We start from the raw sequence: 56,242 nt of genomic DNA, 5'->3' as shown, positions 1-56,242 counted from the left end.
CGAGCACGGCCTTGCCGGTGCCGGAGTCCAGGTTGACGATCATCAGCACGTTGACGCCGTTGGTGATCATCTGGTCGGCGATGGTCTGGAACGCGGTCTTGTCGTTCTGCGCGTTCTGGATGTCGGACTCGACGCCGGCCGCGTCGAACGCCGCCTTGAGGAACTTGCGGTCCGCGCCCTCCCAGCGGGCGGAGGACTTGCTGTCCGGCAGGATCACGCCGATCTTCGGCTTCTTGTCGTTCGAACCGCCGGCCTTGTCGGAGGAATCGCCGCTGTCTCCACAGGCGGCCATGCTGCCGGTCGCGAGGAGACTGACGGCCGCGAAGGTGAGGAAGCCCTTGCGCATGTGCACGGGTCCTTTCGGGGGGGTGGGGGAGTTGTTGACGGTGTTTTGTTGTGTCCGGCAACGTATTCCGCGCTTCCCGCGCTCCGCAAGAGTGCCGAGGTCAGAAGTTTGTTGGCGGCGGTAACAATTCAGCAACGCGGTTGTCACCTGGCGGACACCGGCTGCGGAAACGCTCCCAGCGTCCGGTTCAGCCGGCCGCGATCGGGGCGGTCACGGCCCCGGTCAGCGCCACCAGATCGGCCGGCGCGAGCCGCACCTGGAGGCCGCGGCGACCGGCCGAGACGTACACCGTCGGGTGTGCCAGCGCGGACGCGTCGACCACGGTCGGCAGCGCCCGGCGCTGCCCCAGCGGGCTGATCCCGCCCCGCACGTAACCGGTCGCCCGCTCGGCCACCGCCCGGTCGGCCAGCGCGGCCCGCTTGCCGCCGACCGCCACGGCGAGGGCCTTCAGGTCCAGCTCCCCGGTCACCGGCACCACCGCCACGGTCAACCCGCCGTCGACGTCGGTGACCAGCGACTTGAACACCCGCTCCGGTGGCACCCCGAGGGCGTCGGCGACCAGCGCGCCGTAGTTCGGCGCGTCCGGCGACACGGCGTACGCATGGATGCTGTGCGCTATCTTCCGCCTGGTCAGCAGCACGATCGCCGGAGTGCCCTGTCCCGCCATGACCGTCAAGCTAGCCCGACCGCCGCCGCACGGCGAGCCGAAACGGGTCGGTCAGCCGGAGGCCGGGCGGCCGATCAGCACGGTGGGCGCGCCGGCCACCCGGGTCAGCACCAGGCTGGCCGCCTCGTCGCCGGCCAGGCGCAGGTCACGGCGCAGCTTCTCCGGCTCCAGCGCCGAGCCCCGCTTCAGGATCTCCACCCGGCCGACCCGGCGCTCCCGCAGCAGGGCGCGCAGCCGCTTCAGCGAGAACGGCAGCACGTCGGTGATCTCCAGGCAGCGGGCGAACGGGGTGGGGTGTGCCGTGTCCGCGTACAGGTAGGCGATCGACGGGTCGGCGAGCGTGGCGTCCAGGTCGGCGGCCAGCTCCGCGACCAGGTGCGCGCGTACCACCGCCGGGTCCGGGTCGTACAGGAACCGCCGCACCGCGCCCACGGTCGCCTCGTCCGCGCCGGTGCCGTCGAGGTGATAAGCGGGGGCCCCGCCTCTACCGGAGGCGTTAAGCGGGGGCCCCTCCTTCTCCCGGAGCACTGTGGCGCGGCGGGGGACGCCGGCTAGCGGGCCGCACCAGAGGGCGGCCTCCACCAGGTCACCGTCGACGCTCACCCACTCCGCCTCGGCGCCGGCCGGGATCAGCGCGTGGTCCAGGCCGGGCGCCACCTTGACCACGGTGCGCGGCACGCGTGCGGCCAGCCCGGTGACGAAGTCCCACGGCGGCGAGTAGGCGTTCGGGTCGAAGATGCGCCGCCCGGTGCCGGCCCGCCGCCGCGCCGGGTCGCAGAACGCCCCGTCGACCCGGGTCACGTCGAACGCGGTGGCGTCGCCGCACTCGACAGTGACCAGTCCGGCCAGCCCGGCGGCCTCGGCGTTCGCGGCGGCCATCGCGGCGGTGACCGGGTCGGCCTCCACCGCGTACACCCGGATGCCGGCGCGGGCCGCGGCGAGCGCGTCGGCGCCCAGCCCGCACCCGAGGTCGGCAAGCGTGGTCACGCCCGCGGCGCGCAGCCGGGCGGCCCGCCGCTCGGCGACCGCCCGGCGGGTGGCCTGCTCCAGCCCGGGGCGGGTGAGGAACATCCGGGCCGCCGCCGTGCCGAACTTGCCGATCGCCCGGCGGCGCAGCTCCGCCTGGGTCAGCGCCGCCGCGGCGAGCCCGCCCGGGATCCCGGCCGAGCGCAGCGCGGCGGCCGCCGCCAGCGGGTCGCCGCCGGCCACCCGCTCCGCCGCGGCGAGCGCGGCCGACCCCTCGGGGGTACGCAGCGCGGTGAGCTGGTCGAGATCCATCCGCTCATTCTCCCGACCCGCTCCGGAGGCGACACGACGGGCGACGCGCTGGCACTCTCCTTGACGGAGTGCTAGCCGAGGAATAACCTGCGATTAGCACTCTCACCCTGAGGGTGCCAACGCCCGGGCCTGGTGCCCGAGCGTTGAACGCCAGGCGGACCGGCACCCGCGACGACGGCCCCGCCCGGTGGCATGTGGCAGATTGACGCCGGTCGGCGTGTCGACCGGCAACGACACCAAGTACCCCAGGAGGGTATGCCCGTGACTACCGCGACCAAGGTTGCGATCAAGCCGCTCGAGGACCGCATCGTGGTGCAGGCGAACGAGGCCGAGACCACCACCGCCTCGGGCATCGTGATCCCCGACACCGCCAAGGAGAAGCCGCAGGAGGGCACCGTCCTCGCTGTCGGCCCGGGCCGGATCGACGACAAGGGCAACCGCGTGCCGGTCGACGTGAAGGTCGGCGACACCGTCCTCTACTCGAAGTACGGCGGCACCGAGGTCAAGTACGCCGGCGAGGAGTACCTGGTGCTCTCCGCCCGCGACGTCCTCGCGGTCATCGAGAAGTAAGCAACCGATCAGTGTCGTTGCCCCGGTCCGGCTCGCCGGGCCGGGGCAACGTCGCTTCGAAGGGATACTGATGGCAAAGATCCTGAGCTTCTCGGATGACGCCCGGCACCTGCTCGAGCACGGTGTCAACGCCCTCGCGAACGCGGTCAAGGTCACCCTCGGCCCACGCGGGCGCAACGTCGTCCTAGACAAGAAGTTCGGTGCGCCCACGATCACCAACGACGGCGTGACCATCGCCAAGGAGATCGAGCTCACCAACCCGTACGAGAACCTCGGTGCGCAGCTGGTCAAGGAGGTGGCGACCAAGACCAACGACGTCGCCGGCGACGGGACCACCACCGCCACCGTGCTGGCCCAGGCCATGGTCCGGGAGGGCCTGCGCAACGTGGCCGCCGGCACCAACCCGACCGGCCTGAAGCGGGGCATCGACGCGGCGGCCGCCAAGGTCTCCGAGGCGCTGCTCGGCAAGGCCGTCGAGGTCGCCAGCAAGGAGTCGATCGCGCACGTCGCGACCATCTCCGCGCAGGACGCCACGATCGGCGAGCTGATCGCCGAGGCGATGGAGCGGGTCGGCCGCGACGGTGTGATCACCGTCGAGGAGGGCTCCGCGCTCACCACCGAGCTGGAGGTGACCGAGGGTCTCCAGTTCGACAAGGGCTTCATCTCGCCGAACTTCGTCACCGACGTGGAGGGGCAGGAGGCGGTCCTGGAGGACCCGTACATCCTGATCACCACCCAGAAGATCTCGGCCATCGAGGAGCTGCTGCCGCTGCTGGAGAAGGTCCTCCAGAACAGCAAGCCGCTGCTCATCATCGCCGAGGACGTCGAGGGTCAGGCGCTGTCCACGCTGGTGGTCAACGCCATCCGCAAGACCGTCAAGGTCTGCGCGGTGAAGGCCCCCGGCTTCGGTGACCGGCGCAAGGCGATGCTGCAGGACATGGCGATCCTGACCGGCGCCGAGCTGGTCGCCCCCGAGCTGGGCTACAAGCTCGACCAGGTCGGCCTGGAGGTGCTCGGCACCGCCCGCCGCGTCGTGGTCGACAAGGAGAACACCACAGTCGTCGACGGCGGCGGCCAGTCCGCCGAGGTCGCCGACCGGGTCGCCCAGATCCGCAAGGAGATCGAGGCCTCGGACTCCGAGTGGGACCGGGAGAAGCTGGCCGAGCGGCTGGCGAAGCTCTCCGGCGGCATCGCGGTGATCAAGGTCGGCGCGGCCACCGAGGTCGAGATGAAGGAGCGCAAGCACCGCATCGAGGACGCCATCGCCGCGACCAAGGCCGCGGTCGAGGAGGGTACGGTCCCGGGCGGCGGCGCCGCGCTGGCCCAGATCCTGCCGGTGCTCGACGACGACCTGGGCTTCACCGGCGAGGAGAAGGTCGGCGTCTCGATCGTGCGCAAGGCGCTCGTCGAGCCGCTGCGCTGGATCGCCCAGAACGCCGGCCACGACGGTTACGTGGTGGTGCAGAAGGTCATCGGCCAGGAGTGGGGCCACGGCCTCGACGCCGCCACCGGCGAGTACGTCGACCTGGCCAAGTCCGGCATCCTCGACCCGGTGAAGGTGACCCGGAACGCGGTCACCAACGCCGCGTCGATCGCCGGCCTGCTGCTCACGACCGAGGGTCTGGTCGTGGAGAAGCCGGCCGAGGCGGAGCCCGCCGCCGGTGGGCACGGCCACGGCCATGGCCACGGCCACCAGCACGGCCCGGGCTTCTGACCCGAGGAGTACGCCCGACGTCAGGGCACACCGCCGAGCCGGCGGTGTGCCCTGACGCCTGTTCGGGCCGCTGACGGCGCGGCCGTATCGCTTACGGAACGCTGACGGAATTGGCGGCCGGCCCGGCCGGTCGACCAGACTGGGCCGGGTGAGCACGATCTCCCGCCGCCACGCGGCAGTGTCCGGTGTCGTCGCCGCCGTGGTGGCGCTCGGCGTCGCCGAGCCGGTGGCCGTCCTGACCGGTCCCCGGTCCGCCCCGCTGATCGCCGTCGGCGGCCTCGTGGTCGACCTGGTGCCCGAGCCGCTCAAGCAGTTCGCCATCGACGTCTTCGGCACGTACGACAAGATCGCCCTGCTGGTCGGGACGGCGCTGCTGCTGGCCGGTTTCGCGGCGCTGCTCGGCCTGGCGGCGGCCCGGCGGCTGGTGTTCGGCCTGGCCGGCATCGCCGCGTTCGCCGTGCTCGGTGTCGTCGCCGCGCTGACCCGGGCCGGCGCGGACGCGTTCGACGCGCTGCCCGCCCTGGTCGGCGGCGCGCTCGGCGGGCTCACGCTCTGGGCCTTCGTGGCCGGCCCGCTGCGACCGGACCGCGGCCCGGCGGCCACCATGCCGCAGTCTCCGGTGGCCGCCGCGCTCGCGCGTGAGGAGGGCAACCCGGGCGGTTGGGAGCCGCTGGAGCGCGGGGACCTGGGGTCGCGGCGCCGGTTCCTGCGCGGCGCCGGCCTGCTGACCGGTGCGGCGGCGGTGGCCGGGCTCGGTGGGCACTGGCTCGCCGGGCGGCGGGGCGTCTCGGCCGCCCGGCAGGCGGTGACACTGCCCGCGCCAGTGGCGCCCGCCCCGCCGGTGCCGGCCGGCGCGGACCTGTCGCTGCCCCGGCTCGCCCCCTACGTCACGCCGAACCGGGAGTTCTACCGGATCGACACGGCGCTGGTGGTGCCGCAGGTGGACCCGGTCACCTGGAAGCTGCGCATCCACGGCCGGGTCCGCAACCCGATCGAGTTGAGCTTCGACGACCTGCTGGCCCGGCCGATGGTGGAGCGCTACGTGACGCTGGCCTGCGTCTCCAACGAGGTGGGCGGCGACCTGATCGGCAACGCCCGCTGGCTCGGCGTGCCGCTCAAGGAGCTGCTGGACGAGGCGGACCCGGAGGAGGGCGCGGACCAGGTGGTCGGGCGCGCGGTCGACGGCTGGACCTGCGGTACCCCCACGTCGGTGTTGCGCGACGGCCGGGACGCCCTGCTCGCGGTCGGGATGAACGGCGAGCCGCTGCCGATCGAGCACGGCTTCCCGGTCCGCATGGTGGTGCCCGGCCTCTACGGGTACGTCTCGGCGTGCAAGTGGCTGACCGAGCTGGAGCTGACCAGCTTCGCCGACTTCGACGCGTACTGGGTGCCGCGCGGCTGGTCCGCCCAGGGCCCGGTCAAGACGCAGTCCCGGATCGACACGCCCCGCGCCCGTAGCCGTCCGGCCGCCGGCCCGGTGACGGTCGCCGGGGTGGCGTGGGCGCAGCACCGGGGCGTCCGCCGCGTCGAGGTACGCGTCGACGACGGTCCCTGGCGGGAGGCGACGCTGGCCCCGGCCGTGTCGTCGGACACCTGGGTCCAGTGGTCGTGGCGCTGGGACGCCACCCCGGGCGAGCACCGCCTCCAGGTGCGCGCCACCGACGCGGCCGGCGAGACGCAGCCGGAGCAGCGCAGCCCGGTGGCCCCGGACGGCGCGACCGGCTGGCACACCGTCCCGGTGACCGTCGCCTGACCCGCCGGCTGCTGGTCACCTGGTTCCACGGCATGGCGGACCGGCATGGCGGACCGGCATGGTGGACCGGCGGGGTGGACCGGCGGGGTGGCCGGAACAACCCGGGGTGAAGGCCGTCGTCATGGCTGCCTACCAACTTGATGGCGCGAACGGTTCAGCGGTCGACGGCTGGCGGTCGACCGGTGTCCTGCCCCCCGACCGGCCAGCCCTTACCGTCCGCCGCACCGCGCGGGCGACGAGGGCCCGGCGAGCGCGTCGAACCAGTGCGGCGGCGGCCGTTCCCGCGTGAGTCGTCGACGCGCTCAAGTTTGCAGGCGTCAGACAGCGCTGTCGGCCGTCGCGGCACGATCGGCGGCTACCGACCGTTCCGCGAGGCGACCGGTTTGCGAGGCGACCGTTCCGCGAGGCGACCGGTTCGCGAGGCGAGCGGTTTGCGAGGCGATCGGTTCGTGAGGCGACCGGTTCGCGAGGCGAGCGGTTCCGCGAGACGGGCAGTGCCGAGAAGCGGTGCCGGTAGGGCACGCGTCGGCGCGGACGAAACGCCGCCGCGCCCCGGAGGTGCGGGGCGCGGCGGCGGGAAGTGCGAGGGGTCAGGCGACCTTGCGCTGGTCCGGAACGGCGGTCTTGTGCGAACGGCCGAGGCGGGCCTCGAGGCGGGCGATGTCGACCCGGGCCTGCCGGCGGTCGGCCAGGTCCTCCCAGCCGAGGGCGAGCAGCCGCAGCCGCTCGGACTCGCTGAAGCCGCCCCAGACGCCGTACGGCTCGCGGACGGCGAGGGCGTGCGCGGCGCACTCGGCGCGCACCGGGCAGGCGCGGCAGACCGTCTTCGCGCCGGTCTCGCGGCGCTGGCGGGACGAGCCGCGCTCGCCGTCGGGGTGGAAGAACTGGGCGCTGTCGCGGCCCCGGCACGCGCCGAGCCGCTGCCAGTCCCAGAGGTCGACGATGGGTCCAGGCAGCCTACGTACGTTCGACATCAGCACCCCTCCTCCCGCGCGGCACCGCGGAGAATGTTGTGGCCAGCTACCGGGCGGCGGTCCGCGCGGGATGCCGGTTCCGGATGGACCAGTCGGTACCCGAGCCGTCCCCGGCTCACACATCTGTGATCGAAAACCTCGGACAGTCGGTGCTATATGCCCCATCTGTCGGAAAAGTTCGGATGATTGCTCGGAACCCCCTCCCGACCCCACCCGCGCGTGGTCTGCTCTGAGTCGGAGAGGAGACCACAGTGCGTAGCGTTCTGATCTGCGTTCGGACCCCATTGGCGGCCCAGCATCTGACCTCCGCGGCGGCGCGGCTCGGGCTGGCCGGCGCGGTCCGGACGGCTGTCTCCGATCCCGAGGTGATGTTGCGGCTCGCCGAGCGTCCGGTCGACGTCGTGTTGGCCGACACCGCCCTGACCCGGCCGGACAGCGCCGGGTTCGTGCGGCGAGTGCTCGCCCGCGCCCCCCAGGCCGCGGTGCTGCTGCTCGGCGCCGAGGAGTCGGAGTCGGCGGCGGCCACCATCAGTGCCGGGGCGCGGGGTCTGATCCAGAACGCCGACCACGACCTGACCAGCGCGGTGGCGAAGGCGCTGCTGCTGCTCTCCGCCCCGGGACGGGCGAACCGGCACCGGGTGGCCGACACCGCCCGGGACGCGGCGGCGGTCGGCGGGCCGACCCGCACGGCGGCGCCGGGGCGTACCCCGGGTGGGCCGGGCTGGCCGGCGACGGACCCCGCGGGCCTGCCCACGATGGTGCCGGTCCAGCGTGGCGAGGACGCCAACGACCCGGCGGAGGGGGCGGAGACGCCCCCGCCCGGCCCCGGCCAGCGACCGGCGCGGACCCCGCGCAGCGCGGTCGGGCTCACCGAGCGCGAGCTTCAGGTGCTGCTCGGCATGGCGGAGGGCAAGAGCAACGCGGAGATCGGGCGGGAGTTGTTCGTCTCCGAGGACACCGTCAAGACGCACGCCCGGCGGCTGTTCCGCAAGCTCGGCGCCCGGGACCGGGCGCACGCCGTGGCCGCCGGTTTCCGGGCCGGCCTGGTCGCCTGAGCCCGGCCGGGTTCACTCCGACGCGGCGTCGTCCGTGCCCTCGGTGAGCGTGTCGTGCACGCCGTCCGCGTAGCCGCGGGCGTAGTCCCAGCTCACGTAGTGGTCGGGGTCGGGGTCGTAGGCCGGCTCGTGCACCCGGGGCCGCCCCGAGTTCAGCAGGTGGCGCAGGTTGCCCCGGAGCAGGTCCCAGTCGAAGTAGTGCGGCTCGCGGCAGTCCTCGCACTCGATCACCAGGCCGCGCACCCCGATCGGCTGGAGCAGGGCCTGGTAGATCTCCAGATCGGCCAGATCCTCCAGCACGTCCTGGCGCTCGACCTCGGTCAGCGGGTCGAGCGCGTCCTCCTCGCCGGAGTCGTGCAGGCCGGCAGCCGGATCGGCCGGGTCGCCGTTGAACGGGTCGATGGGCTCGTCGTGCACCCCCTCACCGTAGACCCCGCGCCGCCGGAAAGCCCGCCCCCCGCCCCGCTGTGGCCCGGCCTACGCCGGGCCCGCCGCTGCCCGGGGCGAACCGGGCCAGTGGGTACGATGAGGCGACGCGCCGTCACACCGGTGCGCGCCGGCGTCCGCGCGCGCCGCCTCGCTGCAGCCCGTTCGACCAGCTCAGGGGAGCAATCGTGGAGAATTCGCCCAGCACCGAGAACCCGGCCGGCCCCGACGGCGGCGAGCTGGGCGGCCATCTGCCCGAGTTGCCGGCCGGTTCCGCCCGGGTGGTGCCGCTCGGGTTGACCTTCGACGACGTGCTCCTCCAGCCGGGCGAGTCGGACGTCGTGCCCAGCCGGGTGAACACCCGGACCCGGCTCACCCGCAACATCGAGCTGACCGTGCCGCTGCTCTCCAGCGCGATGGACACCGTCACCGAGGGCCGGATGGCGATCGCCATGGCCCGGCAGGGCGGCATCGGCGTGCTGCACCGCAACCTCTCCGTCGAGGACCAGGCGCTCCAGGTCGACCTGGTCAAGCGCTCCGAGTCCGGCATGATCACCAACCCGGTGACCGCCAGCCCGGACGACACGCTCCGCGACGTCGACGCGCTCTGCGGCCGCTACCGCATCTCCGGCGTGCCGGTGGTCGACGGGCAGGGCCAGCTCGTCGGCATCGTGACCAACCGCGACATGCGCTTCGTCTCCGACCCGGCCACGCCGGTCCGCGACATCATGACCCGCACCCCGCTGATCACCGCGCCGGTCGGCGTGAGCAAGGACGACGCGCTCGACCTGCTGCGCCGCCACAAGGTGGAGAAGTTGCCGATCGTGGACGGCTCCGGCGCGCTGCGTGGCCTGATCACGGTCAAGGACTTCACCAAGAGCGAGCAGTACCCGAACGCCACCAAGGACGAGGCGGGCCGGCTCCGGGTCGCCGCCGCGGTCGGCGTGGGCGAGGACGGCTACAAGCGGGCCCGCGCGCTCGTCGACGCCGGCGTCGACGTGGTCATCGTGGACACCGCGCACGGTCACCAGCGGGCCGTGCTGGAGATGGTCGCCCGGCTCAAGCGGGACGTGACCATCGACATCGTGGGCGGCAACATCGCCACGTACGCGGGCGCGAAGGCGCTCGTCGAGGCCGGCGCCGACGGCGTCAAGGTGGGCGTGGGGCCCGGCGCCATCTGCACCACCCGGATCGTGGCCGGGGTGGGCGTGCCGCAGGTCACCGCGATCATGGAGGCGGCCCGGGCCGCCCGGCCGGCCGGCGTGCCGGTGATCGGCGACGGCGGCATCCAGTATTCCGGCGACATCGCCAAGGCGCTGGTGGCCGGCGCCGACACGGTGATGCTCGGCAGCCTGCTGGCCGGCTGCGAGGAGAGCCCCGGTGAGCTGATCTTCATCAACGGCAAGCAGTACAAGGCGTACCGGGGAATGGGCTCGCTCGGCGCGATGCAGTCGCGCGGTCAGGGCAAGTCGTACTCCAAGGACCGCTACTTCCAGCAGGACGTGATGGCCGAGGACAAGCTGGTCCCCGAGGGCGTCGAGGGCCAGGTGCCCTACCGTGGCCCGCTCGCCCAGGTCGCCCACCAGCTCACCGGTGGCCTGCGCGCCGCCATGGGCTACGTGGGCGCCGAGAGCATCCCGGAGCTGCACCGGCGTGGCCAGCTCATCCGGATCACCGCGGCGGGGCTGAAGGAGAGCCACCCGCACGACATCCAGATGACCGTCGAGGCACCCAACTACCACTCCCGCTGACCTCTCCCTCCACCCCCGAACACACCTGGAGTCCCCATGCGTGACGTGGTCGAGATCGGGCTGGGCAAGACCGCGCAGCGCGGTTACCACCTGGACGACATCGCCATCGTGCCGAGCCGCCGCACCCGGGACGTCGACGACGTCTCCACCGCGTGGCAGCTCGACGCCTACCCGTTCGGCATCCCCTGCGTCGCGCACCCCTCGGACGCGACCATGAGCCCGGCCTCCGCGGTGCGCCTCGGCGAGCTGGGCGGCCTCGGTGTGCTCAACGTCGAGGGCCTCTGGACCCGCTACGAGAACCCGGCCAAGATCCTGGAGGAGCTGGCCGGCCTCGGCGAGGACGCCCGGGCCACCAAGCGGCTCCAGGAGGTCTACGCCGAGCCGATCCGCCCCGACCTGATCGCCGAGCGGGTCCGCGAGCTGCGGGAAGGCGGCGGCACGGTGGCCGTCCGGGTCTCGCCGCAGCACACCCTCGCGCTGGCCCCGGTGATCCTGGACGCCGGCGTGGACATCCTGGTCATCCAGGGCACCCTGGTCTCCGCCGAGCACGTCTCCACCACCGACGAGCCGCTGAACCTCAAGGAGTTCATCGCCGACCTCGACCTGCCGGTCATCGTCGGTGGCTGCACCGACTACAAGACCGCGCTGCACCTGATGCGTACCGGCGCGGCCGGCGTGATCGTGGGCATCGGCGGCGACGACTGGTCGACCACCGAGTCGGTGCTCGGCATCCGGGTGCCGATGGCCACCGCGATCGCCGACGCCGCCGCGGCCCGCCGCGACTACCTGGACGAGACCGGTGGCCGGTACGTCCACCTGATCGCCGACGGCGACATGCAGACCTCCGGCGACATCGCCAAGGCGCTCGGCTGCGGCGCGGACGCGGTGATGCTCGGCGAGCCGCTCTCGCTCTGCGAGGAGGCCCCGGCCGGCGGCGCCTGGTGGCACTCGGCGGCCAGCCACCCGTCGCTGCCCCGGGGCGCGTTCGAGGTGGCCGGCGAGCCGATCGGCTCGATGGAGCGGCTGCTGTTCGGCCCGGCCGACGAGCCGCACGGGCAGCTCAACCTCTTCGGCGGCCTGCGCCGCGCGATGGCGAAGTGCGGCTACCGCGACCTCAAGGAGTTCCAGAAGGTCGGCCTGGTCCTGGACCGCTGAGCAGGCATTCGAAAGGGATCGGGACGATGACGCGGCGCCGCGGACGACGAGGTTTCGGGCTGCTGGCCTGCGGGACGCTGCTGCTGGCCGGCTGCGGACCGGCCGAACCGGACCGGGGCGCCGCGACGACCGCGCCCGGTCCCACGGCCGCCCGGAGCTTCGCGCCCGGCGCGGCCGGCGTCGGCGACAGCTACTACCCGAGCTACGGCAACGGCGGCTACGACGTCGCGAACTACACCATCAAGGTGCGCTACGACCCGGAGACGGACAAGCTCACCGGGACCACCACGGTGCGGGCCACCGCGACCGCCGACCTGTCCGCGTTCAACCTGGACCTGGCCGGGCTGACCGTCCGCTCGGTCACCGTGGACGGCGCCGCCGCCCGGCACGCCCGCACCGACGACGAACTGGTCGTCACGCCGGCCACCGGGCTCACCACCGGCAACGGCTTCGTCACCGAGATCCGGTACGACGGCAAGCCGACGCCGCTGCGTACCGAGACGCTCGGCGAGGGCGGTTGGTTGCACACCGCCGACGGGGCGATCGCGCTCGGCCAGCCGGAGTCGGCGAGCACCTGGTTCCCGGTCAACGACCACCCGTCGGACAAGGCCACCTACGACGTCGAGATCACCGTGCCGAAGGGGCTGACGGCGGTCGGCAACGGCGTGCCGAAGGGGAGGTCGACGGCCGGCGACTGGACCACCTGGCGCTGGTCGGAGGCTTCGCCGATGGCCAGTTACCTGACCACCGTGGCGATCGGGAAGTTCCGGGTCACCACCGCCGAGCACAAGGGCCGGCCGGTCTTCAGCGCGGTCACCACGCAGTTGCCCGAGGGCGCGCCGGACCGCTCGATCGCCCGGACCGTCGAGGTCGCCGACTACCTGGAGAGCCTGTTCGGGCCGTACCCGTTCGACGCGTACGGGGGTGTGGTGGTCGCCGACTCCCGGATCCGGTACGCGCTGGAGACGCAGAGCCGGCCGGTCTACTCGGCCGGCTTCTTCCGGCAGGGCGACAACACCGAGGTGGTGGCGCACGAACTGGCCCACCAGTGGTACGGCGACAGCGTCTCCATCCAGCGCTGGCAGGACATCTGGCTCAACGAGGGCCTGGCCACGTACGCCGAGTGGCTCTGGGCCGAGCACAGCGGGTCCTCGACCGTGCAGCGCACGTTCGAGCAGAAGTACGCGGGCGCCTCCGCCCAGGTGTGGCGCACGCCGCCGGGCCGGCCGGGGGTGGAGAACCTGTTCGGCAGCTCGGTCTACGACCGCGGTGCGATGACCGTGCACGCGCTGCGGATCGCGGTGGGCGACACGAAGTTCTTCGGCATCCTGCGGGCCTGGGCGGCCGAGCGGAAGAACGGCAACGCCACCACCGCGGACTTCGTGGCGCTGGCGGAGCGGGTGGCCGGGAAGCAGCTCGACAAGGTCTTCGACGCGTGGCTGTTCGGCACCGAGCGCCCGCCGCTGCCGAAATCCCGGTGAGGCGCGTCAGGTCCTGACGCGCAGCGACGGGTGGGCGGCCAGGAACGCGTCGGCCCGGCCACCGCGCAACGCGGTGAGGAAGTCGCGGCCCAGCGGCTGGAGCTGCTCGCCGCGGTACGCGCTGCCGCTGCCCACCCCGGTGCCGGGGAGCCCGACCAGCGTGATCCGGTCCGTCGGCATCCCGCCCAGCGCGTACGCGAAGTCGACAAGCTTCCGGCCGCCGCCGACGTACACCAGGGTTTTGCCGAGCGCGGCGACGACCTGCTCGACCCGCTGCGGGTCGCGGGCGGCGCCCTGGTCGAGGAGCTTGCCGGCGAGCGCGCGGAGCAGTTGCTGCTGGTGCCGCTGCCGGGTGTAGTCGCCGCCGGCGGTGTAGCGCTGCCGCGCGTAGTCGAGCGCCTGCCAGCCGACCAGGTGCCGCTGGCCCTTCTGGTAGACCATCTGCGGCCCGGTGTACCCGCCGCCGCCCAGCGGGCGCATCTTCCCGTCCGGCCGGCGGTGCCGGGAGGCGACCTTCTGGTCGACGTAGAGGTCCACGCCACCGAGCGTGTCCACCAGCTTGTCGAAGCCGCCGAACGTGATCACCGCGCCGGCGTCGATGCGCAGCCCGGTGTAGCGGGCGACCGTGGCCCGCAGCAGGTCGTACCCCTGGGCGGTGCTGGGGTGGGCCTTGTCGCCGGGCACCCGGCTGCCGTAGCTCATCGCGTGGGTGAGCTTGGTCTTCCCGCCCGGGTAGCGGGCCTTCGGGTAGGCGGGGATGTCGACCACCAGGTCGCGGGGGAGTGAGAACAGGTACGCCCGGTCCAGCCCGGCGGGCACGTGCAGCACCAGCACGGCGTCGGCGTGCGGCTCCCAGCCGGGGATGCTGACCCGGGTGTCCACGCCGACGAGCATCAGGTTGAGCGGGCCGGTCAGGTCGGCGCCGGGCGGCGGGGTGGGGCTGGCGGTGGTCGGCGCCGGCGTGGGCGCGCCGGGCGGCGAGGTGGCCGGCGCGGCGGCCGGGGTCGGCGTGCGGTGCCCGGTCAGTCGGGTGGCCGCCACCGCCCCACCGGCGACCAGCAGTGCCGCCACCAGGGCGGCCAGGCCCAGTACGCGTCGTCTCGTCACGGTTGTTTCCTCTCCCCGTCGGATTCGACGCGTCCGGGGGTACCAGAGGTTGCACCGGCGGTCGAGCGCTCTGCATGATCTGCGAAAAACGCGTGCTGGCGCCATAGCTACCCGTCGGTAATGATGCCTTCATGCGCTACGACGTGGTCGTCATCGGTTCGGGTTTCGGCGGCAGCGTCACCGCGCTGCGGCTGGCCGAGAAGGGCTACTCGGTGGGCGTCCTGGAGGCCGGCCGCCGCTTCGCCGACGAGGAGTTCCCGCGTACGTCCTGGCACGCGCGACGGTTCCTGTGGGCGCCGCGACTCGGCTGCTTCGGGCTGCAACGGATCACGCTGCTCCGTTCCGCCGACCGGAAGTCCGGCGGCGGCGTGCTGGTGCTCTCCGGCGCCGGGGTGGGCGGCGGCTCACTGGTCTACGCGAACACGCTCTACGAGCCGCTGGACGCGTTCTACGCCGACCCGCAGTGGCGGGACATCACCGACTGGCGCGACGAGTTGGCCCGCCACTACGACCAGGCGAAGCGGATGCTCGGCGTGACCACGTACCCGATCGACACCGGCGCGGACCGGGCCATGCGGGCGGTGGCCGAGCGGATGGGCGTGGCGCACACGTTCCACCCGACGCCGGTCGGCGTGCACATCGGCCGCCCGGGCCAGCGGGTGCCCGACCCGTACTTCGGTGGGGTGGGGCCGGAGCGCACCGGGTGCAGCCACTGCGGGTCGTGCATGACCGGCTGCCGGCACGGCGCGAAGAACACGCTTGTCAAGAACTACCTCTGGCTGGCCGAGCGGCTCGGCGTGCAGGTCCACCCGCTGACCACGGTGACCGCGGTACGCCCCGATCCGGCCGGCGGCTACACGGTGCACACCGCGCGTACCGGGGCCTGGCTGCGCAAGCGCCGCGCGGTGATCCACGCCGACCAGGTGGTCTTCGCGGCCGGCGCGCTCGGCACCCAGCGGCTGCTGCACGAGATGAAGGCGACCGGCGCGCTGCCGGCGCTCTCGCCCCGGCTGGGCGAGCTGACCCGGACCAACTCGGAGGCGATCCTCGGCGCCTCGGTGGGTTCGGGCGCGGCCCGGCGGCGCGGTCTGGACTTCTCGGCGGGGGTGGCGATCACCAGCTCGTTCCACCCCGATCCGCAGACCCACATCGAGCCGGTCCGCTACGGCAAGGGCTCCAACGCGATGGGCCTGCTCCAGTCGCTGCTGGTCGACGGCGGGCCGCACCGGGTCCGGCGGTGGCTGGGCAGCATCGTCCGGCAGCCGGGGCTGGCGGCCCGGATGCTGTCCGTCCGCGGCTGGTCCGAGCGCACCGTGATCGCGCTGGTCATGCAGTCGGTCGACAACTCGCTGACCACCCGCTTGCGGGGCCGCCGGCTGGTCAGCGGGCCGGGTCACGGCGCGGCCAACCCGACCTGGATCCCGGCCGGCAACGAGGCGGTCCGGCTGCTCGCCGAGGAGATCGACGGCACCCCGGGCGGCGCGGTGACCGAGCCGTTCAACATCCCGATGACCGCCCACATCCTCGGCGGCGCGGTGATCGGCGCCACCCCGGCCGACGGCGTCGTGGACCCCTGGCACCGGGTGTACGGCCATCCGGGGCTGCACGTGGTGGACGGCGCGGCGGTCTCGGCGAACCTGGGCGTCAACCCGTCGCTGACGATCACCGCGCAGGCGGAGCGGGCGATGTCGTTCTGGCCCAACAAGGGCGACCCGGACCCCCGCCCGGCGCCGGGCTCCCCGTACACCCGCATACCCCCCGTCCCCCCGCGCACCCCCGCCGTCCCCCCGCACGCCCCCGCCGCGTTGCGGTGAAAGGAGGGGCCCCTTCTTAACGCCTCCGGTAGAGGCGGGGCCCCTTGTTAACACCCGGCGAGCGACGCACCGCCGGGGCGCGTCCGGCGGCCCGGTGACTGTCGGTAGGCTTTGCGCACATGAGCACGCCTCGCCCCGTCCTCGTGGTGGACTTCGGAGCCCAGTACGCCCAGCTCATCGCGCGCCGCGTCCGCGAGGCGAAGGTCTACTCGGAGATCGTCCCGCATTCCATGCCGGTGTCCGAGATGCTGGCGAAGAACCCGGCCGCGATCATCCTGTCCGGCGGCCCGTCCAGCGTCTACGCCCCGGGCGCCCCGCAGATCGACGCCGGGATGTTCGACACCGACGTGCCGGTCTTCGGCATCTGCTACGGCTTCCAGGCGATGGCCCAGGCGCTCGGCGGCACGGTCTCGCGCACCGGCAACCGGGAGTACGGCGGCACCCCGCTGCGCCCGCGCCTGACCGAGCCCGGTGTGCTGCTCCGCGACCTGCCGGCCGACCTGCCGGTGTGGATGAGCCACGGCGACTGCGTGACCGAGGCGCCGGCCGGCTTCACGGTGACCGCCGAGTCGGCGGGCGCCCCGGTGGCCGCGTTCGAGGACCTGGCCGGTCGCCGGGCCGGCGTGCAGTTCCACCCCGAGGTGGGGCACACCGCGCACGGGCAGGAGATGCTGACCCGCTTCCTGTACGACATCGCCGGCGTGGCCCCGACCTGGACGCCGGAGAACATCATCGACGAGCAGGTCGCCCGGATCCGCGAGCAGGTCGGTGACAAGGAGGTCATCTGCGGCCTGTCCGGCGGCGTCGACTCGGCGGTCGCGGCGGCGCTCGTGCACCGGGCCGTGGGCGACCAGCTCACCTGCGTCTTCGTCGACCACGGGCTGCTGCGGGCCGGCGAGGCCGAGCAGGTGGAGAAGGACTACGTGGCGGCGACCGGGATCAGGCTCAAGGTGGTCGACGCGCGGGAGCGGTTCCTCGGCGCGCTCGCCGGGGTGACCGATCCGGAACAGAAGCGCAAGATCATCGGCCGCGAGTTCATCCGGGTCTTCGAGGCCGCCGCCCGGGAGATCGCCGCCCACGGCGACGTGGAGTTCCTCGTGCAGGGCACGCTCTACCCGGACGTGGTGGAGTCCGGCGGCGGCACCGGCACCGCCAACATCAAGAGTCACCACAACGTCGGCGGCCTGCCCGAGGACCTGAAGTTCTCCCTGGTCGAGCCGCTGCGCACGCTGTTCAAGGACGAGGTCCGCACGATCGGCCTGGAGCTGGGGCTGCCCGAGGCGATGGTCTGGCGGCACCCGTTCCCCGGCCCGGGCCTGGCCATCCGGATCATCGGCGCGGTCGACGAGGAGCGCCTCGCCGTGCTCCGCAAGGCCGACCTGATCGCCCGGCAGGAGCTGACCGCCGCCGGCCTGGACCGGGGCGTCTGGCAGTTCCCGGTGGTGCTGCTGGCCGACGTGCGCAGCGTCGGCGTGCAGGGCGACGGACGCACCTACGGGCATCCGGTGGTGCTGCGCCCGGTCTCCAGCGAGGACGCGATGACCGCCGACTGGTCCCGGCTGCCCTACGAGGTGGTGGCCCGGATCTCCACCCGGATCACCAACGAGGTCGCCGAGGTCAACCGCGTGGTGCTGGACGTGACAAGCAAGCCGCCGGGCACCATCGAGTGGGAGTGACGCCGGGTCAGGCGGCGGGCGGCGGCCCGGCCTGCGGCCCCGGCCCGGCCGGCGGAACCGGCGGCCAGCCGGGCGCGGTGCCCGCCGGGTGCGGCCAGGCGGGCGCGCCGGCCGGCTCCTCCGGCATCAGGAACCACATGATCGGGTACGCGAGCGCGGCCAGCCCGCCGGTGAGCACGGTGGTGACCGCGAAGGCCACCCGGACCAGCGTGGGGTCGACGGCGAAGTAGCGACCGAGGCCGCTGGCCACGCCGGCGATCATGCGGTCGCTGACCGGCCGGCGGAGCTGCTTGTACGGGGGCTGGAAGGGGTTCGTGGACGTCATGTGTCCACGGTTGCGCGGCGGACGGCGGGCGACCTCGGTGACCGCCCGGACACTTACCCTGACCCGTCCCTGAGGCGCCAGCAGAGAGTCAGGAATCTGACTCTTTTCGATGGAGGTAACGGCCGCCGGGGAGAATTTGCTCCCGTGACCACCTCGCTGGAGCCGCTGCGCAGGATCGCGGCATACGCAGTTTGTGCTGATTCGAACGGCCGAGTGTTGCTGGTCCGCGCATCGGAGCGCTCCGGCACCCCCGGCACCTGGTCGCTCCCCGGAGGGGCGGTCGACCACGGTGAGGACCCCAAGCACACAGTTGTCCGGGAGACCGCGGCCGAGACCGGGCTCTCCGTCGCCGTCGCCGGCCTCCAGGACGTGCTGGCCGACATGCGGGCGTTGCCCGAGCGGCACATCACGATCCACACCGACCGCCTCCTCTACACCGTGTCGGTGCGGGGCGGGACGCTCACCGAGCGGGTCGACCGCCCCACCGACCTGGCCCGCTGGTTCACCCTCGACGAGGCCCGCGGGCTGCCGCTGCGGTCGTTCACCGCGCGTGCCCTGGGGCTGCCCACCTCCTCGCACGACGTGGTGCCGGAGGAGGTCCCCGAGTTCCCCTCGTTCTACGCCGTCCCCGGCCCGGACGGGCTGCACCGGGCGCAGCGCTTCGCCGCGTACGCGGTGGTGACCGACCCGGAGGAGCGGGTGCTGCTGACCCGTGTCTCCGACGGCTATCCGGGCGCCGGCTGCTGGCACCTGCCCGGCGGCGGCACCGACTACGGCGAGCAGCCCGCCGCGGCGCTGATCCGGGAGCTGGTCGAGGAGACCGGGCAGACCGGCCGCCTGGTCGAGCTGCTGGGAGTGGCCAGCCACCGGGACGCCGCCTCGCTCGGCCCGGAGGGCTACCCGATCGACTGGCACGGCGTCCGCGCCTTCTACCGGGTGGTCGTGGACCAGCCCGCCCCGCCCACCGTGGCGGACGTCGGCGGCTCCACGTGCGAGGCCCGCTGGTTCCGGCGCGAGGAGCTCGGCGCTCTCCCCACCGACCGCCTCACCGAGGTGACGGCCGAGGCCGTCCAGGCCGCCCACCTCATCTGACCCCACCCACCCACCCACCCCACCCCCACCGCCCTCGCGTCGGTGATCATGAGGTTGGCGGGACGAAATGTCCGTCCCGGGACCGCTAACCTCATGATCGACGCTGGAATGGGCCGGGGAGGGGTGCGGGGTGGAGCGGTGGCGGCGGGTGGGGGCGTACGGGGTTCTTCGGGACGGGGCGGGGCGGGTGCTGTTGGCGCGGGGGGGGCGGCGGGGGGCCCGTACCCGGGGGTGTGGCAGTTGCCCGGCGGTGCGGTCGAGCACGCCGAGCACCCGGCCGACGCCGTGGTGCGCGGGTTCGCCGCGGAGACCGGGCTGACCGTGGCGGTCGGCGCGGTCCGCGCCGCGGTCGCCGACGTGGCCGTCTCCCGCGCCGACGCGGTGGCGGTGCACACCGACCGGTTGGTCTTCGAGGTCGAGGCCCGGGGCGGGCGGCCGCGGCCCGAGCCGGCCGGCGGCAGCGACGAGCTGGGCTGGTTCACCCCGGAAGAGGCCGCGGACCGGCTGCTGATGCCGTTCACCGCCGAACTGCTCGGCCTGCCCGTGTCGCCGCTGCCGGCCGACCTGCCCCGGGTGCTGCCGGCCGCGCCGGCCACCGACCGCCGGCAGCGTTTCGCCGCGTACGGGCTGGTCACCGACCCGGACGACCGGGTGCTGCTCACCATGATCGCCCCCGGCTATCCGGGCGCCGGCAGGTGGCACCTGCCCGGCGGCGGCACCGACCACGGCGAGCAGCCGGCCGCCGGGCTGCTCCGCGAGCTGGTCGAGGAGGCCGGTCAACTGGGCCGCGTGATCGAGTTGCTGGCGGTGGACAACCTGCACACGCCCGCCGCGCTCGGTCCGGAGGGCCGCCCGCTGGACTGGCACGGCATCCGGGTGATCTACCGGGTCCGGGTGGACGCGCCGACCGAGGCGGTGGTGACCGAGCTGGCCGGCGGTTCCACCGCCCGGGCCGCCTGGTTCACCCGACCGCAGGTGGCCGGTCTGTCGATGACCGAGGTGGCGGTCCGGGCCACCCGGCGCGGGGTGAGCTGAACCGCTCACCGAGCCGTCCTGGGCCACCTCCGGTACAGTCGGGGAAGAGGGATGACGGAGAGAAAAGGGCGTTGCGGCCCGAGATGGGAATAACTGAGCGGTTAGTGCGGTTGAGGCAGATATAAGTACCGCCGGCAGCTATCGCCAAGCCCCCGTCCCCTGTGCAATGGTGTACTCCGCAAATGGGCTGCCGGGCCCGAAAGGTCCGGCACGAGACAGCCGGACACCCGCCCCGACGTGGGCGGCCAGCCGATCCGGTGATGGAGGAAACGTGCCGAGAGCCCCATGGCGCCGGCGTCGTACTACTGACAGTCCGCGCCCCGCAGGGCGTCGCTGGGCGGGCCGGTTGCGCCGCAGCAGCACGTTCGCCCGCCAGGTGCTGTTGGTCCGGGTGGGCCGCCGGGACGGCCTGGCCGGTCCCGGGACCGACCTGGTCACCCCCGACCGCCGCTACGCCGACCGCCAGCGTCTCCGCTACGGCCGGTTCGACGCCGACGTCGAAGCGGTACGCCCGATCAGCCCGGCGCTCGCCCCGGCCGCGCCGGTCGACGAGTCCCCGGCCATGTCGATCCCGCTGCTGCCCGGCGAGCGCACCGCCGCCCGGCGCGCCAAGTTCGCGCTGGTCAACGCGTGCACCCTGAGCAGCCTCATGCTCGGCATGCTGGCCATCTTCCTGGCCATGCAGGGCGAGGTGCGGCTCGCCGCGGTCTGCCTGATCGCGTGCGTCGCGTTCGACGGCCTCGACGGCGCCCTGGCCCGCAAGCTCGGCGTGGCCAGCCCGTTCGGCGCGCAGATGGACTCGCTTGCCGACATGTGCTCGTTCGGCCTCGCCGCGCCGGTGGTGGTCTACGCCTCGCTGGCCGGCTCGGTGCCGCCGGCCGCCGCCGCGGTCGCGTGTGCCCTGGTCGCGGCGTGCGCGGCCATCCGGCTCGCCCGGTTCAACGTCTCGCCGAAGGACGGCCGGTTCTTCTGCGGCGTGCCGACCACGATGGCGGCGATGGTGCTCGCCCTGACCGTGGCGATCGGCGTGCCGGTCCCCGGCCTGGTCATGGTCGCCGGCGTGGCGCTGCTCGCCTTCGCGATGGTGTCCAGCTTCCCCTACGCCAAGCTCGCCCGGCTGCTGAAGCTGCCGCCGTGGCTCTGGGTGGCCCCGGTGGTCGGCGCGCTCGTCGACATCCGGCTCACCTTCGCCCTCGTGGTGGTGGGTTACCTGGCCAGCGGCCCGCTGCTCTGGCTGCACCAGCGCCGCGACGCCTGACACGCGTCACGTAACGCCGAAAGGGGCGCCGCTCTCGCGAGCGGCGCCCCTTTCGCGTACGTCGCGGGCGGGTCAGCGCCAGCGGGCGATGACCGTCGACCCGCCGATCACCTTGTCGCCGGGGCCGACCAGCGGGTCCGCGGCGTCGACCGGCAGGTAGACGTCGGTGCGCGAGCCGAACCGGATCAGACCGAAGCGCTCGCCCTTCGCCAGCAGCGAGCCGACCGGTGCCCGCTGCACGATACGGCGCGCGATCAGGCCGGTGCGCTGCGCCACGATCACCGTGCCGTGGTCGGTGTCCAGCACCGTGTACGCCGCCACGTTGTGCTCGGCGTCCGGCTTCATGGCGTTGACGAAACCACCGTCGGCGACGAAGTAGTCGACCACCTTGCCGGCCACCGGAGCCCGGTTGACGTGCACGTCCAGCACCGACAGGAAGACCGCGACCCGCAGCCACCCGCCGTCGCCGAAGCGCTCGTCGGTGAGCCGCTGCACGGACAGGACCTGGCCGTCCGCGGCGGCGACCACGGCCGACGGGTCCTCCGGGACGTCCCGCTGCGGGTCCCGGAAGAACGCGGCCACCGGCGCCGCGGCCAACGCCGGCACCAGCCAGAGCTTGGACTTCGGCCGGGCGGCCCGGGCCAGGGCGGCCAGGCCGAGCGTGATGCCGGCGGCGGCCACCCCGTTGGAGTCGATGTGCATCTGCCGGGTCACCGGCACGCTCGACGGCCGGTACGCCGGCGACAGCGAGGCCGCCAGCGCGGCCGGCGCCGGGGTGAGGCGCAGGTGGTGCACGCGGAGCGGCGGGGAGTTGCGCAGCACCACGTCGGTGCGGACGCCGTGCAGCACGCCCTGCCGCTCCAGCTCGGGGCCGGCGCCCTCGGTGCGGAACAGCGGCGCGGCGACGCTGAGCACCGCGCCGTCGGCCAGGTACTTGGACAGGCCGTCCACCGCGGCGCGGGCCTCCTCGGCGGTGCCGGTGAACGGCTCGGCGACGAACACCACCGCGGCGGCGTCCGCCTCGGTGAGCGTGTCGACCACGCGTACCCGGTCGGCGACCCAGCGGCCCTGGGCCGTCACGTGCTCGCGGAGCGCCGCCGCCGCGGCGCCCTCCGCCGGCACCACGACCAGCCGGTCGCCCGGGAGCAGCGCCTCGATCGCCGCGGCCAGCACCGCGGACTCCGGGGTCGCGCCGACCAGCAGGCCGGTCTTCGGGTCGTTACGCCGGGCGAACTCGCTGACGAGCGTGCGGGCGGCGCGCTCGCCGACGCGGACCGCACCGGACGGACCGGTGACACGCACGGCGGGGGACTGGGTCATGTCGGACGAGCTCCTGACGCGTAGGGACGGACGGGGACCGCTACGGCGACGCGACCGGCCGGCCGGGGCGGAACGGGAGCGCCGGGCGTGGTCGGGGCGGCCCGGACCGGACGGCGGAAGGCGGGGTCTCCCTCGATCCAGCATAGGCCGCGCCCGCGGGCCGCCGCACCGGCGCGGTCAGGCCGGCGGCTCCCCGGGGGTACGCCGTCCGGCCGGTGGCGCGACGGCCCCCGGGTCGACCGCGGGCAGCTCGCGGGTGGCCGGCCCGGACCGGTCCTCCGGTTCGGCGGTGGCCGGTTCCCCGGTCGCCGGTCCGGCCGCTGACCGGCCCGCCCCGTGCTCGGCCGGCAGGTCCTCCCGGGCCGGCGCCGGCACCTCGGTCACCGCGTCGGTGGCCCACTCGTCGGCCCGCTCGGCAGCCGGGCCGACGCCGGCCGGGGTGCCGTCCCGGTACGGCGCGGGCACCGTCGTCTCCGCGCCGCCCGGCTGCCCGTACCGGTCGGGCTGGTCTGGCTGAGCCGGTGCCGTCGGCCGGTCCGGGCCGCGGACCGAGCGCAGCGCGCCGACCAGGCCGAGCAACCCGATCACGACCAGCCCGCCGGCCAGGAACCAGCCCACCGGGGGCACGTCCAGCCCGAGGATCCGGGCCAGCAGCCACCAGAGGGCGAGCCCGAGGAAGACAAGTCCGAAGGCGAACGACACGATGTCCGTACGGTGGGCCTTCACCGGGTCACCTCCAGATTGCCGGCGTTCACGTGGACGTAGAGACGCAGTTTGCCCCCGCCGGGGCCGTCCGCGCCGGCGTCGGTGCTCTCCCAGCGGCGACCGCTGAGCCCGCCGGTGTGCCGGTCGAAGACGGTGGCGTCACCGGCGTTCACGTCGGCCACCGTGGTCACGTCCACGTTCGCCGGCACGACCACCGTCGCGTTGCCGAGGTTCACGTCCACGGTCACCTGGATGTCCTGCTTGTCGAAGTCGATGGCCCGTAGGTCGAGCACCGCGTCACCGAGGTTGTTCTCGTACCGGTCGGCCAGGTCGCGGCGGTCGGTCGGGGCCCAGGTGACGTTGCCGTCGATGCCGCGTACCCGGTCGTAGGACTCGGCGACGGTGGCGACGCCGAGCGCCGCCGCCGTCACCAGACCGAGAGCGATCAGCCAGCGGGCGCGGCCGAACCAGGTGCCCACGAGCAGCCCCAGGCCGATGGTGGCCAGCGCCGCGGCGAAGTAGCCGGCCGCGCCGACCGGAAACACGCCGAGCAGGTCGAGCATCGCCACCAGGCCCAGCGCCAGGAAGATCAGCGAGAACGTGATCGCACCGAGCGGGGAGCGTTCCCTCGGCCGCTTCGGCGGGCGGGGCGGTCGGGCCGGCGCTGGGGCGGGGGGCGACCCGGCGTACGGGCCGTGCGGGGCGAACGGCGGACGGTAGCCGCCCGGCGGCAGCGGCGCGCCCACCGGGGCGGGCGGGGGCACGGCGGTCGGTCCGCCGAGCGGCGCGCCGGTGGTCGGCGCGGCGGGCCAGCTCGGGCCCGGCCCGGTGCCGGTGTCACCGGCCGGCGACGTCACCGGGGGCAACGCGGCGGTCACCGGCTCGGACCGGGCCGGTCGGGTGCCGGCCGCGGCGGGCCAACCCGGGGCGGGCAGCGGCGCGGTCGGGTAGCCGATCCCGGCACCGGTGGCCGGTGCGGCCGGATAGCCGGGTCGGGCCTGACCGGGCGGCGTGGCCGGGTAGCCGGGGAACGGGGCAGCCGGATAGCCGGGTTCGGCGTGGCCGGGCGGGTGGCCGGGCTCGGCGTCCGCGTGCGGTGCGGCGGGGTGGCCCGGCCCGGTCCGGGCGGACGCGGTGACCGGGTCGCCCGCCGCGGGCCGGGCGGCCGGTGCGGAGCCGGCCCCGGGCGGGCCGGCCGGCCAACCCGGCGTGACCTCGACCGGCTCGTCGGTCCGGGACGTGGCGCCGGCTCCGGCCGGTGGCGGGTACCCGGCGGGTCCGCCCGGCCACGGCGGGACGGGCGGCGGCGCGGATCCGGCGGGCGGACCGGCCCAGGAGGCAGCCGGTGGCGCGGGGAACGGCCCGCCGGACGGCGGCACCGGCCCGGGGTACGCGCCGGCCCGGGGCACGGGCCCGCGCTGGTCGCGGTTGAGCATCAGCGCGCCGCCGATCAGGATCACGGCGCCGAGCAGGATGGCCCGGAAGCCGTCGGTGACGACGTACGCGAAGCCGACCGCGACCACGATGCCGAGCACGATGACGGTGACCGGGGACATGCTGGAGCGGCCCCGGCCGAGCATCGACTCCACGGGTGAGGCGGTGTCGCCCTCCCCGGGGATGATCAGCCACGCGGCGACGTAGACCAGGATGCCGATGCCGCCGAAGAAGCCGAGCACGGCCAGCAGGACGCGCCACAGCACCGGGTCGGTGTTGGTGGCCCGGCCGATGGCGGCGCACACCCCGGCCAGGTAGCGGCCCTCCCGGGGGCGGACCAGCCCGTACCGGGTGGTGAAGCCGGCGGCGCCGGGCGGTGGGGCGTACCCGCCGGGGGGTGGCTCGGCGAACGGCGCGCCGCCGCCGGGCGGCGGGGGCGTGTCGTCGGCGGTGGGGGCCGGCCCCGGCGGGGGCGGCGGTGGATCGTCCTGTGCTGCCGCCCAGGGGCGGGGCGGACGGGCAGCGTCCTCGGTCATGCCTCCGATAGTGCTGCCCCGGCCGCCCGGACGACCTCCGGAACCGACCCTGACCCCACCCTGAGATCCCCCGGCGGGGAATGTCCGGGGCGTCCCCGTGGTCCGGGGCGTTCCGATCGTGTGACGATCGGGGCGTCGGCCGCCGCCGGCACCTCGCGCCGAACCGGGAGTCTGAAGATCAGCAGCACCGTCACGCCGCATCCCCCGCGCCTCTACCGGGCCACCGAGCACCGGTTGGCCGCCGGGGTGGCCGCCGGCATCGCCGAGCACCTGGGCATCCCGGTGCTCCGGGTCCGCGTGGCGTTCATGGTGCTGCTCGGGCTCAGCGGGCTCGGGCTGCTGCTCTACGCCGCGTTCTGGGCGGTGGTCCCGCCCCGGCCCGGCGACACCGCCGTGCCGCCCCGCCGCGACCTCGCCCAGTTGCTGCCGTTCGTGGTGATCGGGTTGGGCGTGCTGCTGCTCCAGGTGGTCGCGTTCGACTCGGTCGGGGCGGCCGGCACCGCCGGCTGGCTGGTCGCGATCATCGCGGTCGGCGCCGGGGTCATCTGGCACCAGTCCGGCCCGGAGCGTCGCCGGCAGTGGGGCGACTCGGCGGTGCCCTGGCTGGGCGCGGTGGTGGAGGAGAGCGACCGGCGGGCGTTCGTGCTCCGCTTCATCGGCGGCGGCGTGCTCGTCGCGGTCGGCATCATCGGCGTGGCCGCCGTCTACTCGCCGGCGCAGAACTTCGACGCGGTGCTCAACGGCGTCATCTTCGCGCTGGTCGGGCTGGCCGGCGTGGGCGTGGTGACCGGCCCGGTGCTGTGGCGCACCTGGAACCAGCTCCGGTCGGAGCGGGAGGGGCGGATCCGCGAGCAGGAGCGCGCCGAACTGGCCGCCATGGTGCACGACCAGGTGCTGCACACGCTCGCCCTGATCCAGCGCAACGCCGGCGACGTCAAGACCGTGCAGCGGCTGGCCCGGGGGCAGGAACGCTCGCTGCGCAACTGGCTCTACAAGCCGGCCGCCTCGCCGACCGAGCGCTTCGCGGCCGCGCTGGAGCAGGCCGCCGCCGAGGTGGAGGACACGTTCGCGATCACGGTCGAGGCGGTGGTGGTCGGCGACCGGGAGACCGACGAGCGGGTCGGCGCGCTCGTCGCGGCCACCCGGGAGGCGCTCGTCAACGCGGCCCGGCACGCCGGGGTGCAGACCGTGTCGCTCTACGCCGAGGTGGAGCCGGAGCAGGTGAGCGCGTTCGTGCGGGACCGGGGCAAGGGCTTCGACCCGGATACGGTGGAGAATCACCGACACGGCGTCCGGGGTTCGATCATCGGCCGGATGCAGCGGCACGGCGGCCGGGCGGAGATCCGGTCCGAGCCGGGGGAGGGGACGGAGGTCCGGCTGATCCTGCCGATCAGCGGCTCCGGCTCCGGTGCCGGCTCCACGGCGGAAAGGGACAGGTGACCATGTCCGAGCAGGAACCGGTCGAGGGCGCGGCGCCGCGAGGGCCGCTGCGGGTGTTCCTCGTCGACGACCACGCCATGTTCCGGGCCGGCGTCCGCGCCGAGCTGGGCACCCGGGTCGAGGTCGTGGGCGAGGCCAGTTCGGTGGCGGAGGCGGTGGCCCGGATCGCGGTCACCCAGCCGGACGTGGTGCTGCTGGACGTGCACATGCCGGACGGGGGTGGCCGCGCCGTGCTGGAGGCGATGCGGCGTACCCACCCGCAGGTGAGGTTCCTGGCGCTGAGCGTGTCCGACGCGGCCGAGGACGTGATCGGGCTGATCCGGGCCGGCGCCCGGGGGTACGTGACGAAGACCATCTCGCCCGAGGAACTGACCGACGCGATCCGCCGGGTGGCCGACGGCGACGCGGTGTTCAGTCCGCGGCTGGCCGGGTTCGTGCTGGACGCGTTCGCGTCCCGGCCGGACGCGCCGGTCGCCGATCCCGAGCTGGATCAGCTCACCAACCGGGAGCGCGAGGTGCTGCGGCTGCTCGCCCGGGGGTACGCGTACAAGGAGATCGCCAAGGAGCTGTTCATCTCGATCAAGACGGTGGAGACGCACGTCTCCAACGTGTTGCGCAAGCTCCAGATGTCGAACCGCTACGAGCTGTCCCGCTGGGCCGCCGACCGTCGGCTGGTCTGATCGCCGGCAGCCTCGTCCACCTGGTCGGCGGGGGTGCCCGCAAGTCGACGAGGACCTCAGCCGTACGGGTAAAAACTGCGCGTACCCGGCGTTCGCTCGCGCGTTCCGCAGCGGGCCGCGGCCTGCCCGCGCGCCGGAGGTTCGGGGTGGTCTGGATCGAGGTGGGCATGTCGTGCCTGGTCAGAGGCGTGTGATCCGCGCCGTTTGTGATTTTTTCTCAGGTATCAGCGACGTGGCGAGCAACTAACGGCTTGATAACGGCACCTTCACGGAAAGGGCCGGTGGGTGTCACAGTGGCAGCACCTCACCCCCCGGTGTGAGGCATCTCGTCGGGCCCGCCGACCACGGAACGCCGCTACCGCGCCGCCCGTGGTCGTCGATCCTGCGTGATGTCCTCGTCGAAGGGTGTGGCGCCCGGCGGATCGGTACCCCAGGGGTGTCCCGATTTCCTCTGCGGTAAACCGACGACCTGTGGTTCGGGTCGTCGGCGGTGTCACCCCCCACACGTGCGTGAAACCCACGACGGAACCAGGTTAGAAAGAGGAGGCCCCTCGCAATGAGAGTCTCGAAGCGGGCGAGCGGCGCGCTCGCGGTGGGCGCGGCATTCGCGCTCGTCGCGTCCGGCTGCTCCAGCGGGAACAACGACGGTGGCGACACCGGCGCGAGCAAGGACGGCGCCATCGTCATCGACGGCACCCAGCCGGAGAACCCGCTGGTTCCGTCGAACACCACCGAGACCGGTGGCGGCAAGATCATCGACTGGGTCTGGAGCGGCCTGGTCGAGTACCCCAACAACGGTGGGGCGCCGCAGAACCTGCTCGCCGAGTCGATCGACACGAGCGACTCCAAGGTCTTCAAGATCAAGATCAAGCAGAACACCAAGTTCCACGACGGCAGCACGGTCAAGGCCGAGAGCTTCGTCAAGGCCTGGAACTGGGCGGCGTACGGGCCGAACGGCGCGCAGAACGCCTCCTTCTTCTCCGACATCCAGGGCTTCGGCGACGTCTACACCGAGGACCCGGACGGCCCGGACGGCCCGAAGAAGGCCCCGGAGCCGAAGGCCAAGGAGATGTCCGGCCTGAAGGTCGTCGACGACTGGAACTTCGAGGTCACGCTCTCCGCGCCGACCGCCGTGTTCCCGACCAAGCTCGGCTACAGCGCCTTCATGCCGCTGCCGGACGCGTTCTTCGCCACCACCCCGGCGGAGTTCGGCAAGAAGCCGATCGGTAACGGCCCGGTCAAGCTCGTCTCCTGGCAGGACGACGTCGAGATCAAGCTCACCCGCTTCGACGACTACAGCCTGCGCGACAAGATGAAGATCAAGGACGTCACCGTCAAGATCTACCAGGACGACACGGCGGCCTACAACGACCTGCTCGCCAACAACCTGGACTTCCAGCAGCAGGTTCCGGTCTCGTCGCTGGCCGGCGACAAGTGGAAGACCGACCTGGGCGAGCGGGCGATCCAGACGACCGTTCCGTCGACCGGCATCATCGCCTTCCCGATCTACGACAAGCGCTTCACCAACCCGAAGCTGCGCAAGGCGATCTCGCTCTCCATCGACCGGCAGGCCGTCACCGACAAGATCTTCTTCGGTAACCGCAAGCCGGCCGACAGCTGGGCCAACCCGCTGACCCCGGGCGCCGAGCCGGGCAACTGCACCGCCTGCAAGTTCGACGTGGCCCAGGCCAAGCAGCTCCTCCAGGAGGCCGGTGGCTTCCAGGGCAAGCTGACCCTGTCGTACAACGCGGACGCCAGCCACAAGGAGTGGATGGAGGCCGTCGCCCAGCAGATCAAGACCAACCTGGGCATCGACGCGGTCGCCGTCGGCGTGCCGACCTTCGCGGTCTTCCGTGCCAACATCAACAACTACAAGATGACCGGCATGTACCGCGCCGGCTGGCAGCAGGACTACCCGGACGTCGAGAACTGGATCAACCCGCTCTACGTGACCGGCGGTTCCTCGAACGACGGCAAGTACAGCAACCCGCAGGTGGACGCCCTCGCCAAGGAGGCCTCCGCGGCCCCCAGCATCGAGGAGGCCCACAAGAAGTTCGCCGAGGCCGTCAAGCTGATCGACCAGGACGTCCCGACGATCCCGATCTACTTCAGCGGCGAGCAGTCCGGCCACTCGGAGAAGATCAAGAAGCTGGAGCTGACCAACGTCGGCGAGCTCGACATCACCTCGGTCGAACTCTGATCCGAACGGTCTGACCCCGGGTCGGGCTCGCCTACCGGTGAGCCCGGCCCGGGGCCGTTCCGCGAGGGGGTGTACAACAAACCCCTCGCACGTTGTCGTCACCGCGTCGGGTGCCCGGCGCTCCCTGTCTGGAGGACCACCCCATGGGCCGTTATCTCTTGAGACGGCTGCTGCAACTCGTCCCGGTGTTCATCGGTACGACGTTCCTGATCTACTGGCTCGTCTGGTCGGTGCCCGGTGACCCCTTCGCCGGCAAGTGCGGCGACCGCGGTTGCCCGCCGAACTACCGGGCCATGATGACCGAGAAGTACCATCTCGACGACTCGATCTGGGTGCAGTACGCCAGCTACATGAAGAACCTGTTCCAGGGTGACTTCGGTATCACGTTCGGCGGTCGCGAGATCAGCGACATCATCGCCACGTCGTACCCGAACACCCTGAAGCTGGCGGTGGTCGCCCTCGCCATCGAGGCCGTGATCGGTCTCGGCGCGGGCATCCTGACCGGTCTGCGACGCAACGGTTTCCTGGACAACCTGGTCCTGGTCTCCACCCTGTTCCTGATCGCCCTGCCGGTCTTCGTCATCGGCTTCGTGCTGCAGTGGGTGCTCGGCGTCAAGTGGGGCATCATCAACCCGACCGTCTCCAACGAGATGCGGTTCAGCGAGCTGATCGTGCCCGGCTTCGTGCTCGGCAGCGCCTCGATGGCGTACATCGCCCGGGTGGCGCGCACGAGCATCGCCGAGAACCGGCGGGCCGACTACGTCCGTACCGCGATCGCCAAGGGCCTCCCGATGCGCCGGGTGGTCGGCGTGCACCTGCTCCGCAACTCGCTCATCCCGGTGGTCACGCTGCTCGGCACCGACCTCGGTGCGCTGATGGGTGGCGCGATCGTCACCGAGGGCATCTTCGGCATCAACGGCATCGGCCGGCAGGTGCTCCGCTCGATCGTCACCAAGGAGAGCGCTACCGTTGTCGGCATCGTGGTGGTGCTGGTGGTCGTCTACCTCGTGATGAACCTGCTGGTGGACCTGCTCTACGCCGCCCTCGACCCGAGGATCCGCTATGAGTGACGAGCGCCGCAGCGAACGAATCGTCCCAGCAGTCTGCGCGGGCAACCACGCCCGCGCCGAGCGCAGCGAGGTGCGGGCATGAGTGACCCGAGTACCGCGTCGATCGTGTCGACGCCGCCCGCGACCATGCCCACCGAGGCCGGGTCCGGTGCGCCCACCAACGCCGGCCTGCCGGAGAGCGCCAAGCAGCAGAAGCCGCGCGGCCTGCTCGGCGACGCCTGGCTCGACCTCCGTCGCAAGCCGCTGTTCTGGATCTCCGCCGCGTTCATCCTGCTCTTCATCGTGATGGCCGCGTTCCCGTCGCTGTTCACCTCCGGCGACGCGGTCAACGGCGCGCTGGAGCGCAGCCGGGTCGAGCCGTCGTCGTCGGCCTGGTTCGGCTACGACGTGCAGGGCCGCGACGTCTACTCCCGGGTCATCTACGGCGCCCGCGCGTCGATCGTGGTGGCCCTGGTGTCCACCATCCTCACGCTGCTGTTCGGCGGCGCGATGGGCATCATCGCCGGCTACCGCGGCGGCTGGGTGGACGCGGTGCTGTCCCGGGTCGCGGACATCTTCTTCGGCCTGCCGTTCGTGCTCGGCTCGATCGTCATCCTGACCACGTTCAACGGCTCGGGCACCGACAACGGCGAGTGGACGATCATGGGTCTGGTCATCCTGTCCCTGAGCGTGCTGAGCTGGCCCGTGGTGATGCGGCTGATGCGCTCGTCGGTGCTCGCCACCAAGGAGGCCGACTACATCGTCGCGGCCCGCGCGCTGGGTGCCGGCACCGGTCGGATCATCCTGAAGCACCTGCTGCCCAACTGCCTGGCGCCGCTGCTGGTCTACGGCACGATCATGGTGGGTTCGTTCATCGGCGCGGAGGCCACGCTCTCCTTCCTGGGCATCGGCCTGAAGAGCCCGGTGGTCTCCTGGGGCATCATGATCAGCGAGGCGCAGAACTACATCCGGGTCTCGCCGTTCCTGCTGTTCTTCCCCTCCGCGTTCCTCGTCACCGCCGTGCTGAGCTTCGTGATGCTCGGCGAGGCGGTCCGCGAGGCCCTCGACCCGAAGCTCCGATAGGGGAACTGAGTTGTCCGACATTCTCGTGTCCGAGCAGTCCGCGGCCGGCGCCGACGGATCCGGCCGCCCCTCGGGCCGCCTGCTCGAGGTCGACGACCTGCGGGTCGAGTTCCGCACCCGGGACGGCGTCGCCAAGGTCATCAACGGTGTGACGTACCACGTCGACGCGGGGGAGACCCTCGCCGTGCTCGGCGAGTCCGGCTCCGGGAAGAGCGTCACCGCGCAGACGGTCATGGGCATCCTGGACACCCCGCCCGGGTTCGTCACCGGTGGCGAGGTCCGCTTCCACGGCAAGGACATGCTCAAGCAGTCCGCCGAGCAGCGGCGACGGATCCGTGGCGAGGGCATCGCCATGATCTTCCAGGACTCGCTCTCGGCCCTCAACCCGGTTTTCACCGTCGGCTTCCAGATCGCCGAGCAGTTCCGCATCCGGCGCGGCCTCAGCCGCTCGGACGCCAAGAAGCGCGCGATCGAGATGCTCGACCAGGTGAAGATCCCCAACGCCAAGGGTCGGTTCAGCAACTACCCGCACCAGTTCTCCGGCGGTATGCGGCAGCGCGCCATGATCGCGATGTCGATCGCGCTCGACCCGGAGGTGCTGATCGCCGACGAGCCGACCACCGCGCTGGACGTGACCGTGCAGGCCCAGATCATGGACCTGCTCGGCGAGCTCCAGCGGGAACGGCAGATGGGCATGATCCTGATCACCCACGACCTCGGCGTGGTCGCCGACGTCGCGGACCGGATCGCGGTCATGTACGCCGGCCGGATCGTCGAGGAAGCCAACGTCTACGAGCTGTACGCCAAGCCGGCGCACCCGTACACGCTCGGCCTGCTCAACTCGATCCCGCGGATGGACGAGAAGGGGCAGGAGCTCCGGACCATCAAGGGGCTTCCGCCGAACCTGATGAACATCCCGCCGGGCTGCGCCTTCAACCCGCGCTGCCCGATGGCGCAGCCGGTGTGCCGGGAGAAGGTCCCGCCGCTGCTGCAACTGGGCCACGGCCGGGCCAGCGCCTGCCACTTCGCCGAGGAGCTCGTGAACCGTGACTGAGAACATCATCGAGGTTCGTGACCTGGTCAAGCACTACCCCGTGACCCAGGGTGTGGTGTTCAAGAAGACCATCGGTCACGTCAAGGCGGTCGACGGCGTCTCCTTCGAGCTGAAGGCCGGCGAGACGCTCGGCGTGGTCGGCGAGTCCGGCTGCGGCAAGTCGACGCTCGCCCGGGTGCTGATGAACCTGGAGAAGCCGACCGCCGGCCAGGTGCTCTACAAGGGCCAGGACATCTCCAAGCTCTCCGGTGGCGCGCTGCGGCGGTTGCGCCGGCAGATCCAGCTGGTGATGCAGGACCCGTACACCTCGCTGAACCCCCGGATGACGGTCGGTGACCTGATCGGCGAGCCGTTCGAGATCCACTCCGAGGTGGCTCCGCGCGGCAGCCGACGCGGCAAGGTCAAGGAACTGCTCGACCTGGTCGGCCTCAACCCGGAGCACATCAACCGCTACCCGCACCAGTTCTCCGGCGGTCAGCGGCAGCGCATCGGCATCGCCCGGGCGCTGGCGCTGCGGCCCGAGGTGATCGTCTGCGACGAGCCGGTGTCGGCCCTGGACGTGTCCATCCAGGCCCAGGTGATGAACCTGCTGGAGAAGCTCCAGGCCGAGCTCGGTCTGTCGTACGTCTTCATCGCCCACGACCTGTCGGTCGTGCGCCACCTGTCGGACCGGGTCGCCGTCATGTACCTGGGCAAGATGGTGGAGGTCGGCACCGAGGACGAGATCTACGAGCGGCCGACCCACCCGTACACCCAGGCGCTGCTGTCGGCGGTGCCGGTGCCGGACCCGACCCTGCGGGAGAGCAAGGCGATCATCCGGCTCCAGGGTGACGTCCCCTCGCCGGTCAGCCCGCCCTCGGGCTGCCGGTTCCGCACCCGGTGCTGGAAGGCGCAGGACGTCTGCGCCCAGGAGGTGCCGCTGCTGGAGATCCGGCCGGGCTCGGACCACCCGAGCGCCTGCCACTTCGCGGAGAAGCGGCAGATCGTCGTCACCCACGAGGTGGCCTGAACCAGACCGGACCGCCTGCCGACGTCAGCCCGACGCCGGCAGGCGGTTCGTCGTCTGCGGGGCGGGTCGGGTCACAGCGGGCCGCGGCCGGCGCGCAGCAGCAGAAGCGCGAGCTGAGTGCCGTCGGTGCCGAGTTCGGTGCGGAACCGCTCCAGGATCTCCCGCTCGCGGGAGAGCACCAGCCGGGTGCCCCCGGCCGCCATCCGGGTCGCGCCGACCTCCTGGGACAGCGCCGCCCGTTCCTGCCAGAGCGCGATGAGCGTCCGATCGATCTCGTCGATCCGGCGCCGGATCTCACCGATCCGCTCGGCCGCCACCGAGTCGTCGGTGCCGGTCCGCGCCGCCGCGGCGCCGGTCGGGTCACCGCCGGCCTTCCGGTCGTGCCGCGCCAGGCCGCCGCTGGACTCCACCACGTCAGTCATCATCGTCGTCCCTCTCGGGGCTCGGACCCGGTACCCGGATCCCGGGACGGAAAAGCCCCGGGCTCGGGGAGCCCGGGGCTTTTCGTAGGTCTGATGTGATCAGGCGCGACCCACGGCTGCCGGACTCCCGGTGCCGTAGTAAAAAAAGCGCTTGTCGAACACGTCGTCGAGTATGCCGACCGGCGGGGCGGACGCGCAAGGAAACCGGCCAACTGGTGGGACGGGACGCGGTCCGGGGACCCGGGCGCGCGGACGGGGAAGTGTCCGGGCGACGGCATAGACTCGGGCTGCGATGCATCCTCTCTTCGACATTCCCGCGTCCCCGCCCGCGCCGGAGTCCCGGCCGACCCCGCCGCGCCGTTCCGGGGGCGCCCGGTCGGATCCGCAGGCCCTCCTCGACGGCCTGAACGGCCCGCAGCGGGACGCGGTGACCCACGCCGGCTCCCCGTTGCTGATCGTGGCCGGCGCCGGCTCGGGCAAGACGCGCGTGCTGACCAACCGGATCGCCTACCTGCTCGCCGCCCGGGACGTGCACCCCGGCGAGATCATCGCGATCACGTTCACCAACAAGGCCGCCGGCGAGATGAAGGAACGGGTGGCCGCGCTGGTCGGCCCGCGCGCCCGGATGATGTGGGTGTCGACGTTCCACTCGGCCTGTGTCCGGATCCTGCGGGCCGAGCACGAGCACGCCGGCCTCAAGTCGACGTTCTCCATCTACGACGCCGACGACTCCCGGCGGCTGATGCAGCTTGTCGCCCGCGAGCTGGACCTGGACCCGAAGCGCTACCCGGCGCGGGGTCTGGCGGCCCAGGTGTCCAACCTGAAGAACGAGCTGGTCGACCCGGAGGAGTTCGCCGGCCGGGCCAAGGGGCCGAACGAGCGGGCGTTGGCCGAGGCGTACGCGCTCTACCAGCGCCGGCTGCGCGAGGCCCACGCGCTGGACTTCGACGACCTGATCATGACCACCGTGCACCTGCTCCAGTCGCACCCGCACGTGGCGGAGAGCTACCGGCGCCGGTTCCGGCACGTGCTCGTCGACGAGTACCAGGACACCAACCACGCCCAGTACGTCCTGATCAAGGAGCTGGTCTCCGGCACCGAGGGCATCCCGCCGGCCGAGCTGTGCGTGGTGGGCGACGCCGACCAGTCGATCTACGCGTTCCGGGGCGCGACCATCCGCAACATCCTGGAGTTCGAGCGGGACTTCACCGACGCCCGCACCATCCTGCTGGAGCAGAACTACCGCTCGACCCAGACCATCCTCAACGCGGCCAACGCGGTCATCGACCGGAACACCTCACGCAAGCCCAAGCGGCTGTGGAGCGACGCCGGCGCGGGCGAGCAGATCGTCGGCTACGTGGCGGACACCGAGCACGCCGAGGCGGACTGGGTGGCCCGGGAGATCGACCGGCTGGTCGACGCCGGCGACACCCGGCCGGGCGACGTGGCGGTCTTCTACCGCACCAACGCCATGTCCCGGGTGTTCGAGGAGGTGTTCATCCGGGTCGGCCTGCCCTACAAGGTGGTCGGTGGGGTGCGCTTCTACGAGCGCAAGGAGGTCCGCGACGCGCTGGCCTACCTGCGGGCCGTGGTCAACGACGACGACACGGTCAGCCTGCGCCGGATCCTCAACACCCCCCGGCGGGGCATCGGCGAACGGGCCGAGGCCTGCGTCGAGGCGCTGGCCGCCCGGGACCGCATCTCGTTCGGCGCCGCGCTGCGCCGGGCGAAGGACGCGCCGGGCATCTCCACCCGGGCGGCCAACGGCATCGCCGAGTTCGTCGCACTGCTCGACTCGGCCCGTGAGCTGACCGCCACCGGCACCCCGGAGGAAGTGCTGGAGGCGCTGCTGACCCGCTCGGGCTACCTGGCCGAGCTGGAGGAGAGCCTCGACCCGCAGGACGCCGGCCGGGTGGACAACCTGCAGGAGCTGGTGAGCGTCGCCCGGGAGTACACCGAGCGGATCGAGTCGCTGGGCGCGGACGACGAGCGGGCCACGCTGGCCGGCTTCCTGGAGCAGGTGGCGCTGGTCGCCGACGCCGACGCGATCCCCTCCGACGACCCCGACCACCAGGGCGTGGTCACCCTCATGACGCTGCACACCGCCAAGGGGCTGGAGTTCCCGGTGGTCTTCCTGACCGGTCTGGAGGACGGCGTCTTCCCGCACCTGCGCTCGCTCGGCGACACCCGCGAGCTGGAGGAGGAGCGCCGGCTGGCGTACGTGGGCATCACCCGGGCCCGGCAGCGCCTCTACCTGTCCCGGGCGGTCACCCGGTCGGCCTGGGGTGCGCCGGCCTACAACCCACCGTCGCGGTTCCTGGAGGAGCTGCCGCCGGAGCTGGTGCGGTGGGAGCGCACCGAGGGGTCGTACACCTCGTGGGGTGGCGGCGGTGGTGGCGTCGGTGGCCGGGCGGACCGGATGTCCGGCGGCGGCCGGGGTGGCTTCACCGGCGGCACGCCCCGGGCGACCCAGCTCGCCAAGCGTCTCGGCGTGGACGCCAGCCGGCTGGCCACCGCGAGCGATCTGAAGCAGGCGCCCAAGGTCTCGGTGGGCGACCGGGTCAACCACCAGCGCTACGGCCTGGGCCGGGTGCTGGCGGTGGAGGGTGCCGGGCCGGGTGCCCGGGCGCAGATCGACTTCGGCGAACAGACCATGTGGCTGGTGCTGCGACACGCGCCGATCGACAAGCTCTGAGCGTCGAGGAGGCCCGGTCCGGTGTCGCACCGGCCGGGCCTCCTCGTCGTGCGGTGGCGGTCAGCAGGCCACGTCGACGCCGCGGGCGCGCAGGAACGGTGCCGGGTCGATCTGGTTCCACATAGCACCCTGGTGCACCTCGAAGTGCAGGTGCGGGCCGGTGGCGTCACCGGTGGCGCCCTCGTAGCCGATGACCTGACCGGCCTTGACCCGGTCGCCGACGTCGACGAGCAGCCGGCTCTGGTGGGCGTAGTGGGTCAGGTAGCCGTTGTGGTGGTCGACGAAGACGGAGTTGCCGTAGCCGTCGCCCACGTCGCCGGCCTTGACCACGGTGCCGGACGCGGCGGCCCGGATCGGGGTGCCGTCGGGCATGGCGAAGTCGATGCCGGCGTGCAGCGTGCCCCACCGCGGCCCGAAGCAGGAGGTGATGTCGGCCCCCTGCATCGGGATGACCCAGCTCGGCTTCGGCGCGGCCTTCTTCTTCGTCGGCTTCGGCTTCGGCTTTGGCTTCGGCGGCACGGTCTTCGGCGGCTTCGGGCTGGTCGCGCTCGGGCTGGGGAACGGGCTGGCCGGCGTCGCGGACGGGGTGACCGGGCGGAGCGACTCGCGGGCCGACCGGTCGGCGCGGGCAGCGGCCTCGGCGCGGGCCCGCGCGTCGAAGTCGACAGCGGCCGGCGCCGGCGCCGGACTGTCGTCGGTGGCGACCAGGACACCGCCGAGGCCGAGACCGAGCAGGGCCAGCGCGCCGGTGACCAGGTACGCGGTCCGCCGGCCGGTCCGCCGGTGCCGGGCGGGGGCGGGGTCCGGGGTGGTGCCGTTCGGGGTGGGACTGCTGTGCTGCACGGGAACCTTCACCAGTTGAGGGGCACGTGGACCTGGAAATACTGGTGTCGGTCTCCGAGCGCGCCGGTGGCGGGTTCGCGGCCCGGTCGGGTGCGTCGCCGGATCGTGTCCGCGATCGGGCCCGGCTGGGCGATTCACGACTAGCGTCGATCACCGGGTGGTGTGGGCCCGCTCACATCGTGCGGTGTGACGGGGCAGACATACGCCCACGCGAAACCGCCCGGATCGCGGGATCCGGGCGGTCATCGGGCGGTGCGGAGCGTCAGGAGGCGGCTACGTCGCCGTAGAGTGCCTCGGTTTCGAGCTTGATGTCCACCCCGCGCTCCTGGAGGAACGTCACCGGGTCGCGCGGCTCGCCGTTGACATGCACCTCGAGGTGCAGGTGCGAGCCGTAGGAGTGGCCGGTGTTGCCGACCAGGCCGAGTTGGTCGCCGGCCTTCACCTTTTGGCCCTCCTTGACGGTGACCGCGGAGGAGTGGCCGTAGATGGCCTCGCTGCCGTCGGAGTGCTTGACGATCACGGCGTAGCCGTAGCCGCCGAACCAGCCGGCCTTGGTGACGGTGCCGGCGTGGACCGCCTTGTAGGGCGTGCCCTCCGGCGCGACCAGGTCGATGCCGGTGTGCAGCTTGCCCCAGCGCATGCCGTAGGGCGACTTGAAGTCGTAGCCGTGCAGGGGGAGGAGCCAGGGGTCCTGCTCGGTGGCGGCGGTGTCGCCACCCGACCGGTCGTCGCGGGTGGCACGGTCGGCGCTGTCGGCGCGGGCCGCGGCGTCCTGGCTGGCGACCGAGGCCTGCCGGAGCTCGTCGAGGACGGACGGGCTGACGCTCTTGGCGTCGGGAAGGGCGTTCGCGCCGAGGGCGACGATGCCGGCGCCGACGAAGGCGGTCGTGACGACCGCCGCGTAGCGGCTCCGCGGGGGGGTGGGTACGCGGCGACGACCGCGATATCTATCGGGCTCAGACGACAGGCGCTGGCGCACGCACACCCTCCGTTGTCGGGGATCCGATGCGACCTCGGGCCGTTCGGTGAAGCTCTGCCGAACGTCCGGTGCCGCGTCGTCACCCGTCCGTGGACTTGATGACAACCGTGGACACGTTAGCCAACCGCCACTCCTGTCACAAGCCGAAGCGCCGAATCGGCGTTTCGTTATGTCCGTTTACATCCTGTCTTGTGTCATCTCGTGCCGCCGGTTGGATGGCGTGTCGACTGGCCTTTCGTCGCGGACCGTGACCGATCGGCGGAGGTGTCCGACTTCCGGCGGGCCCGGGTGGGCGGTATGGCGCAGCCCGGCTTCCCGCCCCCGGCCCACCCGGGTTACCGTTCGTTCAGGGTCAGCAGTGCCGGTGCCGGTGAAAGGTGTGCGCAGATGAGCTCTCGGATTCGGGTCGTCGTCGCCAAGCCCGGCCTGGACGGCCACGACCGCGGCGCGAAGGTCGTCGCCCGCGCGCTGCGGGACGCCGGCATGGAGGTCATCTACACCGGCCTGCACCAGACCCCCGAGCAGATCGTCGAGACGGCGATCCAGGAGGACGCGGACGCGGTCGGTCTCTCGGTGCTCTCCGGCGCGCACATGACGCTGTTCAAGCGGGTCGTCGAGCTGCTCACCGACCGCGAGGCGGCCGACATCGTGGTCTTCGGCGGCGGCATCATCCCGGAGGCCGACATCCCCGAGCTGGAGCGGCTCGGCGTCGCGAAGATCTTCACCCCGGGCGCCACCACCGGGTCGATCGTCGACTGGGTACGGGAGAACGTGGCCCAGCCGGTCGGCTGATTCCGGGCAGGGGGAGGGGCCGGACGCACCCCTCACACGCCCGGCCCCTCTATGCACGATGCCCCGCCGCCACCCCTCGACCGACAGGGCATCGGCCGCTCCCGTCATCGCGCTTGACCAGCGCTCCGACATCAGACTCAACGACGCCCCTGACCGGGGGTTACGCCCCGACGCGGACATCCCCCGGACGGCTGACACCGCGTCTCTCGTCGTGCGCTACCGCGACGACGGCTGTGCATTACCGCACACCCCGCACCCGCTCGGTTGCCGCCGGTTCCCATCTCGTTAGGCTGCGGCAAATGGCCTGTCTGTTCTGATGACAGGCGTCAAACTGATTTTCCAACGCTGGTGGCGGCGCGACGGCGCGCCGCGGAGACGGGACGGGACGCGCAATCGTGGACCTGTACGAGTACCAGGGGCGGGACCTGTTCGAGCGGCACGGTTTGCCAGTGCTCGCCGGCGGCGTCGCCACTACCCCGGAGGAGGCCCGCGCGATCGCCGAACGCCTCGGCGGCCGGGTGGTCGTCAAGGCGCAGGTGAAGGTCGGTGGCCGCGGCAAGGCCGGCGGCGTGAAGCTGGCCGAGGGCGCGGAGGAGACGGTGGCCCGGGCCACCGACATCCTCGGCATGGACATCAAGGGTCACACGGTCCACAAGGTCATGATCACGGTGACCGCGGACGTGGCCGAGGAGTACTACTTCTCGTACCTGCTCGACCGGGCGAACCGCACCTTCCTCTGCATCGCCAGCGTCGCCGGCGGCATGGACATCGAGGCGGTCGCCGCCGAGACCCCCGAGAAGGTCGTCAAGGCGCCGATCGACGCGAACACCGGCGTGGACGAGGCCAAGGCGCGGGAGATCGTCACCGCAGCCGGCTTCCCGGCCGAGGTCGCCGACCAGATCGTCGACGTCGCGGTCGGGCTGTGGCAGGCGTTCGTCGCCGAGGACGCCACCCTGGTCGAGGTGAACCCGCTGGCCACCACGAAGGACGGCAAGCTGCTGCTCCTGGACGCCAAGGTCACGCTGGACGAGAACGCCGGGTTCCGGCACCCGGACCACGAGGCCCTGGTCGACCAGGCGTCGGTGGACCCGCTGGAGCAGGCCGCCAAGGAGAAGGACCTCAACTACGTCAAGCTCGACGGTGAGGTCGGCATCATCGGCAACGGCGCGGGCCTGGTCATGTCCACGCTCGACGTGGTCGCGTACGCCGGGGAGCGGCACGGCGGCGTCAAGCCGGCCAACTTCCTCGACATCGGCGGCGGCGCGAGCGCCGAGGTGATGGCGAACGGCCTGGAGATCGTCCTCTCCGACCCGTCGGTGAAGAGCGTCTTCGTCAACGTCTTCGGCGGCATCACCGCCTGCGACGCGGTCGCCAACGGCATCGTGCAGGCGCTGGCGCTGCTGGAGCAGCGCGGCGAGAAGGCCACCAAGCCGCTCGTGGTCCGCCTCGACGGCAACAACGCCGAGGAGGGCCGGGCCATCCTCGACGGCGCGGCGAACCCGCTCATCCAGCGGGTCGACACCATGGACGGCGCGGCCGAGCGGGCCGCCGAGCTGGCAGCGGCGGGGGTCTGACAATGGCTATCTGGCTGACCAAGGACTCCAAGGTCATCGTGCAGGGCATGACCGGTTCCGAGGGTTCCAAGCACACCCGGCGGATGCTCGCCGCCGGCACCACCGTGGTCGGCGGCGTGAACCCGCGCAAGGCCGGCACCACTGTCGACTTCGACGGCACCGAGCTGCCGGTCTTCGCCTCCGTCGCGGACGCGATGAAGGAGACCGGGGCCGACGTCACGGTCATCTTCGTGCCGCCGCAGTTCACCAAGGCCGCCGTGGTCGAGGCGATCGACGCCGGCATCGACCTGGCCGTGGTGATCACCGAGGGCGTGCCGGTGCACGACACCGCCGCGTTCTGGGCGTACAACGTGGCCAAGGGCGAGCGCACCCGGATCATCGGCCCGAACTGCCCCGGCATCGCCTCGCCGGGCGCCTCCAACGCCGGCATCATCCCGGCCGACATCACCGGCGTCGGCCGGATCGGCCTGGTCAGCAAGAGCGGCACGCTGACCTACCAGATGATGTACGAGCTGCGCGACATCGGCTTCTCCACCTGCGTCGGCATCGGCGGTGACCCGATCATCGGGACCACCCACATCGACGCGCTGGCCGCCTTCGAGGCGGACCCGGAGACCGACGCGATCGTCATGATCGGTGAGATCGGTGGCGACGCCGAGGAGCGGGCGGCCGAGTTCATCAAGGCCAACGTCACCAAGCCGGTGGTCGGCTACATCGCCGGCTTCACCGCCCCGCCCGGCAAGACCATGGGTCACGCCGGCGCGATCATCTCCGGTTCGGCCGGCACCGCCGACGCGAAGAAGGCGGCGCTGGAGGCGGTCGGCGTCAAGGTCGGCAAGACCCCGACCGAGACCGCCGAGCTGATGCGGGAGCTGATGTCCGGCCGCTGAGCGGTCAGCTGACACGGCGAGGGGGTCGACCGGTTCCGGTCGGCCCCCTCACGCTCAGCGGTACCAGTACGGGTAGTAGTAGCTGCCCCGGGCCCGCACGATGGCGCTGGCCACGATGTTGATCACACCGAACGCGATGGCCAGCCAGCCGAGCAACTGCGACTTGCCGTTGCGGCGCGCGTCGCGGATCGACAGCCAGCCGAAGACGATTCCCAGGATGCCGCAGCAGAACAGGCCGAAGACGATGCCGAGGACGCCCCAGAGCGTGGTCCGGTCCCGACCGGCGGCCGGAGGCGGCGGGGGCGGCGGATACGGAGCGTTCACGGCTTCCTCCGAGCGGTCGGTGCCGCGACGGGAACGGTCGCGTCTCAAGCCGAGGCTAGACCGGATCACCACCGCCGAGCCGCGGGTTCGACGAACTCGCCACGGTCCCGGCCCGGTATCGGACTGCCGTCCTCTCCCGTGGCGTGCCAGAGTAGACGCGATGTCACGTGTCACCCCTGACCAGCCCCGCCGTCCGGCCGCCGGCCCCACCACCGGCGCCCGGCCGCGCGCCCGTGCCCGCCCCGCCGCGCGCGTGCCCCCGCGGGCGGGTGAGCCGTCGCGCAGCCGGGCCCCGCTGCCCGTGGCCGCCGGGGTGGCCGCGCTCTGGGCGGCGCTGACCTCCCTGCTGCCGGTCGTCGTCGTGCTCGGCCTCGCCCAGCTCACCGAGGACGCCGGGTCGCTCGGCGGCGCGCTGCGCGCCGGCCTGGCCGGCTGGCTGCTCGGGCACGGGGTGCCGTTGCAGACCGCCGCCGGGCCGCTCGGTCTGGCGCCGCTCGCGTTGAGCGTGCTGGTCGTCTGGCGGCTCACCCGGGCCGGGGTGCACGTCAGCCGGGCCGTGGGCGCGCGCGGTGCCGGCTCGCCCCGGCAGGCGCTCGCCGTCGCGGTCGCGGTCGCGGTGGGGTACGCGCTGCTCGGCACGATCGCCGCGGTGGCGGTCGGCGCGGGTGGCGTACGCGTCTCCCCGGTCACGACCGCCGTGACGTTCGCCGTGTTCGCCGCCCCGGCCGCACTCGTCGGCGCGCTGCGCACCACGGGCGTCTGGGCGCTGCTGGCCCGACGGTGCCCACCGGTGGTGCGCGACGGGTTGCGGGCCGGGCTGGTCGCGGTGCTGCTGCTGCTCGGCGCGAGCGCCGGCGCGGCCGGGCTGGCGGTGGCCACCGGTGGTGGCGACGCGGCCGACATGATCGGCGCGTACCGGACCGGGGTGGCCGGGCAGGCGGGCATCACGCTGGTCAGCCTCGCGTACGCGCCGAACGCCACCGCCTGGTCGGCCAGCTACCTGCTCGGTCCCGGGTTCGCCGTCGGCACGGACACTGCGGTCCGCACCAGTGAGGTGTCGGTGGGCGCGCTGCCGGCCGTGCCGTTGCTGGCCGGCCTGCCGCGTGGCCCGGTGGACGGGCTGGGCACCGGCCTGCTCGCGGTGCCGGTGCTGGCCGCGATGGCGGCCGGCTGGCTGCTGGCCCGGCGGCTGCTGCGCGCGGCGGCCGAGGACCGGGCCGAGGTCCGCTGGCCGGAGCTGCTGGTCCCGGCCGTGCTCGCCGGCCCGGTCGCCGGGGTGTTGCTGGGCCTGCTCGCGGCGGCCTCGGGCGGGCCGCTCGGCGGTGGCCGGCTGGCCGAGATCGGCCCGGCGCCCTGGCCGGTGACCGCCGTGGCCACGCTGGTGATCGCCGTGGGCGCGGTGCTCGGCGCCGCCGCCACCCGCACCCTCACCATCCGGTCCGCCCCGCCCACGCCCCGGCCCGCCCCGACCCCGCGTTGACGGCTCGGGTCCTCGCCATCCGGATCGACGGGTGGACGTGACGAAGGGGCGCCCGGCCGCAGCCGGACGCCCCTTCGTCGGAGCCGGTCAGGAACCGAAGTTGTTCATGTTGATCGCGGCGCCGGCGATGGCGCTGATGATCCCGAGGACCACTCCGATGCCACCGCAGATCAGGGCGACCTTGGCCTGGCCCGGGTTGCTGGCCTCGCCGGCCTGGACCTTCTTCTGGCCCAGCACGCCGAGCACCACGCCGGCGATGCCGGCGGGGACGCCGAGCAGCGGGCAGCAGAGGCCGAGCACGATCGAGGCGATGCCGACGATCATGCCGATCAGGCCCATGGTGTTGTTCTGGCCCTGGCCCTTGCCGGGGCCGGCCGGGTAGCCCGCGGCCGGGTACTGCGGCGCGGCGCCGTACGCCTGCTGCGCGTACGGGTCCTGACCGTAGGGCTGACCCGAGGTGGGCTGGCCGTAGGGCTGGCCGGAGGTGGGCTGGCCGTAGTCCGGCTGCTGGCCGTACTGCGGCTGCTGCCCGTAGTCCGGCTGCTGGCCGTACTGCGGCTGCTGGCCGTACTGCGGGGGCTGCGGCGGCTGGCCGTACGGGTCGTGCGGCTGGGCGGTCGGGTCCTGGTTCGGCTGCTGGCCGTACGGGTCCTGTCCGGGGTATCCGGGCTGCATGTCGGGAAACTCCTCAGTTGGTCGGCTGTCGGTCAGTTCGTGCCGGTGCTGCCGCCGACGAGACCCGCCAGGCCACCGAACAGGCAACACACCACAATGATGCCGATCAGGACCAGGCCGACGATCAGGGCCCACTTGGACCACTTCCTGGACTCGGCGGCGGCGGCCTGCGCGCCGGCGTAGTCGCCCTGCTGGATCAGCGGGTTGACCTTGGAAGCGTTGATGATCGCCGGGATCGCGAGTGGCCAGCACAGGAAGATCGCGACGATGGACATCGTCATGTTGTTGTCGATCTGCGACGGCTGCTGCTGGGGATATCCGGGCTGCATGGGGTGGCTCCTCGGGCCGGCGGCACGGCGCGTGCCGGTTACTCGTTCGGGGGTGCGGGTCGGGCGTACGCCGGACACCGGGCGACCGGCAGCGTACCGCGAGCCCACTACCTCCGGAGATCATCCGACAGGCCGCCGCCCGACAGCCGGACCGCCCGACCTGCCCGATAGGGTGGCCGCGTGACCGAGCCCGCGTCCGTCGCCCGCCTCGTCGTCCTCGTCTCCGGCTCCGGCAGCAACCTCCAGGCGTTGCTGGACGCCGCCACCGACCCCGGCTACGGGGCCCGGGTGGTGGCCGTGGGCGCCGACCGGGACGGGATAGCCGGCCTGGACCGGGCCGCCGCGGCCGGCGTGCCGTCCTTCGTCGAGCGGGTCAAGGACCACCCCACCCGGGCCGACTGGGACAAGGCGCTCACCGCCCGGGTCGCCGCGCACCGGCCCGACCTGGTGATCAGCGCCGGCTTCCTCAAGCTGGTCGGCCCGGAGTTCCTCACCGCGTTCGGTGACCGTTACCTGAACACGCACAACACGTTGTTGCCGGCGTTCCCCGGCATCCACGGCCCCCGGGACGCGCTGGCGTACGGCGTGAAGGTCACCGGGGCCACGCTGTTCTTCGTCGACGCCGGGATGGACACCGGCCCGATCGTCGCCCAGGTCGCCGTACCGGTGCTCGACGACGACGACGAGGAGACGCTCACCGAGCGCATCAAGTCCGCCGAGCGGCGCCAGCTCGTCGAGCAGGTCGGCCGCCTGGTCCGTGAAGGTTGGACGATCACCGGCAGAAAGGTCACCGTTCCGTGAGCACCCATGACGACGCCCGCCGCCCGATCCGGCGCGCGTTGGTCAGCGTCTACGACAAGACCGGCCTGGTCGAGCTGGCCCGCGCCCTGCACGAGGCCGGCGTGGAGATCGTGTCGACCGGCAGCACCGCGTCGACGATCTCCGGCGCCGGGGTTCCGGTCACCCCGGTCGAGCAGGTCACCGGCTTCCCGGAGATCCTCGACGGCCGGGTGAAGACGCTGCACCCGAAGATCCACGGCGGCCTCCTCGCCGACCTGCGCAAGGACTCGCACGCCACCCAGCTCGACGAGCACGGCATCGCCGGGATCGACCTGCTGGTCTCCAACCTCTACCCGTTCCAGGCCACGGTCGCCTCCGGCGCCGACGCGGACGAGTGCGTGGAGCAGATCGACATCGGCGGTCCGGCGATGGTGCGGGCCGCCGCGAAGAACCACGCCTCGGTCGCGGTGGTGACCGACCCGGCCGCGTACCCGGCGGTGGTGGCCGCGCTCGCCGACGGCGGGTTCACCCTGGCCCGGCGGCGCGCGCTGGCGGCCCGGGCGTTCGCCGACATCGCCGACTACGACGTGGCGGTGGCCGACTGGTTCGCCTCCACGGTGGCCCCGGCCGAGGACGGCTGGCCGGAGTTCGCCGGGCTCGCGCTGCGTCGCCAGGCGGTGCTGCGGTACGGCGAGAACCCGCACCAGGCGGCGGCGCTCTACACCGACCCGGGCGCGCCGGCCGGGCTGGCCCAGGCCGAGCAGTTGCACGGCAAGGAGATGTCCTACAACAACTACGTCGACGCGGACGCCGCGTGGCGGGCCGCGCACGACTTCGCGGACCAGCCGGCGGTGGCGATCATCAAGCACGCCAATCCGTGCGGCATCGCGGTCGGCGCGGACGTGGCCGAGGCGCACCGCAAGGCGCACGCCTGCGACCCGGTCTCCGCGTTCGGCGGCGTGATCGCGGTCAACCGGCCGGTGAGCGTGGAGTTGGCCGGTCAGGTCGCGGAGATCTTCACCGAGGTGCTGGTGGCGCCCGGCTTCGACGAGGGCGCGCTGGAGCTGCTGCGGGCCAAGAAGAACATCCGGCTGCTGCGGGCGCCCGCGTTCGCCACCCGGCCGGCGGAGTGGCGGCAGGTCAGCGGCGGCGTGCTGGTGCAGATGCGGGACGCGGTCGACGCGCCCGGCGACGACCCGTCCGGCTGGACGCTGGCCACCGGCGACCCGGCCGACGAGGCGACGCTGCGCGACCTCGCGTTCGCCTGGCGGGCGGTGCGCGCGGTGAAGAGCAACGCGATCCTGCTGGCCCGCGACGGCGCCACCGTCGGCGTCGGGATGGGCCAGGTCAACCGCGTCGACTCGGCGCGGCTGGCGGTCAGCCGGGCCGGCGACGAGCGGGCCCGTGGCTCGGTCTGCGCCTCGGACGCGTTCTTCCCGTTCGCCGACGGCCCGCAGATCCTGATCGACGCCGGCATCCGGGCGATCGTGCAGCCCGGGGGCTCGATCCGCGACGAGGAGACCATCGCGGCCTGCAAGGCGGCCGGCGTGACGATGTACCTCACCGGCACCCGCCACTTCTTCCACTAGGTCCGTCCCGCACGGGGTTGCACCTCGCCGCCGGTTACCGTGCGTAGCCGCGGCGGAGGGACAATCAGATCTGCGCGGTATACCTCAGAGGCATATTTATGACTCTGAGGTATACCGCTTCACACACCATTGGTGCCGCTGCCCCGACACGCCGGAAGTCGGTGGCGGAACGCGCCGGACCCGGGTGGCCCGCCGCCGCGCGTCGTTGCCGGCCCTGCGGGCGGTTGCTAGCGTGTGCCGGCGACGATCGATCGACCGTCTCCACTGTCCGTGAGCCCCGGCAGGTGTGCCATGCGCGTGCGCGACCGGTTGACCGCCGTCGTCGTCACGCTGGCGTTCGTCCTGGCCGCGCTCGGCTCCGCCGCCGGCCCGCCCGCCGCCGCCCTGCCCGCAGTCGGCCCGTCCGTAGTCGGCCCGTCCGTAGTCGGCCCGTCCGTAGTCGGCCCGTCCGTCGTCGGCCCGTCCGTCGTCGGCCCGCCCACCCTCGGCCCGTCCGCGGTCGGCCTCTCCGTCGTCGGCGCGCACACCCTCGACCCGTCCGTCGTCGGCGGGAACGCCGTCGGGCCGGCTGCCGTCGTACCCGCCTCGGGGTGCCGGGCCGGGCCGGTCGCGTCGGTCGGCGCGTACCCGCAACGGCGGTGCGCGGAGCTGTCCGGCGGGTGGTGGGGTGACCGGCGCGGCGGCCTCGCCTACGGCGACGGGCCGGACGAACCGCTCCCGACCGCGCCCCCGAGCGTCGCCGGCCCGGTGGTGTCGGCGCGGCTCGCGCCGGGACACCGGTCACCGGCCCGGCCGCTGCCGCCGCGTGGCGCGCTGGCCGCGCGGGGACCGCCCACCGCCTGAGTCGCGCCGGAGCCTGCCGCGCCGGAGCCTGCCGCGTCGACCCGGCGGTTCCACCGCGCGCTGCCGTCGCCCACGGGGGCGCCCCCCACGCACCCCGTCCACGTCCCGCTGCGGCCCCGCCCCTCCTTCCTCCGGGGGACGGGGCCTCAGACGTCCGGGCGCACCTCGGCGAAGTGGCAGGCGCTGGGGTGCGGGTCGGCGGCGCGGGGCACGGTCTGCGGGTCCTGGACGGCGCAGACCTCCTCCGCCTTCCAGCACCGGGTGCGGAACCGGCAGCCCGACGGCGGGTCGGCCGGGCTGGGCACGTCGCCGCTGAGCCGGATGATCGTCCGGCGGTCGCGGGCCTCCGGGTCGGGCACCGGCACCGCCGAGAGCAACGCCTGGGTGTACGGGTGGGTGGCGCGCTGGTAGATCTGCTCCTCGGTGCCGATCTCCACGATCCGGCCCAGGTACATCACCGCCACCCGGTCGCAGATGTGCCGGACCACGGACAGGTCGTGCGCGATGAAGATGTACGACAACCCGAACTCGTCCTGGAGCTGCGCCAACAGGTTGATCACCTGGGCCTGGATGGAGACGTCCAGCGCCGACACCGGCTCGTCACAGACGATGATCTCCGGGCGCAGCGCGAGCGCGCGGGCGATGCCGATGCGCTGCCGCTGGCCGCCGGAGAACTGGTGCGGGTAGCGGTTCACGTGCTCCGGGTTGAGCCCGACCACGTCCAGCAGCTCCTGCACCCGCTGCCGCCGGCTGCCCTTCGGCGCGGCGTCCGGGTGGATCGCGAACGGCTCGCCGACGATGTCGCCGACGGTCATCCGCGGGTTCAACGAGGTGTACGGATCCTGCATCACCATCTGCATGTTCCGCCGCAGCCGCCGCAGCTCCCCGCCGGACGCCCGGAACAGGTCCCGCCCCTCCAGCGTGGCCCGGCCGGCGGTCGGCGTCTCCAGCCGCATCAGCAGCCGGGCCAGCGTGGACTTGCCGCAGCCGGACTCGCCGACCACGCCGAGCGTCTCGCCCCGGCGCAGCTCGAAGCTCACCCCGTCGACCGCCCGCACCGCGCCGATCTGCCGTTTGAACAGCACGCCCTGGGTGATCGGGAAGTGCTTGACCAGCTCGTCGACGGCGAGGACGGTCTCGCCGCGGACCTTGGCCGGGCTAGCGGGCGCGGTCATCGTGGACCTCCTGCGCGAAGTGGCACGCGCTGGTCCGGCCGTCGCCGAGCACCAGGTCGTGCGGCACCTCGTCGACACAGACCTGCTGCGCGTACGGGCAGCGGGGGTGGAATGGGCAGCCGGGCGGGATCCGCATCAGGTTCGGCGGCAGCCCCGGAATGGTCGACAGCGCCTGCCCGCGCACGTCGAGCCGGGGGATCGACTCCAGCAACCCCTTGGTGTACGGGTGGGCCGGCGTTCGGTACAGCGAACGGACGTCGGCGTGCTCGACGATCCGGCCGGCGTACATGACCGCGATCCGGTCCGCCACGCCGGCGACCACGCCGAGGTCGTGGGTGATCAGGATGAGCGCCATGCCGAGGTCCCGGCGCAGGTCGGCCAGGAGGTCCATGATCTGCGCCTGCACGGTGACGTCGAGCGCGGTGGTGGGCTCGTCGGCGATCAGCACCTTCGGGTCCAGCGCCAGCGCCATGGCGATCATGACGCGTTGCCGCATCCCGCCGGAGAACTGGTGCGGGTAGTCGCCGAGCCGCTTCGCCGCGGCCGGGATGCGGACCAGGTTCATCAGCTCGACCGTGCGGCGGCGCGCGTCGGCGCGGGACAGTCCGGCCCGCTGCCGCAGCGACTCGCCGATCTGCCAGCCGACCGGGAAGACCGGGTTCAACGCCGACAGCGCGTCCTGGAAGATCATCGCGATCTCCGTGCCCCGGACCTGCCGGCGTTCCTCCTCCGACCGGGTGAGCAGGTCCCGCCCCCGGTAGCGGATCTCACCGCCGCGCACGTACGCGGGCGGGGTGTCCAGGATGCCCATGATCGCCTGGGCGGTGACCGACTTGCCGGAGCCCGACTCGCCGAGCACGGCGAGCGTCTCGCCGGCGTCCAGGTGGTACGTCACCCCGTTGATCACCCGGGCCACGCCCTCCCGGGTGCGGAACTCGACGTGCAGGTCCCGCACCTCCAGCAGGTGCCCCTCGGGCGGGGTGGGGGAGGCCGGCGTGGGCCGGATCGCGGACTCGGTCATGGGGAACTCACCGCAGCTTCGGGTCGAAGGCGTCGCGGACCGCGTCGCCGAGCATGATGAACGCGAGCACGGTCAACGCGAGGAAGACCGACGGCACGATCAGCGGCGTGGCCGACTCGCGCATGTGCACCCGGCCGGCGTCGATGTCGATGCCCCAGGAGATGGTCGGCGCCTTCAGCCCGATGCCGAGGAAGCTCAGCGTCGCCTCGGCCGCGATGAACGACCCGAGCGCGATGGTGAGCACCACGATGGCCGGCGCGAGCGCGTTCGGCAGGATGTGCCGCCACATGATCCGGCTGTCGCCGGCACCGAGCATCCGGGCCGCGGCCACGTAGTCCTGCTCGCGGGCGGTGATCACCGAGGAACGCACCACGCGGGCCGCGGTGGTCCAGCCGAGCAGCGCCAGGACCAGGATGACCGCGAACAGGCGTACCGTCTCGCCGCTGGTGCTCACGCGCTTGAGCAGGACGATCGCGGCCAGCAGCAGTGGGATGCCGAGCACGATGTCGATCACCCGGGAGAGCACCGCGTCGACCCAGCCGCCGAAGAAGCCGGCGAGCATGCCGACGACCAGCGCGATCACCCCGGTGATCACCGCGGAGAACGCGCCCACCAGCAGCGAGGCCCGGGCGCCGTAGACCGCCCGGGCGAACGTGTCGCAGCCCTGGAAGTCGTACCCGAAGATGGCCCCGCCGGACGGTCCGGCGTGCTGCCGGGAGAGCACGCAGTCGCGCGGGTCGTTGGCGGTGAACAGCCCGGGGGCGACGGCCATCGCGGCGACCAGCAGGACCAGCAGCAGGCTGAGCCAGAACACCGGGTTGCGGCGCAGGTCCCGCCAGGCGTCGCCGGCCAGGCTGCGGGACCGTCCGGGCCGGCCGGCCCGGTCCGGGGTGCCGGGCTCGCCGGAGACGCCGCGTCGCGCCGACTGGTCCTCCGTCGCCGCCACCGTCTCGAAGTCACTCATATCTGATCCTCGGGTCGAGTACGGCGTAGAGCACGTCCACCACCAGGTTGGACAGCAGGTAGACCACGACGAGCACGCTGACGATGCCCACCACCAGCGGGCCGTCCTCGGTGCGGATGCCGCGGAACAGGTTGAAGCCGACGCCGGGGATGTTGAACACGCCCTCGGTGATGATCGCGCCGCTCATCAGGTTGCCCAGCTCGACGCCGAGGAACGTGACCACCGGGATGAGCGAGTTCCGCAGCACGTGCACGCCGACGATCCGGCGGCGTACCAGGCCCTTCGACCGGGCGGTGCGGACGTAGTCGGCGCGCAGGTTCTCGGTCACCGAGGTGCGGGTCAGCCGCAGCGCGGTGGCCAGCGACAGCGAGCCGAGCACGATGCCGGGCAGCAGCAGCGCCCGGAACGAGGGCTGGGCGCCCGCGGTGGGCGGGAAGATCGGCCAGCGTACGCCGAGGAAGTACTGCGCCAGCGGGGCGAGCACGATGGTGGGGATGCCGAGCACCAGCAGCGTGAGCACCAGCGTGGCGTGGTCGAAGACGCCGGAGCGGCGGATGGCCGCGATGACGCCGGCGGTGACCCCGAAGAGCACGGTCACGGCCAGCGCGATAAGCGCCAGTTTCACGGTCACCGGCCAGGCGGCGGCCAGGATGTCGCCGATCTGCCGGCCGGTGAGCGACTGGCCGAGGTCACCGCGGAGCAGGCCGCCGAGATAGTTCAGGTAGCGGTAGAAGAAGCCGCCGACCCCGGTCGCGTCCAGGTGGTACTTCTCGGTCAGGTAGGCGCGTTGGGCGGCGGTGACCGGCCGTTCCCCGGCGAGCGCCTGGATCGGGTCGCCCTGCCCGGCGAACATCAACGCGTAGACGATCAGCGTGGTCCCGAAGAACGCGAGGACCATCTGGAGCAGTCGCCGCAGGATGAACCGGAACATGCCTGCGAGTCTGCCGAAGATGGGGCAAATGCGGGCCAATGCCAAGGCCGGGCCACCCGGTGGGGGTGGCCCGGCCTTGTCGGGGGTGGGTCAGGCGCGTTCGATCTTCAGCAGGTCCACCCGGTCGAAGAGGTCCACGTGGACGTTCTTGACCTTGGTGGAGTGGCCGAAGTTGTTCTGCCCGTACCGCAGCGGGATCACCGGCAGGTCCTGCGCGAGCAGGTCCTCCGCCGCCTGGTACTTCTTGACCGCCTCGTCCGCGCTCGCCGCGCGGGCGCCCTCGGCGAGCAGCTTGTCGAACTCCGGGTTCGAGTAGCCGTAGTAGTTCGACGAGCCGTTGGTGCTGTACAGCGGGCCCAGGTAGTTCTCCATGGACGGGTAGTCCATCACCCAGCCCATCCGGAACAGGCCCACCGACTGCTTCTGCTTGAGCTTGGTCAGCAGGTCGGCGAACTTCGGCTCCGCGTTGCCCACGCACTCCACGCCCAGGTTGGCCTTGAGCTGGTTACAGGTGGCGTCGATCCAGTCCTTGTGGCCGCCGTCGCCGTTGTAGGACAGCTCGATCTTCTTCGGGCCGCCCGCGGCCTCGTACATCGCCTTGGCCTTGGCCGGGTCGAACGCGCCGGCGGTGCCGATGGTGTTCTCCCGGTAGCCGGCGACCACCGGCGAGACGAACGAGCGTGCCGGCTGCTGCGAGTCCTTGAAGATCGACTTGGTGATCTCGTCCCGGTCGATCGCCATCGAGATGGCCTTGCGCACCTCGGGCTTGCTGAACTCCTTCTGGAACGTCGGGAACGCCAGCACCTGGAGCGACGAGGCCGGGCTCTGCTGGAACCGGTCGCCGAGGTCGGTGGCGGCGGTCGACAGGTTCTCGGTCGGGATCGTCTTGATCACGTCGAGGTTGTCCGACAGCACGTCCGCGTACGCGGCGGTCGGCTGCTGGTAGATCCGGAACTCGACGCCGCCGACCTTGGGCTGCTGGCCCGGGAACGCGTCGTAGCGCTCCACCTCGACCTTGGCGTCGTGCTGCCAGGAGCCCTTCATCTTGAACGGGCCCTGACCGATCGGCGTCTGCTCGTACCCCTCGGCCAGCACGCCCGGCGCGGAGAATGCGGCCTTGGGCAGCGGGTAGAACGCGGTGTAGCCGAGCATGGTCTTGAAGTCGACGTACGGCTCGGTGAGCGTCACGGTGAACGTCAGGTCGTCGACCTTCGACAGGCCGCTGAGCGTCTCCGCCTTCGGCTTCTCGCCCTGGAGGTCCTGGTAGCCGGCGATCTTCTCGAAGAAGTAGCTGGAGTTCTGGCCGTTCGGGGCGTACGCGCCGTAGTTCCAGGCGTCGAGGTAGTTGTCGGCGGTGACCTTCTCGCCGTTGTGGAACGTGTAGCCGGGCTTCAGCTTGATCGTCCAGACCTTGTTGTCCGACGACGTCACCGACTCGGCCGCCACCTCGTGCGGCTTGTTCGCCTCGTCGTAGTCGACGAGCGGGCTGAACAGCGCCGACAGCACCTGCGAGCCACTCGTCTCGTTGGTGTTGGTCGGCACCAGGTGCTGCGGCTCGGCGATCTCGATCCGCACGGCCGCGTCGGGGTCGCTTGCGCCGCCGCTCCCGCCGCCGGAGCCGCAGGCCGTCAGACCCAGGGTCACCGCGAGCGGCAGAGCGGCCCAGGCCGCGAGCCTACGAACACGCATGGAGTCTCCTCATCTCCTCACGCTGCGCGGTCGGCCCGACGCTGGGTGACGCTGCGCAACGAGTCGTAACGGTAGGTCGCGCTCCGGCGGATCGACAACGGATGCGTTGCGAGCTGGTAACGGAACGTGCCGCCGAATCCCGTTTCGTGGCCTTGACGATCACTCTCAGTGACGGAAACCACGTTGCGGAGCGTGATCGGTGCCCGTCGTCGTCCGGCTCGCCCGGCAACGTGAGACGATCACGACGTGACGGCGACGATCCTGGACGGCAAGGCCACCGCGGCGGAGATCAAGGACGAGCTGCGAGCGCGGGTGAAGGCGCTCGCCGAGCGCGGCATCACCCCCGGGCTCGGCACGGTCCTGGTCGGGGAGGACCCCGGCTCCCAGGCGTACGTCAACGGCAAGCACCGCGACTGCGCCGAGGTCGGCATCGCCTCACTGCGCGTCACGCTGCCGGCCGATGCCGCCCAGGAACAGCTCGACGCGGCACTGGCCGAGCTGAACGCGGACCCGGCCTGCCACGGCTACATCGTCCAGCTTCCGCTCCCGGCCCACCTGGACACCCAACGGGCGCTGGAGTCGATCGACCCGGACAAGGACGCCGACGGCCTGCACCCGGTCAACCTGGGCCGGCTCGTGCTCGGCTACGACGCCCCGCTGCCCTGCACCCCGCGCGGCATCGTCGAGCTGCTGCGCCGGCACGACGTGCCGCTGCGCGGCGCGAACGTCGCGGTGGTCGGTCGGGGCAACACGGTCGGCCGCCCGCTCGGCCTGCTGCTCACCCGGCGCAGCGAGAACGCCACGGTCACGCTCTGCCACACCGGCACCCTGGACCTCGCCGGCCACACCCGTGCCGCCGACATCGTGATCGTCGCCGCCGGCGTGCCGGGGCTGCTCACCGCCGACATGATCACCCCCGGCGCGACGGTGGTGGACGTCGGCATCACCCGGGTGATCGGTGACGACGGCAAGGGCCGCTACACCGGCGACATCGACCCCGAGGTGGCCGAGGTGGCCGGCAAGATGGTGCCGATGCCCGGTGGCGTCGGCCCGATGACCCGGGCGATGCTGCTCACCAACGTGGTCGAACGCGCCGAGCGGGATGCCTGACCACCCAGACAGGTCATAACCGTCCGCCCCTCGCCCGATCGGTGCCAGGATGGCTGATACGGTCCGGAAAACCGACTGGTATCAGGGAGTGGGACGACCATGGGTAAGAAGGTCACTGTCGTCGGGGCCGGCTTCTACGGCTCCACCACCGCACAGCGCCTGGCCGAGTACGACATCTTCGAGACCGTCGTGATCACCGACATCGTGGAGGGCAAGCCGGCGGGCCTCGCCCTCGACCTCAACCAGTCGCGGCCGGTCGAGGGCTTCGAGACCAAGCTCGTCGGCGTCACCACCGGCCCGAACGGCGAGGGCTACGAGGCCATCGAGGGCTCGGACGTCGTCGTCATCACCGCCGGCCTGCCGCGTAAGCCGGGCATGAGCCGGATGGACCTGCTGGAGACGAACGCCAAGATCGTCCGGCAGGTCGCCGAGAACGTCGCCAAGTACGCCCCGAACGCCGTCGTCATCGTGGTGTCGAACCCGCTCGACGAGATGACCGCGCTGGCCCAGATCGCCACCCAGTTCCCCAAGAACCGGGTGCTCGGCCAGGCCGGCATGCTCGACACCGCCCGGTTCACCAACTTCGTCGCCGAGGCGCTGAGCGTGCCGGTGAAGTCGGTCCGGACCCTGACGCTCGGCTCGCACGGCGACACCATGGTTCCGGTGCCGTCGAAGAGCACCGTGAACGGCAAGCCGCTGCGCGACGTCATGCCGGCCGAGCAGATCGAGGAGCTGGTCGTCAAGACCCGCAACGGTGGCGCCGAGGTGGTCGCGCTGCTCAAGACTGGTTCCGCGTACTACGCGCCGTCCGCCGCCGCGGCCCGGATGGCGAAGGCCGTGGCCGAGGACTCCGGCGACGTGATGCCGGTCTGCGCCTGGGTCGACGGCGAGTACGGCATCTCCGGCGTCTACCTGGGCGTCGAGGCCGAGATCGGCGCCGAGGGCGTCAAGCGGGTCGTGGAGACCGAGCTGGACGCCGACGAGCTGGCCGCGTTGAAGGAGGCTGCCGAGGCCGTCCGCGCCAAGCAGAGCGACATCTCCTCCCTCTGACCTGAGCACCACCGCCGCGGGGGGGGGGGGGGGGGGGGGGGGGGGGGGGGGGGCGGGGCGGCGGGCCGCGCGGCGCGCGGCCGGAGCCGCGCACCAGCGC

The 56,242-nt window shown here is 72.6% G+C and carries 49 protein-coding genes and 1 pseudogene (1 of these 50 cut by a window edge); 29 read left to right on the top strand and 21 right to left on the bottom strand.

From position 1 onward, the window contains the following. From ACLQ2W_RS11265 to ACLQ2W_RS11255, 3 genes are all read right to left on the bottom strand, one after another. A protein-coding gene (locus ACLQ2W_RS11265; protein ID WP_405091186.1) for a sugar ABC transporter substrate-binding protein crosses the window boundary here: on the bottom strand, nucleotides 1-346 show its 5' end (the start). 758 nt of this gene lie to the left of the window's left edge; only the first 346 of its 1,104 coding nucleotides appear in the window; the start codon lies at nucleotides 344-346; its stop codon lies off the left edge, out of view. Nucleotides 347-533: 187 nt separating this feature from the next. Further along, nucleotides 534-1,013, bottom strand: a complete 480-nt coding sequence (gene ybaK, locus ACLQ2W_RS11260; protein ID WP_425786331.1) for a Cys-tRNA(Pro) deacylase — start codon at nucleotides 1,011-1,013, stop codon at nucleotides 534-536. A gap of 51 nt (nucleotides 1,014-1,064) precedes the next feature. Beyond that, nucleotides 1,065-2,291, bottom strand: a complete 1,227-nt coding sequence (locus tag ACLQ2W_RS11255; RefSeq protein WP_425786330.1) for a THUMP-like domain-containing protein — start codon at nucleotides 2,289-2,291, stop codon at nucleotides 1,065-1,067. A 255-nt stretch (nucleotides 2,292-2,546) separates the two neighbouring features. Between ACLQ2W_RS11255 and groES the strand changes: the two genes are divergently transcribed. The 3 genes from groES (at nucleotide 2,547) to ACLQ2W_RS11240 (ending at nucleotide 6,328) form a co-directional block, all read left to right on the top strand. Beyond that, on the top strand, nucleotides 2,547-2,861 hold the full coding sequence (gene groES, locus ACLQ2W_RS11250; protein ID WP_088998427.1) for a co-chaperone GroES: 315 nt from the start codon (nucleotides 2,547-2,549) through the stop codon (nucleotides 2,859-2,861). A 70-nt stretch (nucleotides 2,862-2,931) separates the two neighbouring features. Continuing rightward, the gene (gene groL, locus ACLQ2W_RS11245) at nucleotides 2,932-4,575 is read left to right on the top strand and encodes a chaperonin GroEL (RefSeq protein WP_405091183.1); all 1,644 of its coding nucleotides are present in this window, start codon (nucleotides 2,932-2,934) and stop codon (nucleotides 4,573-4,575) included. 148 nt (nucleotides 4,576-4,723) lie between these two features. Next, nucleotides 4,724-6,328: a molybdopterin-dependent oxidoreductase gene (locus tag ACLQ2W_RS11240; RefSeq protein WP_425786329.1), complete on the top strand. Its 1,605-nt coding sequence runs from the start codon at nucleotides 4,724-4,726 to the stop codon at nucleotides 6,326-6,328. Between the two features lie 590 nt (nucleotides 6,329-6,918). Here ACLQ2W_RS11240 and ACLQ2W_RS11235 read toward each other — a convergent pair. Continuing rightward, nucleotides 6,919-7,302 carry a WhiB family transcriptional regulator gene (locus ACLQ2W_RS11235; protein ID WP_425786328.1) on the bottom strand — a complete coding sequence of 128 codons (384 nt, stop codon included), beginning with the start codon at nucleotides 7,300-7,302 and terminating at the stop codon, nucleotides 6,919-6,921. Between the two features lie 251 nt (nucleotides 7,303-7,553). On the opposite strand from ACLQ2W_RS11235, the gene ACLQ2W_RS11230 reads away from it, so the two are divergent. Then, nucleotides 7,554-8,357 (top strand): LuxR C-terminal-related transcriptional regulator, encoded by an 804-nt coding sequence (locus ACLQ2W_RS11230; protein WP_425786327.1) that lies wholly within the window; start codon nucleotides 7,554-7,556, stop codon nucleotides 8,355-8,357. A 12-nt stretch (nucleotides 8,358-8,369) separates the two neighbouring features. On the opposite strand, the gene ACLQ2W_RS11225 is transcribed toward ACLQ2W_RS11230, so the two are convergent. After that, entirely contained in the window at nucleotides 8,370-8,774 is a 405-nt protein-coding gene (locus ACLQ2W_RS11225; protein WP_281938005.1) for a DUF5319 domain-containing protein, read from the bottom strand. 197 nt (nucleotides 8,775-8,971) lie between these two features. Here ACLQ2W_RS11225 and guaB point away from each other — a divergent pair, with 197 nt between their 5' ends. From guaB to ACLQ2W_RS11210, 3 genes are read left to right on the top strand one after another with little or no spacing between them, the layout of a single operon-like run. Beyond that, nucleotides 8,972-10,534 carry an IMP dehydrogenase gene (gene guaB, locus ACLQ2W_RS11220; RefSeq protein ID WP_405091180.1) on the top strand — a complete coding sequence of 521 codons (1,563 nt, stop codon included), beginning with the start codon at nucleotides 8,972-8,974 and terminating at the stop codon, nucleotides 10,532-10,534. Nucleotides 10,535-10,570: 36 nt separating this feature from the next. Beyond that, nucleotides 10,571-11,689 carry a GuaB3 family IMP dehydrogenase-related protein gene (locus tag ACLQ2W_RS11215; protein WP_425786326.1) on the top strand — a complete coding sequence of 373 codons (1,119 nt, stop codon included), beginning with the start codon at nucleotides 10,571-10,573 and terminating at the stop codon, nucleotides 11,687-11,689. Nucleotides 11,690-11,715: 26 nt separating this feature from the next. Further along, on the top strand, nucleotides 11,716-13,170 hold the full coding sequence (locus ACLQ2W_RS11210) for a M1 family metallopeptidase (RefSeq protein WP_425786325.1): 1,455 nt from the start codon (nucleotides 11,716-11,718) through the stop codon (nucleotides 13,168-13,170). A 6-nt stretch (nucleotides 13,171-13,176) separates the two neighbouring features. On the opposite strand, the gene ACLQ2W_RS11205 is transcribed toward ACLQ2W_RS11210, so the two are convergent. Further along, on the bottom strand, nucleotides 13,177-14,277 hold the full coding sequence (locus ACLQ2W_RS11205; protein WP_425786324.1) for an LCP family protein: 1,101 nt from the start codon (nucleotides 14,275-14,277) through the stop codon (nucleotides 13,177-13,179). A 131-nt stretch (nucleotides 14,278-14,408) separates the two neighbouring features. Between ACLQ2W_RS11205 and ACLQ2W_RS11200 the strand changes: the two genes are divergently transcribed. Then, nucleotides 14,409-16,091: an FAD-dependent oxidoreductase gene (locus ACLQ2W_RS11200; RefSeq protein ID WP_425786323.1), complete on the top strand. Its 1,683-nt coding sequence runs from the start codon at nucleotides 14,409-14,411 to the stop codon at nucleotides 16,089-16,091. Between the two features lie 119 nt (nucleotides 16,092-16,210). Beyond that, nucleotides 16,211-17,767: a glutamine-hydrolyzing GMP synthase gene (guaA, locus tag ACLQ2W_RS11195; RefSeq protein WP_107158871.1), complete on the top strand. Its 1,557-nt coding sequence runs from the start codon at nucleotides 16,211-16,213 to the stop codon at nucleotides 17,765-17,767. A gap of 7 nt (nucleotides 17,768-17,774) precedes the next feature. Here the strand turns inward: guaA and ACLQ2W_RS11190 are convergent, their stop codons facing one another. Then, nucleotides 17,775-18,092, bottom strand: coding sequence for a PspC domain-containing protein (locus tag ACLQ2W_RS11190; RefSeq protein WP_107158873.1), 318 nt, complete (start codon nucleotides 18,090-18,092; stop codon nucleotides 17,775-17,777). 144 nt (nucleotides 18,093-18,236) lie between these two features. Between ACLQ2W_RS11190 and ACLQ2W_RS11185 the strand changes: the two genes are divergently transcribed. The 3 genes and pseudogenes from ACLQ2W_RS11185 (at nucleotide 18,237) to ACLQ2W_RS11175 (ending at nucleotide 21,477) form a co-directional block, all read left to right on the top strand. Further along, nucleotides 18,237-19,184, top strand: a complete 948-nt coding sequence (locus ACLQ2W_RS11185; protein ID WP_281937990.1) for an NUDIX hydrolase — start codon at nucleotides 18,237-18,239, stop codon at nucleotides 19,182-19,184. Between the two features lie 130 nt (nucleotides 19,185-19,314). After that, nucleotides 19,315-20,219: pseudogene (locus ACLQ2W_RS11180) on the top strand (NUDIX hydrolase). A 346-nt stretch (nucleotides 20,220-20,565) separates the two neighbouring features. After that, the gene (locus ACLQ2W_RS11175) at nucleotides 20,566-21,477 is read left to right on the top strand and encodes a CDP-alcohol phosphatidyltransferase family protein (protein ID WP_405091173.1); all 912 of its coding nucleotides are present in this window, start codon (nucleotides 20,566-20,568) and stop codon (nucleotides 21,475-21,477) included. 72 nt (nucleotides 21,478-21,549) lie between these two features. On the opposite strand, the gene ACLQ2W_RS11170 is transcribed toward ACLQ2W_RS11175, so the two are convergent. From ACLQ2W_RS11170 to ACLQ2W_RS11160, 3 genes are all read right to left on the bottom strand, one after another. Further along, nucleotides 21,550-22,797: a phosphatidylserine decarboxylase gene (locus ACLQ2W_RS11170; protein WP_425786322.1), complete on the bottom strand. Its 1,248-nt coding sequence runs from the start codon at nucleotides 22,795-22,797 to the stop codon at nucleotides 21,550-21,552. Between the two features lie 177 nt (nucleotides 22,798-22,974). After that, complete coding sequence (locus ACLQ2W_RS11165) at nucleotides 22,975-23,523, bottom strand: hypothetical protein (RefSeq protein ID WP_425786321.1); 549 nt, start codon at nucleotides 23,521-23,523, stop codon at nucleotides 22,975-22,977. Beyond that, complete coding sequence (locus ACLQ2W_RS11160) at nucleotides 23,520-25,472, bottom strand: PspC domain-containing protein (protein WP_425786320.1); 1,953 nt, start codon at nucleotides 25,470-25,472, stop codon at nucleotides 23,520-23,522. The genes ACLQ2W_RS11165 and ACLQ2W_RS11160 overlap by 4 nt, the downstream gene beginning before the upstream one ends. A 171-nt stretch (nucleotides 25,473-25,643) precedes the next feature. On the opposite strand from ACLQ2W_RS11160, the gene ACLQ2W_RS11155 reads away from it, so the two are divergent. The 7 genes from ACLQ2W_RS11155 (at nucleotide 25,644) to ACLQ2W_RS11125 (ending at nucleotide 33,987) form a co-directional block, all read left to right on the top strand. After that, nucleotides 25,644-26,912, top strand: coding sequence for a PspC domain-containing protein (locus tag ACLQ2W_RS11155; RefSeq protein WP_425786487.1), 1,269 nt, complete (start codon nucleotides 25,644-25,646; stop codon nucleotides 26,910-26,912). Nucleotides 26,913-26,914: 2 nt separating this feature from the next. Next, on the top strand, nucleotides 26,915-27,592 hold the full coding sequence (locus ACLQ2W_RS11150) for a response regulator (protein ID WP_107158888.1): 678 nt from the start codon (nucleotides 26,915-26,917) through the stop codon (nucleotides 27,590-27,592). Between the two features lie 556 nt (nucleotides 27,593-28,148). Next, nucleotides 28,149-29,792: a peptide ABC transporter substrate-binding protein gene (locus ACLQ2W_RS11145; RefSeq protein WP_425786319.1), complete on the top strand. Its 1,644-nt coding sequence runs from the start codon at nucleotides 28,149-28,151 to the stop codon at nucleotides 29,790-29,792. A 143-nt stretch (nucleotides 29,793-29,935) separates the two neighbouring features. Then, entirely contained in the window at nucleotides 29,936-30,862 is a 927-nt protein-coding gene (locus ACLQ2W_RS11140) for an ABC transporter permease (RefSeq protein WP_107158893.1), read from the top strand. Between the two features lie 78 nt (nucleotides 30,863-30,940). Next, nucleotides 30,941-31,924: an ABC transporter permease gene (locus tag ACLQ2W_RS11135; RefSeq protein WP_281937979.1), complete on the top strand. Its 984-nt coding sequence runs from the start codon at nucleotides 30,941-30,943 to the stop codon at nucleotides 31,922-31,924. Between the two features lie 25 nt (nucleotides 31,925-31,949). After that, nucleotides 31,950-32,978 (top strand): ABC transporter ATP-binding protein, encoded by a 1,029-nt coding sequence (locus ACLQ2W_RS11130; RefSeq protein ID WP_405094333.1) that lies wholly within the window; start codon nucleotides 31,950-31,952, stop codon nucleotides 32,976-32,978. Continuing rightward, entirely contained in the window at nucleotides 32,971-33,987 is a 1,017-nt protein-coding gene (locus tag ACLQ2W_RS11125) for an ABC transporter ATP-binding protein (protein WP_405091167.1), read from the top strand. The genes ACLQ2W_RS11130 and ACLQ2W_RS11125 overlap by 8 nt, the downstream gene beginning before the upstream one ends. Nucleotides 33,988-34,058: 71 nt before the next feature. Here ACLQ2W_RS11125 and ACLQ2W_RS11120 read toward each other — a convergent pair whose 3' ends face one another. Continuing rightward, nucleotides 34,059-34,412, bottom strand: a complete 354-nt coding sequence (locus ACLQ2W_RS11120; protein WP_425786318.1) for a chorismate mutase — start codon at nucleotides 34,410-34,412, stop codon at nucleotides 34,059-34,061. A gap of 289 nt (nucleotides 34,413-34,701) precedes the next feature. Here ACLQ2W_RS11120 and pcrA point away from each other — a divergent pair, with 289 nt between their 5' ends. Continuing rightward, on the top strand, nucleotides 34,702-37,104 hold the full coding sequence (gene pcrA, locus ACLQ2W_RS11115; RefSeq protein ID WP_405091166.1) for a DNA helicase PcrA: 2,403 nt from the start codon (nucleotides 34,702-34,704) through the stop codon (nucleotides 37,102-37,104). 60 nt (nucleotides 37,105-37,164) lie between these two features. On the opposite strand, the gene ACLQ2W_RS11110 is transcribed toward pcrA, so the two are convergent. Both ACLQ2W_RS11110 and ACLQ2W_RS11105 read right to left on the bottom strand, forming a co-directional pair. Beyond that, on the bottom strand, nucleotides 37,165-37,947 hold the full coding sequence (locus tag ACLQ2W_RS11110) for a M23 family metallopeptidase (RefSeq protein WP_425786317.1): 783 nt from the start codon (nucleotides 37,945-37,947) through the stop codon (nucleotides 37,165-37,167). A 262-nt stretch (nucleotides 37,948-38,209) separates the two neighbouring features. After that, nucleotides 38,210-38,926, bottom strand: coding sequence for a M23 family metallopeptidase (locus ACLQ2W_RS11105; protein ID WP_425786316.1), 717 nt, complete (start codon nucleotides 38,924-38,926; stop codon nucleotides 38,210-38,212). Between the two features lie 387 nt (nucleotides 38,927-39,313). Between ACLQ2W_RS11105 and ACLQ2W_RS11100 the strand changes: the two genes are divergently transcribed. The 3 genes from ACLQ2W_RS11100 to sucD all read left to right on the top strand — a co-directional run bounded on the left by ACLQ2W_RS11100 (nucleotide 39,314) and on the right by sucD (nucleotide 42,182). Beyond that, nucleotides 39,314-39,718, top strand: a complete 405-nt coding sequence (locus tag ACLQ2W_RS11100; RefSeq protein WP_425786315.1) for a cobalamin B12-binding domain-containing protein — start codon at nucleotides 39,314-39,316, stop codon at nucleotides 39,716-39,718. A 395-nt stretch (nucleotides 39,719-40,113) separates the two neighbouring features. Then, nucleotides 40,114-41,292, top strand: a complete 1,179-nt coding sequence (gene sucC, locus ACLQ2W_RS11095) for an ADP-forming succinate--CoA ligase subunit beta (RefSeq protein ID WP_107158926.1) — start codon at nucleotides 40,114-40,116, stop codon at nucleotides 41,290-41,292. A 2-nt stretch (nucleotides 41,293-41,294) separates the two neighbouring features. Then, complete coding sequence (gene sucD, locus ACLQ2W_RS11090) at nucleotides 41,295-42,182, top strand: succinate--CoA ligase subunit alpha (protein ID WP_281937966.1); 888 nt, start codon at nucleotides 41,295-41,297, stop codon at nucleotides 42,180-42,182. 54 nt (nucleotides 42,183-42,236) lie between these two features. Here the strand turns inward: sucD and ACLQ2W_RS11085 are convergent, their stop codons facing one another. Beyond that, nucleotides 42,237-42,506, bottom strand: coding sequence for a DUF4190 domain-containing protein (locus tag ACLQ2W_RS11085; RefSeq protein ID WP_281937964.1), 270 nt, complete (start codon nucleotides 42,504-42,506; stop codon nucleotides 42,237-42,239). A gap of 160 nt (nucleotides 42,507-42,666) precedes the next feature. Between ACLQ2W_RS11085 and ACLQ2W_RS11080 the strand changes: the two genes are divergently transcribed. After that, nucleotides 42,667-43,986: a DUF6350 family protein gene (locus ACLQ2W_RS11080; protein ID WP_425786314.1), complete on the top strand. Its 1,320-nt coding sequence runs from the start codon at nucleotides 42,667-42,669 to the stop codon at nucleotides 43,984-43,986. An 87-nt stretch (nucleotides 43,987-44,073) separates the two neighbouring features. Here ACLQ2W_RS11080 and ACLQ2W_RS11075 read toward each other — a convergent pair whose 3' ends face one another. Continuing rightward, entirely contained in the window at nucleotides 44,074-44,661 is a 588-nt protein-coding gene (locus ACLQ2W_RS11075) for a DUF4190 domain-containing protein (RefSeq protein ID WP_425786313.1), read from the bottom strand. Nucleotides 44,662-44,693: 32 nt separating this feature from the next. Next, the gene (locus ACLQ2W_RS11070) at nucleotides 44,694-44,990 is read right to left on the bottom strand and encodes a CD225/dispanin family protein (RefSeq protein WP_425786312.1); all 297 of its coding nucleotides are present in this window, start codon (nucleotides 44,988-44,990) and stop codon (nucleotides 44,694-44,696) included. Between the two features lie 180 nt (nucleotides 44,991-45,170). Here ACLQ2W_RS11070 and purN point away from each other — a divergent pair, with 180 nt between their 5' ends. The 3 genes from purN to ACLQ2W_RS11055 all read left to right on the top strand — a co-directional run bounded on the left by purN (nucleotide 45,171) and on the right by ACLQ2W_RS11055 (nucleotide 48,202). Next, nucleotides 45,171-45,791: a phosphoribosylglycinamide formyltransferase gene (gene purN, locus ACLQ2W_RS11065; RefSeq protein WP_425786311.1), complete on the top strand. Its 621-nt coding sequence runs from the start codon at nucleotides 45,171-45,173 to the stop codon at nucleotides 45,789-45,791. Then, nucleotides 45,788-47,359, top strand: a complete 1,572-nt coding sequence (gene purH, locus ACLQ2W_RS11060) for a bifunctional phosphoribosylaminoimidazolecarboxamide formyltransferase/IMP cyclohydrolase (RefSeq protein WP_425786310.1) — start codon at nucleotides 45,788-45,790, stop codon at nucleotides 47,357-47,359. The genes purN and purH overlap by 4 nt, the downstream gene beginning before the upstream one ends. 291 nt (nucleotides 47,360-47,650) lie before the next feature. Further along, entirely contained in the window at nucleotides 47,651-48,202 is a 552-nt protein-coding gene (locus ACLQ2W_RS11055; protein WP_425786309.1) for a hypothetical protein, read from the top strand. Between the two features lie 146 nt (nucleotides 48,203-48,348). Here ACLQ2W_RS11055 and ACLQ2W_RS11050 read toward each other — a convergent pair whose 3' ends face one another. From ACLQ2W_RS11050 to ACLQ2W_RS11030, 5 genes are all read right to left on the bottom strand, one after another. After that, entirely contained in the window at nucleotides 48,349-49,377 is a 1,029-nt protein-coding gene (locus ACLQ2W_RS11050) for an ABC transporter ATP-binding protein (RefSeq protein WP_281937953.1), read from the bottom strand. Then, nucleotides 49,361-50,398: an ABC transporter ATP-binding protein gene (locus ACLQ2W_RS11045; protein WP_425786308.1), complete on the bottom strand. Its 1,038-nt coding sequence runs from the start codon at nucleotides 50,396-50,398 to the stop codon at nucleotides 49,361-49,363. Before ACLQ2W_RS11045 ends, ACLQ2W_RS11050 begins: the two co-directional genes overlap by 17 nt. A 7-nt stretch (nucleotides 50,399-50,405) precedes the next feature. After that, complete coding sequence (locus ACLQ2W_RS11040; protein ID WP_425786307.1) at nucleotides 50,406-51,362, bottom strand: ABC transporter permease; 957 nt, start codon at nucleotides 51,360-51,362, stop codon at nucleotides 50,406-50,408. Then, nucleotides 51,355-52,293: an ABC transporter permease gene (locus tag ACLQ2W_RS11035; protein ID WP_405091156.1), complete on the bottom strand. Its 939-nt coding sequence runs from the start codon at nucleotides 52,291-52,293 to the stop codon at nucleotides 51,355-51,357. The genes ACLQ2W_RS11040 and ACLQ2W_RS11035 overlap by 8 nt, the downstream gene beginning before the upstream one ends. 90 nt (nucleotides 52,294-52,383) lie before the next feature. Further along, entirely contained in the window at nucleotides 52,384-53,982 is a 1,599-nt protein-coding gene (locus tag ACLQ2W_RS11030) for a peptide ABC transporter substrate-binding protein (RefSeq protein ID WP_425786306.1), read from the bottom strand. 246 nt (nucleotides 53,983-54,228) lie between these two features. On the opposite strand from ACLQ2W_RS11030, the gene ACLQ2W_RS11025 reads away from it, so the two are divergent. Beyond that, complete coding sequence (locus ACLQ2W_RS11025) at nucleotides 54,229-55,092, top strand: bifunctional methylenetetrahydrofolate dehydrogenase/methenyltetrahydrofolate cyclohydrolase (RefSeq protein WP_425786305.1); 864 nt, start codon at nucleotides 54,229-54,231, stop codon at nucleotides 55,090-55,092. A gap of 99 nt (nucleotides 55,093-55,191) precedes the next feature. Then, nucleotides 55,192-56,142: a malate dehydrogenase gene (mdh, locus tag ACLQ2W_RS11020; RefSeq protein WP_425786304.1), complete on the top strand. Its 951-nt coding sequence runs from the start codon at nucleotides 55,192-55,194 to the stop codon at nucleotides 56,140-56,142. Nucleotides 56,143-56,242 lie beyond the last annotated feature (100 nt).

It is taken from the genome of Micromonospora sp. DT227 (assembly GCF_049841835.1).
Lineage (GTDB): Bacteria > Actinomycetota > Actinomycetes > Mycobacteriales > Micromonosporaceae > Micromonospora.
The sequence above is the reverse complement of the archived record's forward strand: the minus strand, read 5'-3'. Positions and strand labels throughout refer to the sequence as shown.

Bases quoted from the DNA above. Each gene is read 5' to 3' on its own strand.
- ACLQ2W_RS11145 (WP_425786319.1), top strand. From the start codon at position 28,149: ATGAGAGTCTCGAAGCGGGCGAGCGGCGCGCTCGCGGTGGGCGCGGCA.
- ACLQ2W_RS11210 (WP_425786325.1), top strand. From the start codon at position 11,716: ATGACGCGGCGCCGCGGACGACGAGGTTTCGGGCTGCTGGCCTGCGGG.
- guaA (WP_107158871.1), top strand. From the start codon at position 16,211: ATGAGCACGCCTCGCCCCGTCCTCGTGGTGGACTTCGGAGCCCAGTAC.
- ACLQ2W_RS11200 (WP_425786323.1), top strand. From the start codon at position 14,409: ATGCGCTACGACGTGGTCGTCATCGGTTCGGGTTTCGGCGGCAGCGTC.
- ACLQ2W_RS11080 (WP_425786314.1), top strand. From the start codon at position 42,667: ATGTCACGTGTCACCCCTGACCAGCCCCGCCGTCCGGCCGCCGGCCCC.
- ACLQ2W_RS11100 (WP_425786315.1), top strand. From the start codon at position 39,314: ATGAGCTCTCGGATTCGGGTCGTCGTCGCCAAGCCCGGCCTGGACGGC.
- ACLQ2W_RS11215 (WP_425786326.1), top strand. From the start codon at position 10,571: ATGCGTGACGTGGTCGAGATCGGGCTGGGCAAGACCGCGCAGCGCGGT.
- ACLQ2W_RS11055 (WP_425786309.1), top strand. From the start codon at position 47,651: ATGCGCGTGCGCGACCGGTTGACCGCCGTCGTCGTCACGCTGGCGTTC.
- ACLQ2W_RS11030 (WP_425786306.1), bottom strand. From the start codon at position 53,982: ATGCGTGTTCGTAGGCTCGCGGCCTGGGCCGCTCTGCCGCTCGCGGTG.
- ACLQ2W_RS11170 (WP_425786322.1), bottom strand. From the start codon at position 22,797: ATGACCCAGTCCCCCGCCGTGCGTGTCACCGGTCCGTCCGGTGCGGTC.
- ACLQ2W_RS11120 (WP_425786318.1), bottom strand. From the start codon at position 34,412: ATGATGACTGACGTGGTGGAGTCCAGCGGCGGCCTGGCGCGGCACGAC.
- ACLQ2W_RS11235 (WP_425786328.1), bottom strand. From the start codon at position 7,302: ATGTCGAACGTACGTAGGCTGCCTGGACCCATCGTCGACCTCTGGGAC.
- groES (WP_088998427.1), top strand. From the start codon at position 2,547: ATGCCCGTGACTACCGCGACCAAGGTTGCGATCAAGCCGCTCGAGGAC.
- ACLQ2W_RS11255 (WP_425786330.1), bottom strand. From the start codon at position 2,291: ATGGATCTCGACCAGCTCACCGCGCTGCGTACCCCCGAGGGGTCGGCC.
- groL (WP_405091183.1), top strand. From the start codon at position 2,932: ATGGCAAAGATCCTGAGCTTCTCGGATGACGCCCGGCACCTGCTCGAG.
- ybaK (WP_425786331.1), bottom strand. From the start codon at position 1,013: ATGGCGGGACAGGGCACTCCGGCGATCGTGCTGCTGACCAGGCGGAAG.
- ACLQ2W_RS11040 (WP_425786307.1), bottom strand. From the start codon at position 51,362: ATGAGTGACTTCGAGACGGTGGCGGCGACGGAGGACCAGTCGGCGCGA.
- ACLQ2W_RS11150 (WP_107158888.1), top strand. From the start codon at position 26,915: ATGTCCGAGCAGGAACCGGTCGAGGGCGCGGCGCCGCGAGGGCCGCTG.
- ACLQ2W_RS11035 (WP_405091156.1), bottom strand. From the start codon at position 52,293: ATGTTCCGGTTCATCCTGCGGCGACTGCTCCAGATGGTCCTCGCGTTC.
- ACLQ2W_RS11190 (WP_107158873.1), bottom strand. From the start codon at position 18,092: ATGACGTCCACGAACCCCTTCCAGCCCCCGTACAAGCAGCTCCGCCGG.
- ACLQ2W_RS11050 (WP_281937953.1), bottom strand. From the start codon at position 49,377: ATGACCGCGCCCGCTAGCCCGGCCAAGGTCCGCGGCGAGACCGTCCTC.
- mdh (WP_425786304.1), top strand. From the start codon at position 55,192: ATGGGTAAGAAGGTCACTGTCGTCGGGGCCGGCTTCTACGGCTCCACC.
- ACLQ2W_RS11045 (WP_425786308.1), bottom strand. From the start codon at position 50,398: ATGACCGAGTCCGCGATCCGGCCCACGCCGGCCTCCCCCACCCCGCCC.
- ACLQ2W_RS11135 (WP_281937979.1), top strand. From the start codon at position 30,941: ATGAGTGACCCGAGTACCGCGTCGATCGTGTCGACGCCGCCCGCGACC.
- sucD (WP_281937966.1), top strand. From the start codon at position 41,295: ATGGCTATCTGGCTGACCAAGGACTCCAAGGTCATCGTGCAGGGCATG.
- ACLQ2W_RS11075 (WP_425786313.1), bottom strand. From the start codon at position 44,661: ATGCAGCCCGGATACCCCGGACAGGACCCGTACGGCCAGCAGCCGAAC.
- ACLQ2W_RS11160 (WP_425786320.1), bottom strand. From the start codon at position 25,472: ATGACCGAGGACGCTGCCCGTCCGCCCCGCCCCTGGGCGGCAGCACAG.
- ACLQ2W_RS11070 (WP_425786312.1), bottom strand. From the start codon at position 44,990: ATGCAGCCCGGATATCCCCAGCAGCAGCCGTCGCAGATCGACAACAAC.
- pcrA (WP_405091166.1), top strand. From the start codon at position 34,702: ATGCATCCTCTCTTCGACATTCCCGCGTCCCCGCCCGCGCCGGAGTCC.
- ACLQ2W_RS11140 (WP_107158893.1), top strand. From the start codon at position 29,936: ATGGGCCGTTATCTCTTGAGACGGCTGCTGCAACTCGTCCCGGTGTTC.